At 28.7% G+C, this 57,671-nt stretch carries 54 protein-coding genes and 1 tRNA gene (2 of these 55 cut by a window edge); 30 read left to right on the top strand and 25 right to left on the bottom strand.

What is annotated here, in order from left to right; all coding sequences use genetic code 11:
• The 3 genes in view from XO11_RS06895 to XO11_RS06885 are tightly spaced (at most 6 nt apart) and all read right to left on the bottom strand, a layout consistent with a single transcriptional unit that may run on beyond the window.
• Positions 1–2,239, bottom strand: the 5' portion of a protein-coding gene (locus tag XO11_RS06895; RefSeq protein ID WP_175418409.1) for an N-6 DNA methylase. It extends 653 nt beyond the left edge of the window; 2,239 of the gene's 2,892 nt are visible here — the first part of the coding sequence; it begins with the start codon at positions 2,237–2,239; its stop codon lies beyond the left edge, outside the window.
• Positions 2,240–2,245: 6 nt separating this feature from the next.
• On the bottom strand, positions 2,246–2,980 hold the full coding sequence (locus XO11_RS06890) for a hypothetical protein (RefSeq protein WP_217671878.1): 735 nt from the start codon (positions 2,978–2,980) through the stop codon (positions 2,246–2,248).
• Positions 2,958–4,691, bottom strand: coding sequence for an NAD+ synthase (locus XO11_RS06885; RefSeq protein WP_175418408.1), 1,734 nt, complete (start codon positions 4,689–4,691; stop codon positions 2,958–2,960). Before XO11_RS06885 ends, XO11_RS06890 begins: the two co-directional genes overlap by 23 nt.
• An 801-nt stretch (positions 4,692–5,492) precedes the next feature.
• Here XO11_RS06885 and pgeF point away from each other — a divergent pair.
• Positions 5,493–6,260: a peptidoglycan editing factor PgeF gene (gene pgeF / locus XO11_RS06880; RefSeq protein WP_014296883.1), complete on the top strand. Its 768-nt coding sequence runs from the start codon at positions 5,493–5,495 to the stop codon at positions 6,258–6,260.
• Between the two features lie 56 nt (positions 6,261–6,316).
• The gene (locus XO11_RS06875) at positions 6,317–7,687 is read left to right on the top strand and encodes an MATE family efflux transporter (protein WP_014296882.1); all 1,371 of its coding nucleotides are present in this window, start codon (positions 6,317–6,319) and stop codon (positions 7,685–7,687) included.
• Between the two features lie 35 nt (positions 7,688–7,722).
• Here the strand turns inward: XO11_RS06875 and prfB are convergent, their stop codons facing one another.
• The 5 genes from prfB to XO11_RS06850 all read right to left on the bottom strand — a co-directional run bounded on the left by prfB (position 7,723) and on the right by XO11_RS06850 (position 14,578).
• Positions 7,723–8,829: a peptide chain release factor 2 gene (prfB, locus tag XO11_RS06870; protein ID WP_175418407.1), complete on the bottom strand. Its 1,107-nt coding sequence runs from the start codon at positions 8,827–8,829 to the stop codon at positions 7,723–7,725.
• A 7-nt stretch (positions 8,830–8,836) separates the two neighbouring features.
• Entirely contained in the window at positions 8,837–11,287 is a 2,451-nt protein-coding gene (secA, locus tag XO11_RS06865; RefSeq protein WP_175418406.1) for a preprotein translocase subunit SecA, read from the bottom strand.
• A gap of 8 nt (positions 11,288–11,295) precedes the next feature.
• Positions 11,296–12,636 (bottom strand): hypothetical protein, encoded by a 1,341-nt coding sequence (locus XO11_RS06860; protein WP_041638554.1) that lies wholly within the window; start codon positions 12,634–12,636, stop codon positions 11,296–11,298.
• 110 nt (positions 12,637–12,746) lie between these two features.
• Positions 12,747–14,087 carry a hypothetical protein gene (locus XO11_RS06855; protein ID WP_014296878.1) on the bottom strand — a complete coding sequence of 447 codons (1,341 nt, stop codon included), beginning with the start codon at positions 14,085–14,087 and terminating at the stop codon, positions 12,747–12,749.
• Between the two features lie 20 nt (positions 14,088–14,107).
• On the bottom strand, positions 14,108–14,578 hold the full coding sequence (locus XO11_RS06850) for a hypothetical protein (protein WP_014296877.1): 471 nt from the start codon (positions 14,576–14,578) through the stop codon (positions 14,108–14,110).
• A 188-nt stretch (positions 14,579–14,766) separates the two neighbouring features.
• Between XO11_RS06850 and ruvC the strand changes: the two genes are divergently transcribed.
• Genes ruvC through XO11_RS06815 form a run of 7 tightly spaced genes read left to right on the top strand, consistent with a single transcriptional unit; the run spans position 14,767 to position 21,000 of the window.
• Positions 14,767–15,240, top strand: a complete 474-nt coding sequence (gene ruvC, locus XO11_RS06845) for a crossover junction endodeoxyribonuclease RuvC (protein WP_014296876.1) — start codon at positions 14,767–14,769, stop codon at positions 15,238–15,240.
• Between the two features lie 47 nt (positions 15,241–15,287).
• The gene (locus XO11_RS06840; protein WP_014296875.1) at positions 15,288–16,298 is read left to right on the top strand and encodes a rod shape-determining protein; all 1,011 of its coding nucleotides are present in this window, start codon (positions 15,288–15,290) and stop codon (positions 16,296–16,298) included.
• A gap of 2 nt (positions 16,299–16,300) precedes the next feature.
• Entirely contained in the window at positions 16,301–16,981 is a 681-nt protein-coding gene (locus tag XO11_RS06835) for a hypothetical protein (RefSeq protein ID WP_014296874.1), read from the top strand.
• Positions 16,981–17,391: a hypothetical protein gene (locus XO11_RS06830; protein WP_075780642.1), complete on the top strand. Its 411-nt coding sequence runs from the start codon at positions 16,981–16,983 to the stop codon at positions 17,389–17,391. Before XO11_RS06835 ends, XO11_RS06830 begins: the two co-directional genes overlap by 1 nt.
• Complete coding sequence (locus XO11_RS06825) at positions 17,372–19,084, top strand: penicillin-binding transpeptidase domain-containing protein (protein ID WP_014296872.1); 1,713 nt, start codon at positions 17,372–17,374, stop codon at positions 19,082–19,084. The genes XO11_RS06830 and XO11_RS06825 overlap by 20 nt, the downstream gene beginning before the upstream one ends.
• Entirely contained in the window at positions 19,081–20,331 is a 1,251-nt protein-coding gene (locus XO11_RS06820) for a hypothetical protein (protein ID WP_175418405.1), read from the top strand. The genes XO11_RS06825 and XO11_RS06820 overlap by 4 nt, the downstream gene beginning before the upstream one ends.
• A 15-nt stretch (positions 20,332–20,346) precedes the next feature.
• The gene (locus XO11_RS06815) at positions 20,347–21,000 is read left to right on the top strand and encodes an HAD family hydrolase (protein ID WP_014296870.1); all 654 of its coding nucleotides are present in this window, start codon (positions 20,347–20,349) and stop codon (positions 20,998–21,000) included.
• Positions 21,001–21,028: 28 nt separating this feature from the next.
• Here XO11_RS06815 and XO11_RS06810 read toward each other — a convergent pair whose 3' ends face one another.
• Positions 21,029–21,301 carry a stage V sporulation protein S gene (locus tag XO11_RS06810; protein WP_014296869.1) on the bottom strand — a complete coding sequence of 91 codons (273 nt, stop codon included), beginning with the start codon at positions 21,299–21,301 and terminating at the stop codon, positions 21,029–21,031.
• Positions 21,302–21,352: 51 nt separating this feature from the next.
• Positions 21,353–21,429, bottom strand: a tRNA-Arg gene (locus XO11_RS06805).
• Between the two features lie 152 nt (positions 21,430–21,581).
• Between XO11_RS06805 and XO11_RS06800 the strand changes: the two genes are divergently transcribed.
• The 10 genes from XO11_RS06800 to XO11_RS06755 all read left to right on the top strand — a co-directional run bounded on the left by XO11_RS06800 (position 21,582) and on the right by XO11_RS06755 (position 31,741).
• A complete protein-coding gene (locus tag XO11_RS06800; RefSeq protein ID WP_014296868.1) occupies positions 21,582–22,049 on the top strand; it encodes a metallophosphoesterase in 468 nt (155 codons plus the stop codon).
• Positions 22,025–23,005 carry an ExsB family protein gene (locus XO11_RS06795; protein ID WP_368494359.1) on the top strand — a complete coding sequence of 327 codons (981 nt, stop codon included), beginning with the start codon at positions 22,025–22,027 and terminating at the stop codon, positions 23,003–23,005. Before XO11_RS06800 ends, XO11_RS06795 begins: the two co-directional genes overlap by 25 nt.
• A 16-nt stretch (positions 23,006–23,021) precedes the next feature.
• Complete coding sequence (gene lnt / locus XO11_RS06790) at positions 23,022–24,500, top strand: apolipoprotein N-acyltransferase (RefSeq protein ID WP_014296866.1); 1,479 nt, start codon at positions 23,022–23,024, stop codon at positions 24,498–24,500.
• 25 nt (positions 24,501–24,525) lie between these two features.
• Positions 24,526–25,374 carry a carboxypeptidase-like regulatory domain-containing protein gene (locus tag XO11_RS06785; RefSeq protein ID WP_175418404.1) on the top strand — a complete coding sequence of 283 codons (849 nt, stop codon included), beginning with the start codon at positions 24,526–24,528 and terminating at the stop codon, positions 25,372–25,374.
• 28 nt (positions 25,375–25,402) lie between these two features.
• A complete protein-coding gene (locus XO11_RS06780; RefSeq protein ID WP_014296864.1) occupies positions 25,403–26,293 on the top strand; it encodes a bifunctional enoyl-CoA hydratase/phosphate acetyltransferase in 891 nt (296 codons plus the stop codon).
• Positions 26,294–26,553: 260 nt separating this feature from the next.
• Positions 26,554–27,579 carry a hypothetical protein gene (locus tag XO11_RS06775; protein ID WP_014296863.1) on the top strand — a complete coding sequence of 342 codons (1,026 nt, stop codon included), beginning with the start codon at positions 26,554–26,556 and terminating at the stop codon, positions 27,577–27,579.
• Between the two features lie 13 nt (positions 27,580–27,592).
• A complete protein-coding gene (locus tag XO11_RS06770) occupies positions 27,593–28,891 on the top strand; it encodes a TolC family protein (RefSeq protein WP_175418403.1) in 1,299 nt (432 codons plus the stop codon).
• The gene (locus XO11_RS06765) at positions 28,888–29,868 is read left to right on the top strand and encodes an efflux RND transporter periplasmic adaptor subunit (RefSeq protein ID WP_175418402.1); all 981 of its coding nucleotides are present in this window, start codon (positions 28,888–28,890) and stop codon (positions 29,866–29,868) included. Before XO11_RS06770 ends, XO11_RS06765 begins: the two co-directional genes overlap by 4 nt.
• Before the next feature lie 11 nt (positions 29,869–29,879).
• Positions 29,880–30,566 (top strand): ABC transporter ATP-binding protein, encoded by a 687-nt coding sequence (locus tag XO11_RS06760; RefSeq protein WP_014296860.1) that lies wholly within the window; start codon positions 29,880–29,882, stop codon positions 30,564–30,566.
• The gene (locus XO11_RS06755) at positions 30,563–31,741 is read left to right on the top strand and encodes an ABC transporter permease (protein ID WP_014296859.1); all 1,179 of its coding nucleotides are present in this window, start codon (positions 30,563–30,565) and stop codon (positions 31,739–31,741) included. The genes XO11_RS06760 and XO11_RS06755 overlap by 4 nt, the downstream gene beginning before the upstream one ends.
• Positions 31,742–31,791: 50 nt before the next feature.
• Here the strand turns inward: XO11_RS06755 and XO11_RS06750 are convergent, their stop codons facing one another.
• Genes XO11_RS06750 through XO11_RS06685 form a run of 14 tightly spaced genes read right to left on the bottom strand, consistent with a single transcriptional unit; the run spans position 31,792 to position 45,767 of the window.
• Entirely contained in the window at positions 31,792–32,712 is a 921-nt protein-coding gene (locus XO11_RS06750; protein WP_014296858.1) for a nucleoside hydrolase, read from the bottom strand.
• A gap of 35 nt (positions 32,713–32,747) precedes the next feature.
• On the bottom strand, positions 32,748–33,650 hold the full coding sequence (gene era, locus XO11_RS06745) for a GTPase Era (RefSeq protein ID WP_075780637.1): 903 nt from the start codon (positions 33,648–33,650) through the stop codon (positions 32,748–32,750).
• Positions 33,650–34,762 carry a TM0106 family RecB-like putative nuclease gene (locus XO11_RS06740; RefSeq protein WP_014296856.1) on the bottom strand — a complete coding sequence of 371 codons (1,113 nt, stop codon included), beginning with the start codon at positions 34,760–34,762 and terminating at the stop codon, positions 33,650–33,652. Before XO11_RS06740 ends, era begins: the two co-directional genes overlap by 1 nt.
• Positions 34,763–34,788: 26 nt before the next feature.
• On the bottom strand, positions 34,789–36,825 hold the full coding sequence (gene glyS, locus XO11_RS06735) for a glycine--tRNA ligase subunit beta (protein ID WP_232223893.1): 2,037 nt from the start codon (positions 36,823–36,825) through the stop codon (positions 34,789–34,791).
• Positions 36,818–37,675, bottom strand: coding sequence for a glycine--tRNA ligase subunit alpha (locus tag XO11_RS06730; protein ID WP_014296854.1), 858 nt, complete (start codon positions 37,673–37,675; stop codon positions 36,818–36,820). The genes glyS and XO11_RS06730 overlap by 8 nt, the downstream gene beginning before the upstream one ends.
• Before the next feature lie 14 nt (positions 37,676–37,689).
• The gene (locus XO11_RS06725; protein WP_014296853.1) at positions 37,690–39,354 is read right to left on the bottom strand and encodes a DAK2 domain-containing protein; all 1,665 of its coding nucleotides are present in this window, start codon (positions 39,352–39,354) and stop codon (positions 37,690–37,692) included.
• A 12-nt stretch (positions 39,355–39,366) separates the two neighbouring features.
• A complete protein-coding gene (locus tag XO11_RS06720) occupies positions 39,367–39,708 on the bottom strand; it encodes an Asp23/Gls24 family envelope stress response protein (protein WP_014296852.1) in 342 nt (113 codons plus the stop codon).
• Positions 39,709–39,732: 24 nt separating this feature from the next.
• Positions 39,733–40,539, bottom strand: coding sequence for an AmmeMemoRadiSam system protein B (amrB, locus tag XO11_RS06715; RefSeq protein ID WP_175418401.1), 807 nt, complete (start codon positions 40,537–40,539; stop codon positions 39,733–39,735).
• Between the two features lies 1 nt (position 40,540).
• Positions 40,541–42,739 (bottom strand): type II secretion system protein GspD, encoded by a 2,199-nt coding sequence (locus tag XO11_RS06710; protein WP_175418400.1) that lies wholly within the window; start codon positions 42,737–42,739, stop codon positions 40,541–40,543.
• Positions 42,736–43,323: a hypothetical protein gene (locus XO11_RS06705; RefSeq protein WP_014296849.1), complete on the bottom strand. Its 588-nt coding sequence runs from the start codon at positions 43,321–43,323 to the stop codon at positions 42,736–42,738. The genes XO11_RS06710 and XO11_RS06705 overlap by 4 nt, the downstream gene beginning before the upstream one ends.
• Positions 43,320–43,712, bottom strand: coding sequence for a hypothetical protein (locus XO11_RS06700; RefSeq protein ID WP_041638548.1), 393 nt, complete (start codon positions 43,710–43,712; stop codon positions 43,320–43,322). The genes XO11_RS06705 and XO11_RS06700 overlap by 4 nt, the downstream gene beginning before the upstream one ends.
• A 7-nt stretch (positions 43,713–43,719) precedes the next feature.
• Complete coding sequence (locus XO11_RS06695; protein WP_014296847.1) at positions 43,720–44,238, bottom strand: hypothetical protein; 519 nt, start codon at positions 44,236–44,238, stop codon at positions 43,720–43,722.
• On the bottom strand, positions 44,232–44,642 hold the full coding sequence (locus XO11_RS06690) for a hypothetical protein (protein WP_175418399.1): 411 nt from the start codon (positions 44,640–44,642) through the stop codon (positions 44,232–44,234). The genes XO11_RS06695 and XO11_RS06690 overlap by 7 nt, the downstream gene beginning before the upstream one ends.
• A complete protein-coding gene (locus XO11_RS06685; RefSeq protein WP_014296845.1) occupies positions 44,643–45,767 on the bottom strand; it encodes a type II secretion system F family protein in 1,125 nt (374 codons plus the stop codon). It lies immediately after the preceding gene.
• A gap of 170 nt (positions 45,768–45,937) precedes the next feature.
• Here XO11_RS06685 and XO11_RS06680 point away from each other — a divergent pair, with 170 nt between their 5' ends.
• From XO11_RS06680 to XO11_RS06665, 4 genes are read left to right on the top strand one after another with little or no spacing between them, the layout of a single operon-like run.
• Positions 45,938–46,162, top strand: coding sequence for a hypothetical protein (locus tag XO11_RS06680; RefSeq protein WP_014296844.1), 225 nt, complete (start codon positions 45,938–45,940; stop codon positions 46,160–46,162).
• A gap of 41 nt (positions 46,163–46,203) precedes the next feature.
• Positions 46,204–47,028 (top strand): PHP domain-containing protein, encoded by an 825-nt coding sequence (locus XO11_RS06675; RefSeq protein WP_014296843.1) that lies wholly within the window; start codon positions 46,204–46,206, stop codon positions 47,026–47,028.
• A complete protein-coding gene (locus XO11_RS06670) occupies positions 47,028–47,975 on the top strand; it encodes a cation diffusion facilitator family transporter (RefSeq protein ID WP_014296842.1) in 948 nt (315 codons plus the stop codon). The genes XO11_RS06675 and XO11_RS06670 overlap by 1 nt, the downstream gene beginning before the upstream one ends.
• Before the next feature lie 2 nt (positions 47,976–47,977).
• Entirely contained in the window at positions 47,978–49,045 is a 1,068-nt protein-coding gene (locus XO11_RS06665; protein ID WP_175418398.1) for an alanine/ornithine racemase family PLP-dependent enzyme, read from the top strand.
• Between the two features lie 32 nt (positions 49,046–49,077).
• Here XO11_RS06665 and XO11_RS06660 read toward each other — a convergent pair whose 3' ends face one another.
• Entirely contained in the window at positions 49,078–51,648 is a 2,571-nt protein-coding gene (locus XO11_RS06660) for a hypothetical protein (protein ID WP_175418397.1), read from the bottom strand.
• Positions 51,649–51,809: 161 nt separating this feature from the next.
• On the opposite strand from XO11_RS06660, the gene rimO reads away from it, so the two are divergent.
• The 7 genes in view from rimO to XO11_RS06625 are tightly spaced (at most 51 nt apart) and all read left to right on the top strand, a layout consistent with a single transcriptional unit that may run on beyond the window.
• On the top strand, positions 51,810–53,114 hold the full coding sequence (gene rimO / locus XO11_RS06655) for a 30S ribosomal protein S12 methylthiotransferase RimO (protein ID WP_014296839.1): 1,305 nt from the start codon (positions 51,810–51,812) through the stop codon (positions 53,112–53,114).
• Complete coding sequence (gene pgsA / locus XO11_RS06650) at positions 53,111–53,662, top strand: CDP-diacylglycerol--glycerol-3-phosphate 3-phosphatidyltransferase (RefSeq protein WP_014296838.1); 552 nt, start codon at positions 53,111–53,113, stop codon at positions 53,660–53,662. Before rimO ends, pgsA begins: the two co-directional genes overlap by 4 nt.
• Positions 53,649–54,239 carry an RNA 2',3'-cyclic phosphodiesterase gene (thpR, locus tag XO11_RS06645; RefSeq protein ID WP_014296837.1) on the top strand — a complete coding sequence of 197 codons (591 nt, stop codon included), beginning with the start codon at positions 53,649–53,651 and terminating at the stop codon, positions 54,237–54,239. The genes pgsA and thpR overlap by 14 nt, the downstream gene beginning before the upstream one ends.
• A complete protein-coding gene (gene recA / locus XO11_RS06640; RefSeq protein WP_014296836.1) occupies positions 54,232–55,383 on the top strand; it encodes a recombinase RecA in 1,152 nt (383 codons plus the stop codon). Before thpR ends, recA begins: the two co-directional genes overlap by 8 nt.
• Positions 55,364–55,834 (top strand): regulatory protein RecX, encoded by a 471-nt coding sequence (locus XO11_RS06635; protein WP_014296835.1) that lies wholly within the window; start codon positions 55,364–55,366, stop codon positions 55,832–55,834. Before recA ends, XO11_RS06635 begins: the two co-directional genes overlap by 20 nt.
• Before the next feature lies 1 nt (position 55,835).
• The gene (rny, locus tag XO11_RS06630) at positions 55,836–57,407 is read left to right on the top strand and encodes a ribonuclease Y (protein WP_014296834.1); all 1,572 of its coding nucleotides are present in this window, start codon (positions 55,836–55,838) and stop codon (positions 57,405–57,407) included.
• Positions 57,408–57,458: 51 nt separating this feature from the next.
• On the top strand, positions 57,459–57,671 hold the 5' portion of the coding sequence (locus XO11_RS06625) for a clostripain-related cysteine peptidase (protein ID WP_041638546.1). The gene runs 1,233 nt beyond the window's last position; only the first 213 of its 1,446 coding nucleotides appear in the window; the start codon lies at positions 57,459–57,461; its stop codon lies off the right edge, out of view.

Raw genomic sequence — 57,671 nt, 5'->3', positions numbered from 1 at the left:
ATTTTATTACTTTATTTTCAAAATTTTGCATTTCCTTTATTGAATGAAGAGGTGATTCTATATAATGAAGTTCAAGAGGAGATGTTTCAATTAATTGTTTTTTTATTGCTATTATTAATTTTACAGCTTTAATGAGCATTTTTTCTTTTTTTGAATTTTTATATAATCCTGGAGCAATAGGAATATTTTTCAGATCTCCAACTTCAAGATCTACACTTCCTGCTATAAATCTATATATATAAAAAGCTAATTTGCTATTTAAAAATCCCAGTAATGCAAATTTAAAATTTTCATTATCAGTAAATATGCTACTTCCTTTACAATCGAATAAAAAATTTTCAGGTAATAATCTGAATGTTGGCCCTTTTGATGTTGTCATAGAATAGGTTATTCCTGATTTAAAATAGTATTGTCTGTTAGGTAAATGATTTCCCATTTTTTTTAAAAGTTTATAATTCTCTTCATCAAAGGCTATTACCCACCATAAATTCCCATACCATTTATTATAAGGTCCTCCTTTTGCATACGGAACCCATTTTTTACCATCTTTTTTGTGGTTAAAACTTATCTCTTCACGAGGAACTTCCCAATGATATCTTAAAAATCTTTTATTGTCACCTGTTGCAATTCCCTGCCTAACATCAGCAAAATTTATTAATTTCTCATATTCAAAGATTTTTTTTACTTCTTCATTTATCCAATATACAAATGGATAGCCCGGTATTTTTTTAAATTCGTTTTGATTTTCATAATATATATATTTTATTTCTTTTCCTTTTTTTATTATGTTATCTAATACTTCCTTCTTTTTGTTATAATCTATATCCCTTAAATCTATAAATAAACTTTTATTTTCTTTATTCCCTTTTTCTTTTCTAAGAATATACATGGCGGTATCAACAAGTGCATCTTCAAATACGCCTCCAAGACCAAAATGAACAAGAGATTCTATATGCATATTTTTTATTATAAACTTTCTTAAATCTTCATAACTGCTAATAAACATAAAGGTTTGTGGGGTTATCATACCAAGCAATCCGCCATCTCTTAAAAAATCATAATTTCTTTTTATAAAGCACGAATACAGGTTTTTTCTAAAATCAAAGTATCTTTCTCTTATAAGTTTTCTCAATTCTGGCGTATAATCATGAGAATCTGCATAAGGAGGATTGGATATAACTATATCATAGTTTAGAGATAATATTATCAAATATTTTTTCATTTTTTCTGCATAATGTTTTTCTAAAACTGTTTTTTCTGTAAATAATGAATATTTTTCATATTTTTTTATTATCTTTTCTCTATTTTCTTTTGAAAGAGTTATTAAACTCCCTAATTCTTTATATCCAGAAATTTCATTTTTTATAGATTTTAATATCTCCTTAAACTCTATATCTTCAATATCTTCTTCTTTTACAATATCAAAGTTTGTAGAAACTATATTAAAATTTATTGGTTTAATATATCCATCTTCCAGTGCTTTTATTTTCAGAATTGTCTTTGCTATTTCAACACCTTTTTCATCTATATCTATACCATAAATATTTTTTTCCAGTATAAACTTTATATATTCTTCTTTCTTATATCCCTGTTTTTCATAAAATTCTTTTAAGCGGTTATATACTTTTATTAAAAAATGTCCGCTTCCACAAGCGGGATCTATAATTTTTATATTTTCAAGTTTTATTTCTCTTTCTTGTTTCTTATATTGTATTTTGTATTTATTAGCTATTTCAGAATCATCATAGATTTCGCAATAATATTTTGTCAATGTATTGTCAACAAGATATTCTATTATCCACTCAGGTGTATAAAATTGAGATTGTTTATGTATCTTCGGAATATTTTCATCAAGATTGTAATATTGATATGCCCATCCCAGAATATCATCTTTATCCCAATCTTCTACACTACTAAAATTATTATGTATTTTTTTTAATAATTTTTCTTCAATTTTTATATTATATAATTCATCAAATAATTCTGGTATATATCGTTTTAATTCATTGTAATCATACGCATTTTTTAATATGCCTTTTTTATATAATAATTTTGAAGATATAATCTTACTTAATATGTTGAAGGTTATTTCATTTATAAATTTTTCTTTATTATTATCCTTTGCTAAAAATTCCCTGATTATTAAATTTTCCTTTTTAAAATTTTCTATGTTTTTAATAATAAACTCCTTTAGCGTTTTTTTTGATTCTAAAACGCTGTTTTTCAGGTTTTTATACATACTATTTCACCTTTTTTCCACTAAATATATCCTCAAAATATAGTTTTTATGTTCTATATTTATAATATAATATTCTTTGAAAAGCTCTGTTTCCTTTTCGAATAGGTATTTATAATCATCTATTTTATAGATGTTTTCAATATTTTCAATTACGAAATTGGTATACTTAGAACTGATATAAATTACATTTTCTTTTAAACCATTTTTTAACTCTTCAGGTAAATCATTTTCATTTATCTTTTTATATTGCCCAAGCAGAAACTTTGTAAAAAGTTCATCATAACAATCTATCAAATCAATAGGCACTTTATAAAATTCATATATTTTATTATTATAAAAATAGATATTTTTTATTCCTCTAATATAAAAAGCCGGAAAAGATAGTAATACTCCATTTTCTATATATCTAACATTAAAATATTTAAATCCTCTTTCTTCCAATTCCAGATTTTTATATTTTATTAAAAAAGTGGTATCGCCCCTTTTTATAATTTCAATATTACCATCATTGGTTTCTATATACCCCTCATCAAAATACATTTCATCCCAATCTTTTTTAGCCAATCTTAAATGAGGTAAAATTGTAAATTCATTAATTACATATTCAAATTCATCCCAGACAAACCATATAACAAAATATACAGCAAATAAAATCCCAAATATAAATAAAAATGATTTAAAATTCTTTTTCTTTTCATTGTTTGGTAATCTCATTCTATTACCACCATACCTTATATCCATTTGTTATTGGCATTCTTCTATCCTTTCCAAATGCTCTTTGAGTTACTTTTATACCAGGCGCTCCCTGACGTCTTTTATATTCATTAATATCAACTAATTTAACAACGTACTTTACAGTTTCAACATCAAATCCATCTTCTGTTATTTCATCTATACTCATTTCATATTCAATATACCTTTCAAGAATTGCATCTAATATCTCATATGGTGGTAATTTATCCTGATCTGTTTGATCAGGTCTCAATTCAGCTGATGGCGCTTTAATAAATACATTTTCAGGTATAACCCAACTTCCCTTTATTCTATTAAAATATTCCGCTAACTTATATACTTCGGTTTTATATACATCTTTTATTGGCGATAATCCACCAGCCATATCTCCATATAATGTTGCATAACCTGTTGCAACTTCACTTTTATTTCCAGTTGCAAGGGCAATATGGCCAAATTTATTTGAAAAAGCCATAACAATAGTTCCTCTAATCCTTGCCTGAATATTTTCCTCAGCTACATTCATTGGTAATCCACTAAAAGCTGCATCTAATTCTTTTAATAAACTTTCAAATGTTCTTCTAATTGGAATTGTATGCGTTTTTATACCGAGATTTTTTGCAAGATCATATGAATCCTTTATACTTCCTCTTGAAGAATACTGTGAAGGCATTAAAATGCCAAGAACATTCTCAGCACCCAATGCATCTGCTGCCAATGCTGCAACAAATGCTGAATCCATACCTCCACTTAATCCTAAAACCACTTTGCTAAAACCATTTTTATGAATATAATCTTTTAATCCAAGTTTTAAAGCATTGTATATCTCTTCATATCTTTCAAGTAATAATACCTTTTTGTTTCCTTTATAAACGTTGTTCTTCTTTTCTATTGTTTTATTTATTTTAATAACTTCAACATTGTGATTTTCATATATTAAATGTCTTCTTTTAGCTTCTCTTAAATTAGCTCTTGTTGAAGAAATAGGATCAATATCAATAAACTCTATTTTTTCTTCAAATAATGGTAATGAATGTACAACTTCCCCAAATGGATTTATTACCACGCTACCGCCATCAAATACTATTTCATCCTGACCTCCAACAAGGTTTACATATACTAACCATGTGGATAATTCTGCTGCTCTTGTTTTAAGCATTTCCAATCTACTTTCTGGTTTTCCTTTTGTATATGGAGATGCTGAAATATTTACTATTACATGTGCCCCCATTTCAGCAAGATCAACAGCAGGACCATTTGGTACCCATATATCTTCACAAACAGTAACCCCTATTTTTAATTTATTTTCAAGTTCTATCATTAAAGGGCTATGCCCGGGTGAAAAATATCTTTTCTCATCGAAAACAGAATAATTTGGCAAATATATTTTATGATACTTTGCTGATTCTTTTCCATTATACACAACATATGCTGAATTATATGCATCCACATCAAAATCAAGATTACCAATTACAGAAATTGTTTCTTTACCTTTAGAATATGAAATAAAATCATTTAGTGATTTTTTTGTGTCGTCTAAAAATCCTGTTTTTAAAACAAGATCTTCAGGTGGATAACCAACAAGAAATAATTCTGGAAAAACAAGTATATCAGCCTTATTTTCCTGTGCGATATCAAGAGCATTCTTAGCCTTATCAAGATTCCCTTTTAAATTTCCCACATGGGCATTTAATTGTGCCAATCCTATTCTCAACCTCATAACATACACCTCTTTTATAATTATTTAATTTATTAATTTTATTATACCATTATAATACTCATGAGTAAAGACTTAAAAATCACAACTTCCACTTTTTCACAAACCAAATAAAAAAACAAAAATTCCTTAAAAATATTTATTGTAGAAAACTTCATAAAAAGATTCACTCATGCGACTCGATTGCTAATCCTCAAAAACTGCTCATATACGCTGGGGCGCTCAGATTCCCCATCCCTGTGGAAGCTTCGCTCAAAAAAACATCCTGTTTTTTTGTCCCTCTTCATTCGCAGTTTTTTCGGGCAATCTTCGAGCATTCGTTCATCTTTTTATTCAATTTTCTTTTATGTTTTACTTATTTTAATATAATCTAATAAAGAAAATAGAAATAATAATATGAGTGAAGACTAAGAATTTCCCGCAGCGGGGATTACAGAATAGTTGGAAAAAATAAAAGCGAGTGAAGGCTCGCAGAGTGCCTGAGAAAATTGTGAGTGGAAGGGGTCAAAATCACACGGATGTGATTTTGAGTGAAGACGAACATGGATGTGAGTCTGCAACGACCCCTGAGAACGAACAATTTTCGAAGATCAGCACTCAAGTCGCCTGAACAAGCTTTTATTTTTTCCAACACAAAGAATTTTCAAATGGAGCAAGGATCAGAAATTCTTGCCGTTTGAATGAACATTATTTTTATTTTTTTCAATCAAACACAAAAAGAACAATCATAACCGTGAGTTTGCAACGCTCGGTAGGAATATGCTATTATAATAGTAAAAAATAGCATTAAGGAGCTGATTATATATGTTATTAAAAGAAAAAGAAGGCCTTAAATTCCTTACATTCTCTCATTTCGAAAAATTCAACAACCTCTTTCATCTATTCACAACAAGAATATACAAAAACACCAATGATTTTAATCTCAACAAAAGACTATTAGATTCAGATATACAAATAAAAAACAACTATTCAACGCTGTGCAGAATATTCAATATCCCTCCAGAAAACTTAGTCTTTTCAGATCAGGTTCATGACAATAAAATAAAAATAATAACCCAAAATAGTGATTCCATAAAAGAAATAGATGGATTAATAACCAATGAAAAAAACATCTTCTTAGTTACATATTATGCAGATTGCACTCCAATATATTTCTACGATTATAAAAAAGAAATAATCGCATTGGCTCATTCTGGCTGGAAAGGAACCCTAAAAAGAATTGCACAAAAAACTATAAACACCATGGTAACTAATTTCAATTCCAACCCTTCAGATATATTAGTTGGTATTGGTCCCTCAATAGGACCAGAATCCTTTGAAGTAAAAGACGATGTAAAATCATTATTTGAAAAGGAATTTAACTATAACGACATTATAATAAGAAAATCCGGCAAAATATACATCGATATATGGAAGACTATAAAATACCAGCTTATTGAATCTGGTATTCCAGAAAATAATATTGAATCTTCTAATCTTGATACATATAAAAGAGCAGACTTGTTTTTCTCATATAGAAAAGAAAAAACCTCCGGAAGAATGGCTGCAATAATGGGATTAATTGACAAATAAAAATTATTCTGATATAATAGTTCGTAAGACTAACTGTTTGTCTGGAGGTTTTGAAATTGTCTAAAGCTACTATTAAAAAAAATCACAGGGTTGATATATTCTCGAGATCCATATTAAGTTCTTTATTTTTATTGTCATGGCCAATGATTGTTTCCAATTTAATGCAAACACTATATAACATAGTTGATGCATATTTTCTTGGCAAGTTAGGAAAAGTAGAATTTTCAGCAACCACCATCACATGGCCTCTGGTATTTGTATTTATTTCTTTTACAATAGGATTTTCAAATGCTACTGTAACCCTTGTTTCGCAATATACCGGCGCAAAAAATAAAAAGATGTCACAAAAAACTGCGGGACAGGCTTATGTTGTATCAATAATCCTTGGATTAATCCTGTCCACAATTGGGATTCTGTTTTCAAATCAAATAATACATGCAATAACAGGTGAAAAAAGTGCTGAAGTTATTCCATATGCCATAAGATATTTTAATATAATTATGATTGGTATGCCATTTGGATTTTTATTTAATATTTCTTCTTCTATATTAAGAGGTTGGGGCGATTCAAAATTTTCAATGCACATGATGTTCTACTCTACTATTATTAATATAATACTTGACCCTATATTTATATTTGGATTCTGGTTAATACCGGAAATGGGCGTTGCTGGTGCTGCATGGGCAACAACAATTTCAAGGTTTATTACAGGTGTTGTTTCATCCTACCTTGTATTCAAGGGAGAAAGAGGATTTAAAATTAATATAGAAGATTTAAAACCTGATATTGAGATTATAAAGAAAATATTATTTATAGGTTTCCCGGGTTCTTTAAGTTATACTATCACTTCAATTGGATTTGCTGTTATTATGAAATTTGTATCTTCATTTGGACCTGTTATAGTAAGCGCTTATGGAATAGGAAACAGAATAATAAATTTAATAACCATGATCTCCTTTGGTATTGGCTCCGCTGTTACCACAATGGTTGGTCAATTTTTAGGGGCTAATGAAATAGAAAATGCTGAAAAAACTGTAAAAACTGCTTTTATAACTAACTTTTTAATAATTACAGTATTGAGTACATTTACATTTTTCTTTGGCGGTCATTTAACAAAGTTCTTTATAAATGAACCTGAGGTTATAAAAATAGGGGACATATTCTTTAAGTATGTTTCTTTTTCACTTCCGTTTTTTGCATCTATGAGTGTTTTTGTAAATACCCTTGTAGGCGCTGGAAAAACAGGGCAGTCAATGATAATAAATATTACCAGATTATGGGGAATTAGAATACCGCTCATTGCTTTAATGTCTCAAAAATGGGGGTTTTTAGGTTTATTCTATGCTATGATTATAAGCAATATACTTGCCATGATATTAGCATGGCTTTTCGTTAAATTTGGAAACTGGCGAAAAAGCATTATATAAAACAAAATGCCCGAAAAAATCGGGCATTTTTTATATTATTCTTTATTCAATTGTGCAAAGTATAAAAGTTCTGCTTCTATAAATCCGTCAAGTTCTCCATCTAAAACCGCATCTGAATTTGATGTTTCATAATTAGTTCTATGATCCTTTACCATTTTATATGGATAAAGCACATAAGATCTAATTTGATTACCCCATGAAATATCCTTAACATCTCCCATTAATTTCATCTTTTCTTCCATTTTCTTCTGCATTTCCAATTCATATAATCTTGCCTTTAAAATCTGCATGGCTGTTGCCTTATTTTGATGCTGCGATCTTTCATTTTGACATGCAACAACAATACCTGTAGGTAAATGAGTAATTCTAACTGCAGAGTCTGTCTTGTTAACGTGCTGCCCACCAGCACCTCCAGCCCTATATGTATCTATTTTCAAATCATCTGGCCTTATTTCAATATCTATTTCTTCATCTATTTCAGGTGTCACAGAAACAGAAGCAAAAGATGTATGTCTCCTATTTGCCGCATCAAATGGCGAAACTCTTACCAACCTATGAACACCAGACTCATATTTTAATTTACCATATGCAAATGGACCGCTAATTTTTACAGTTACACTTTTTATACCTGCTTCATCACCAGGTAGATAGTCTATAATTTCCAATTTGTAACTGTTTTTTTCTGCCCATCTGGTATACATTCTAAGCAACATATCAGCCCAATCCTGAGATTCTGTTCCACCTGCACCAGGATGAATTGTAAGATAAACATTGTTTGAATCGTATTTGCCAGAAAGTAGCATTGCCAATTCAAAATCCTTAACCTTTTTTTCTATCTCTCCTAATATCTCCATTGCCTGTTCTTTCATTGAAGGATCCTCTTCGCCAAATTCTATAGCAACCGCTAAATCATCAAACAATGAAGATAAATTATTGAACTCTTCCATTTCATGTTTTAAATGTTGCAATTCACGAGAAATTTTTTCTGCCTTTTTTTGATCATTCCAGAAATCAGGATCTGTCATTTTATTCTCTAATTCAGATATTCTAGCAGTTGTTTTTTCAATATTAAAAAGATTCTTTAGATTTTCAAACTTCTCCTTAAGCTCGTCTATTTTCACTTTTACTTCATAATCGAGCATCGTCGTTTCACCTCTTCACTCTAATTCTTTTGTGGGATTTTTTATTTTGCTTTCTTTTTTCTTCTCTATTAATAACGCTACCATCATTATGCACAAAGTTTAATTGATGTATCTTCTTCTTTGTTTCTTCCTCTTCTTTTGAAGTATCTACCTTTACTATTCTTAATAGATACGATACTGTATCATCATATATATTGTTTATTAATTCCTCAAACATAATATACGATTCTTTCTTAAATTCCATTGTAGGATCTTTTTGACCATAGGCTCTTAAACTTACAGCCTCTTTTAAATGTTCTATAGCTTCTAAATGTTTTCTCCATCTTTCATCAATTATTCTTAACATTATAAATTTAGCTATTTTCTTAAAGTCTTCCCCAAATTCTTCTTTCTTGGACTTGTATTTATCCCATAATATTTTAAAGATTTTATCTTTGCATTCTTCAACTGTATCAAATTCTATATTTTCAACTATTCCATATGATAATAGTTTTTTCTTTAATTCTTCTTTATCTATAGTTTCTTCATCAGTTATTGAAGATTCAATTATTCTATCCACAACATCTTCAAATATTTCCTTTAGGTGATCATCATAATCACCCTGAGATAAAATCCAATCCCTATGAGCATATATAGAAGAACGCTGATAATCCATTATAGAATCCAATTCAAATAATCTTTTTCTTATGGAAAAATGTATTCCTTCTACCCTTTTTTGAGCATCTTTTATTATTTTACTAAGCAATCCATGCTCTATAGACTCTCCATCCTGTATTTTTAAAGCACCCATTATGCTTTTTAACTTTTCACCACCAAAGAGTCTTAATAGATCATCTTCAAATGAAAGGAAGAATCTTGATTCTCCAGGATCTCCCTGCCTTCCAGATCTACCTATGAGCTGATTATCAATCCTTCTACTTTCATGCCTTTCAGTACCAATTACATATAAACCACCAAGCTCTACAACACCTTCACCGAGTTTTATATCTGTACCCCTACCTGCCATATTTGTTGCAATGGTAATCATTCCTTTTTGACCGGCTTGTGCAACTATTTCTGCTTCTTTTTCGTGATACTTCGCATTTAATACATTATGTGGTATTCCTTCTTTTTTCAACATGCTACTGAGCAATTCACTTGTTTCAATTGACGTTGTACCAACGAGCATTGGTTGCCCTTTTTTATATCGTTCTTTTATTTCAGAAACAACTGCATTCCATTTTTCCTTTTGTGTTCTAAATATTAAATCATTTTGATCCTTTCTTATAACAGGTTTATTTGTTGGAATAACCACAACATCACAGTTGTATATCTGTTTAAATTCATCTTCTTCTGTTTTTGCAGTACCTGTCATACCAGCAAGTTTTTCATACATTCTAAAATAGTTCTGGAATGTAATTGTTGCATAGGTTAATGATTCTTCTTTAACCTTTACACCTTCTTTTGCTTCAATTGCCTGATGAAGCCCTTCACTATAACGTCTTCCATGCATAAGCCTTCCTGTAAATTCATCAACAATAATAACTTCTCCATCCTGAATTATATAATCTTTATCTCTTCTAAAGTAATATAAAGCTTTTAATGCATTTAATGTATGGAATAAAAAGTGTATATTTTTTGGATCATAAAGGTTATCAATTCCCAGCATCTTTTCAAGTTTTGATATACCTTCATCGGTTAATATTACCGCTTTACCCTTTTCATCTAAGGTAAAATCTTCGTCTTTTTTCAACTTTCTTGCAATTCCTGCAAATTTTGTATATAAATGTGAAGGTGTATCAGAAGGACCTGAAATAATAAGCGGTGTTCTGGCTTCATCAATTAAAATACTATCTGCTTCATCAACTATTGCATAATGATGTCCTCTTTGAACTTTATCTTCAAGATCATATACAAGATTATCCCTCAAATAATCAAAACCAAATTCATTTGCTGTTCCATATGTAATATCGCATTGATAAGCTTTTTTTCTATCGGCTGTCTCCATTCCTGCCTGAATAAAACCTACGCTGAGACCAAGAAATTCATATATTGGCCCCATCCATTGAGCATCCCTTTTAGCAAGATAATCATTATGCGTGGCAAGATGTACTCCTTTTCCTGTTAATGCATTTAAATAAACAGCAAGCGTGGCAACAAGAGTCTTACCTTCACCTGTTTTCATTTCTGCTATATTTCCTTCGTGTAGAGCAATACCACCCATTAATTGCACATCAAAATGCCTCATATTTAATACTCTTTTAGACGTTTCCCTTACTGTAGCAAACGCTTCAACTAATAAATCATCAAGCGTTTCTCCATTTTCCAATCTCTTTTTAAATTCTTCAGTTTTTGCCTTTAACGCTTCATCTGATAATTTCTCATATTCCGGTTCTATTTTATTTATTTTTTCCACCGTTTTTCTATATCTGTTTAATGTTCTTTTATTTTTATCAAATATTTTTGATAAAATACTCATCCTTTCACCTACCTTAATATTATTAACTCTTTAAATCTATTATCCTCTTCAGAATTTAAAATTAAAACTTCACCGGGAACTGAATCGCCTATATACTCCTCGAAAAAAGAATTTATATTTATATACCAGAAATATAATACATTATTTTCCAGATTATCAATATTTTTAAATACTCCTAAATTTGATATCTTTTTAGAACTTACTATAATATATTTCATTAAAGATGGAGAATTTGAAGATATAATTAACTGTTTTTCGTTTAAATAAAGATATACCGGATCTCCAATATTTTTATAATAAATAGTATAATAAGTATAATTCCCCAATTTTTTACTTTTGATGTTCCAATGAGAAAATTTTTCTTCCAATTTTTCGACGTTAACTTCACCTGGTATAATTATGGATATCCCATCACCCTTTCTCGAAAAATATTCGCTTATATATACTGAATCTACATTTTTTACGCTTTCAAGAATATATCTTAATACATTAAGCGAATAATCGTCATCTGGTGTAAAAATTCTCTTTGCGATATTTAAAATATTTTCTTTTTTTTCTATATTTAAATATACAACAGAATCACCAAAAATTTTATAATCTTTTTTCAGCGAGGTACTTTTTAATACTTTGAAATTTGTATCAATATTAAATATGATATTTTTATTTTCATATTGAACTGTTACTGTTCCCTCAGAAGTATCCGGATATTTTTGAATATATTTTTCCTGCAAAGGTTCAACAAAAAAATTAAATTTGTGATTTTTAAAATGGATATATACATTTGTGGTTACCTGTAATTTTAACTCGTTAAAATAATCTAAAAGCCCAAAAATTTCTGTTAAGTCTATTGCTTTTCCATTATAAAATATTATATGATCTGCTATTAATTGGAATTTTAAATTTAACTGTTTTATATTATATTTTCCATTATTATATTCTACCTCATAACTAAAAAGATTTTTTATCAAATAAATTAATTTTTCTATATCATTATAATCTGTTATTATATATCCATTAAAATTAGATATAAATTTAATACTATCCTGTATAGGAATTATCCAGAACATATTCTCCAGAGATAATGTATCATTGGTTAAAAATAAAAAATCCGAATTAATAAACTTTAAAACATCATTTTTAAGACTTTTATCTATATTTTTTTCCAGAAAAGAATATAATTGTTCCTGTCCCGCACCTTCTTTAGAATACAAATATCTAAAAAATGGTATATTCTGATATACGCTGGAATAAAATCTTCCAGGAGATTTCCAGTAAAAAGATATATCAAACCCTATTGAAAATATGGTTATATTAATAAAAATCAATATAATTATCAGGATTTTCTTCAACACAATCACCTCTAAATTTTGATAAATCAATTATATCAAAAAAATTTTTGATATAAAAGTATAAAATAAAAACAAAGCCTGACGGCTTTGTTTTTATTTTATTTTATTTTTTATTCAACTGGGGTAAGGGGCAGGTTAAAGGTATATTCTATTGATCGCTTAAGTAATAAAATATACCATTCGCTATCCCCTGCTAAATTTCCAATATAATATTCCAGAGGAGAAGTCGAAGCGATTACCCTTCCATTTCCATATCTATATTCAATATATGTTGGATATTTTTCATTTGTAGAATATTCTTTTATAAATACCACAGGGTTAATTATATCTGCCGAACTTAAATTATCAAAACCTCCGTGACTTGCATAATTACCCACTAAAGATTCTTCAGGAAAGCCTGCCAATAATGGATGTGTTCTATTTGTTATTTCATTATAACTATCATAATAATCTCTCCAGGTTACACCGCCAGGAAGAGTTCCTGTAAAATCTCCTCCATTCCAGCCATTGTCGCAGGCAATCCAGAATAACGTTCCACCATTACTTACAAAAGTATTAAATTTATCCATATTGGTTTTATATATATCATAAAAATTACCTGTCTGATCACCCTCGATAATTATAGCCCAACTTGAATCAAATGAATTTAAATTATTAATATCTTCAGAACTTTTTATTTCATATTGTTTTATACCACTACCTTCAGAGAAACCTATATTATCTAAAATATCCGTAACAGCACTTGGTTCTGACCAGGCATCTACATCTTTAAAAATAACAACATGTTTTGCCGCTTTACGTAATATCAAATCCGGTGCCACTGTATTTTTTCCGTTTTCTATAACAATTGGTGCTGCATCTGCCGAATATTCAGAGTTTTCTTCGACATCTCTTGCATACACTATATAATTACCCACAGGAACAAAATCAAATGAATAGTTTCCATTTTTGTCTGAAAATGTGTACATCCCGGGCAAAGGTTCTCCTTCTGGCGTTCTAATTTCTAACAAAATACCTGTTTGGTCTGATTTATCAATATATTTAACTTTTCCATTTAAAGTACCATAATCTCCTAACGGATATAACACCAGAGATGCTCCTAAAGTCGTTTTTTCATTATTTTTTATATCTATAAATTTTTTTGTTGGAAAATAGCCATCCTTTTCGGCCTTTATTATATATTTCCCTTCTGGAATATTCTCCAATGAAAAATAACCATCTTCAATTGTTTTAGTTTTATTTAAGGTACTTATAGTATCAACTGGACTAAATCCATTTCCTGTTGCCTCTAAACCTTCTATTGATACTTTAATATTGCTATTATCCACATTATCACTTAAATTTGCATATCCATCAACATCTCCATTTTCCATTATCGGATCAACTTTTTGACATGAAAAAAACAAAAATATGGTTATTAAACCTATTATAATAATTATTTTTCTTTTCATAATTTTTCCCTCCATTAATTTTAAAATCTTAATCCAAATTCACCATATACTCCAAATATTCCAAATGTCTGTTGAAATGACAGGTCAAAAACTGTATTAACACCACCTGTAATAACAAAAGGCCCTAAATATATTGAAATTCCTGCTTTTGTAAGATACATTGTATAGGAATAAATTGAAAATTCTCCATTGTAATATTGAATAATTGGACTTATTCCCGAAAATACCTTTATTCTTTTAGTTGGAATCTGGACTAAAAAAAAGATAGTTGGTTGCAGATATGTTATTTCACCTGTATTTATAATATCCTCCGGGGAAAAAACACCTATTTCCAATCCAAATATATCCTTATCACCAATAGTTACACTTCCACCCACAAAAGCTCTTTCATATCCAGACAATTCTTTTAAATAACTTCCTGAGATTTCAAAACCTAACATAATCCCTGAAAAAACACCTATAACCAATAACATAAATACCATTTTTTTCATAAATACACCTCATTTCCTTTATTTTATTATGCGATGCCACTATATTTAAAGTTAATAATATTTGAATATTTTTTTAATGTATGTATTATGATTATACTCTTATTCTTGAATTAAAGCAAATTAAATAAAAATAATTGATTTTATGTTATAATCTGAATGAAAAAATATTATATTTAAAGGAGTAGAATATGAGAATATTAGGAATAGATCCTGGATATGGAAGGATTGGTTTTGGAGTTATTGATAAGATTGGAAACACCTTTAAACTAATAGACTTTGGAGTAATAGAAACAGATAAAAATGCAGATTTAAACAAAAGATTACTGGAAATATATGAAAAAATGAATGAGTTAATAAACAAATATAATCCTGATGAAGCTGCTGTTGAAAGCCTTTTCTTCTTTAAAAATGTAAAAACTGCTATTCAGGTTGGCGAAGCACGCGGTGTAATACTGCTAACTCTGCAACAGGCTGGATTAGTTATTGCAGAATATACACCTTATCAGGTAAAACAGGCAATAACCGGTTATGGACGTGCTGAAAAGGGACAAATACAAAGAATGTTAAAAACAATTTTTAACCTCAAAAAAACACCAACCCCTGATGATGCAGCAGATGCCATTGCAATTGCCTTTTGTCACGGAAATTATAGACGTTTTTAAGAAAATATGATATAATATTAAAAACATGAATTTCGGGAGGAAATAAAATGAGAGCTAATATAGGAATAGATTTAGGAACTGCAAATACATTGGTCTATGTAAAAGGAAAGGGAATTGTTGTTAACGAACCATCTGTTATTGCTATAGAAAAGGATACAAGGGAAATCTTAACTGTTGGAAAAGAAGCAAAAAAAATGATAGGAAAAACACCTGCAAATATTATTGCCATAAGGCCTTTGAAAGATGGCGTTATTGCTGATTACAATACAGCACTTGCAATGTTAAAATATTTCATAGATGCTTCTGTTGGTTCATTTACATTTTTAAAACCCATAGTTGTTGTTGGTATTCCAACAGATGCAACAGAGGTTGAAAGAAATGCTTTACATAAGGCTACACTGGACGCTGGTGCTGGAAAAGCTTTTCTTATAGAAGAAGCTATGGCAACTGCTATTGGTGTAGGATTAAATGTTGAAGAAGCTTCCGGTAATATGGTTGTAGATATAGGCGGTGGAACAACAGAAATTGCTGTAATTTCCCTTGGAAGTATTGTTCTATCAAAATCCGTTAGAATTGCTGGAGATGAATTAGATGAAGCAATAATAAATTATGTAAAAGAAAAAAGCGGACTTCTTATCGGAGAAAGAACCGCTGAAAGAATCAAGAAAAAAATTGGAAATACCTGGCCAAATGACGAATACGATAATGAAGAAGTTGAAATTATAGGAAGGGATATTTTATCAGGATTACCAAGAAATATTGTATTAAAAGGCTATGAAATCAGGGAAGCTATAAGCAATCCTGTATCAAAAATTGTAGAACAGATAAAATTAACTGTAGAAGAAACTCCACCTGAATTATTAACAGATATTGTTATGAAAGGTATTTACCTTTCAGGTGGTGGTGCTTTATTAAAAGGACTTAAAGAACTTATTGAGCATGAAACAAAAATTAATGTTGTTGTTGCTGAAGATCCGCTTACTGCTGTTGCCAGAGGTGCGGGAATGGTGTTGGATAAGGTTAAAATACTGGATAATCTTTCAAAACTTCATAAATAATTATGAATAGAAAGTTTTTGTATTACTTAATTTCTTTAATACTTTTATCTGTTATATCAACTATATACCCTCATATAAATTTTATTATATCCAGAGTAAATTACCCTCTGGATATTGTTTTTGTTGACCTGCGAAATAATTATCTTTTAACTATAAAAAATAGAGATTATTTAAATATTTTAGAAAATAAAATAGTAGAATCCACGAAAAGCTATTCCATAAAAACTAAAGAAACTAACATATCTTTATCTTTAACGCCTGGAATATATATAAATGAAGATGAACGATATATATATATAAAAAGTTCAAAAAACGTCAGAAAAAACAGTATATGTTTTTCAAAAGAAAATATTATTTCAGGATTTGTGGAAGAAAATTTAAGAGGTGAAATTGTTGTTCAAAAGCTCGGCTGGGGAAAAAGAGAATTTTTCGGAAGATATGATGGATACGATATTTTAATAAAGGAAACAGGAAATGGAAATCTTATTATTCATATTCCAGAAGGCATAAAACTTTTTGAAAATGGCAAAAATTATAAGATTTTAATTTCATATAAAAACTGGCTTCAATCAAAAGTTTATATTAAAGGGACCGCATATATAAAATCAAATACTTCTTATTTCTTTAAAAATGACATTCCACAAGCGGATATATTCCTATTTTCAGAATTAGAGGTGGAATAATGGATATTTTATATATAACACTAATGACATTAATTTCCGTTTCCTGGGATAGATGGTTTGGAGACATACTTTTCTTTACCTTTGGTATAGTTTTTTTAATTGTTCAATATACAAAACCCGAAAAGCTGATATTCTTCTCATTTTTATACTCAATAATATACTTTTCCTCCAAATATGATATTGGAGGAATGACAATTGTATTCTTTTTAATCACAATTGCTTCTGGAAAACTCTTGGAATTTTTAGAAAAAAGTTTTTTTAGAAGTATAATAAGCACACTTCCTCCTCTATTTTTTCTGGCATTATTAAACAAAAATTTCTATACACTTATAATCTCTTATATACTAATAGCCATAGCCCATTTTATTATAACCGGAAGGGTTGGAAAAAATGAAAGAATCACGCTTTAGAAGTATAATCTATGTAATATTTATCTCCTTTGCTTTTTTAATAATGAGAAGTGGATATTTGCAAATAATAAACCATAAAAAATATGCCCGTGATGTTGATGAACTAAGTACAAGAATTATCACTCTCAACGCAATTAGAGGAAATATATACGATAAAAACGGAATCTTATTGGCCTGGAATGAAAAGGAGTATGTAATTGAAAATTTCAATGAATCATTTTCTGAAGAAACATATGAAAAATTAAGAAAAGTATTCTCAGAAATCAGTGATTCTCCTGAAACATATATTGATAAACTGCTATTTCAAAAAAAGATTACTGTAAAATTAACACCTGCTGGTATTAAAACACTAAATAATCTTAAAGGTTTTAGAATATCTGAAAAATACGTAAGGAAATATAAAGACAAATCTATATATCCTATTGTTGGTTATGTAAACTCAGATGGAAAACCATTATATGGAATAGAAAAAGTTTATAATGATATTCTTGAAGGAAAACCCGGATATCAAATAGCTAAAATAACCCCAGGCGGTCGTGTAAAAAAAGTTCTCGAAGAAGTATCGCCTATAAAAGGAAAAGATATATATCTTACTATTGATTATAGACTTCAAAAGTTTATATATGATGAAATAGAAAAATATAAAAAACCCGGCGCAGTAATAATGTCAAACCCAAATAATGGGGATATTCTGGCGTTAGTAAGTTATCCTTCTGTAGAACCCAATCTATTCTCTTCAGGACTAACAATAAGGGAATGGAAGAAAATTTTATACGACACAAAGCAACCATTGGTTAACAGGGCTATTTCTACCACTTATGCTCCGGGTTCTGTTATAAAACCTTTTTTTGCGCTGGTTGGATTGGAAGAGGGAATTTCTCCGGAATCCACAATAATGTGTGATGGAAAGTTTGAACTAAAAAATTCTTCAGGAAAAATTATAGCTGAATATTATGATTGGAATATATTTGGTCATGGTATAACAAACCTTGTAAAATCCTTACGTGTATCATGTAATTTATATTATTATGAACTTGGTCTAAAACTCGGTATTGATACAATGAGTTCATACGCCAGTGCATTTAAATTATCCAAAAAAACAAATATAGATTTAACAGGAGAAGTCAATTCAATATTTCCAAGTAGAACATGGAAACAGGAAAAATTCCATCAGGACTGGTATATTGGGGAAACTGTTTTAACTTCAATAGGTCAGGGATATATGCAATTTACTCCAATAAGTATTTTGCGATTATATAATATATTAAGCACACAGGGAAAATACTATAGATTTCATGTAATGGACAAATATATAACAAATATAACAGGAAATTTTAAAAATTTTGAAAAGCATCTTGATTTTTATCATCCAATAAATGAATTTAATTATTTTAATATATTAAAGGGATTAGTTGAAGTTACAACATATCCCGGTGATAGTTCAAACGGCGGAACGGCATATCATGTTTTTAAGGACTTCAAAGAATTAGTTGCTGGTAAAACTGGAACAGCAGAAGTAATGGGAGGAAAATCGCCTCATTCATGGTTTGCCGGATTTATGCCTGCAAACTCGCCAGAAGTATCCATTGTATCCTTTATTGAAAATGGTGGCTACGGTTCCGCAGTGGCTGCTCCAATAGCACGAAAAGCTTTAGAAAAATATCTTTATTTAAAGGGGGAAAACAAAAAATGAAAAAAATTTTAATTTTATCATTGTTAATTCTGTTTGCATTTTCAGTTTTTGGAGATAAATTACTGATATTTAGAAATACTGGAATTATAAGCAAAGAATTGCCATGGACAGAAAATTTTAAGTTTTCTCTGGAAAAAGACCAATCTGTAATCTTCATAGAAAATGCCGAATATTACAGTATATCCTTCCCGGCTCCTGAGGACGTAGCTTTTAGAATAATAGGAAACAATGAAAAACTTCATGAAGCTATAAATGGCAGGGTAAAAATATTAAACCAAAATCCTCTTATAATAGAAGATACATTTAATCCGGCATTTATCTATTACTTTGATAATAATCTAAAAATGTGGTGTAAAACAGAAAAAGAAAATCTCAATAAACTCTTTAATAATAAAATTCTAACTGCAAAAAAGATTAAAGGATTAATATTAATATCCACCCCTATGAAATGGGATATAGTATATGATATGAAAGATGACGGAACATTATATGCAACATATAAAATATCCGGAAGATTAAACCAGGAATACGATACAATACTAATAAATGAAAACTTTACACAAACTTCAAAACCACAAATTAAAGAAAATTATTACTCAAAATCACTTGCAATGGAAAGACCTGTAGAAAACTATGATATACCTCAATTAATTAATGAATCCACAATAATAAACATTGGAAAAATATTGCCTTTTAATGGAGATTTCAATAAAGTAGTTTCACTTGGTAAAATAAAGAAATACGAAGACATACAGTATCTCACATTTGATTTTTATTCTGGTTCAATAAAAAATAGATACCTCGATGTTTTAAGAAGGTTCTTAAATTCAAAAGAAAACGGTTTAGGTGTTCCTCTTATTTCAGGAGATTTTAGAATATACACAAAAAATGGAAAAACAGAATTTATAAACAAAGTTTCAAAGCTTACAAAAACTTCCATAAATGACTATGCTGAAATAAATCTTGGAAAAGGCTGGAATGTAAAAGCCGATATAATACTTTTAAATGAATACAGAACAAAAGATTACATTGAAAAAACATACAGGATAAATCTAACAAACAGCTCTACTACAACTAAAAAATTCAAAATCAAAATAACCGGATATTCTGTAAACCTTGAAAATATAAAATCCAATTTAAATAATATTGAGAAAAAGGTTTTTGGGGATTATATCGAATTATTTGGAGTGATTAAAGATAAAGGATTCATAGAATTAAAATTAAAAGAAAATATAATGAGTTACTAAAATGGCGGTGAAAAAGTGAATTTTATATTTGACCTCGATGGAACATTAATCAATACAGAAAACATTGCAATACCTGCAATAAGACAATTATTAAAAGATCTTGGATATAATCCTAACATTGAAAAAGAAGAAATCTTACAATACATAGGTTATACAATAGATGACATCTTTTATGGTCTTTTAAACACAAAAGACCCCGAAATTATAGAAAAAGCCATAAAATTGCTTGATAAATACGAAATTGAAATAATAGAAAAACTTCCTAAAAATGAAATCTTTTTTGACGGCGCAATCGAAGTACTAAAAACATTAAAAAACGAAAATCACACATTATATATACTTTCCAATTGCAACAAAAAATATTTAAACGCATTGTTGGAAAAAGAATTAAATAAATACATAGATTTCCCACATTGTTCTGAAATGTATAACTGGGCAGAAAAGGATTATGTATTAAAACTAATAACCAACGGGAAGAAAGATTTTGTTATGATTGGAGATAGACATAAAGACGTAGATGCAGCAAAGAAGAATGGAATATTATCTGTGGGTTGTACATATGGCTATGCACTGGAAGAAGTAAAAGATGCAGATTTTATAATATATGACATAAAAGAACTTTTAACAATAAAAAATAAAATAATAGAAAGTGCTTATAATACAATATAAAAAAAATAAAAAGGGCGTTAAGCCCTTTTTATTTTCTTGGTTGAACAACGAACTTTATAGCTGTTCTTTCTTCTGAATCGATTTTTACATCAACAAATGCTGGAATACATACAAGATCAATCCCGCTTGGTGCTACATAACCACGTGCAATAGCAACTGCTTTTACAGCCTGATTAACAGCACCTGCTCCAATAGCCTGGATTTCAGCTTTCCCCTTTTCCCTTATAATTGCAGCTAATGCGCCAGCGATAGCAATAGGTTTTGAGTTTGCAGCAACTTTTAATACTTCTACTTCTGCCATAAATCTTACCTCCCTTTTTTTAATACTATTTCTGCGATTATTGGCGTGTAATGGCGCACCTGGAGGGATTCGAACCCCCAACCTGCGGATCCGAAGTCCGACGCTCTATCCAATTGAGCTACAGGTGCAAGACTTCCTTATATATTATACTGTAAAAATCGAATTTAATCAAGTGATAAAAAGAAAATTTTTGCATACTGTATTCTATTTTCTCATTGAACAATAGAAATTTAATAAGAAGTTTATAAAAAATCTGGTATAATAAAAGTGGGTGATATATATGAAAAAAATACTCTTAATTTCAGATATTCATATTCCAACACGCAGCACGTATTTGCAATTGGAAAAAATTGATTATTCAAAATATGATTATATTATAGCCTCAGGTGATTTTATAGAAGAAGAGGTTATTTTTTATTTTAAAGCTCAGTCACCTGAGTTTATTGGCGTATATGGAAATGCAGATTATTATGATGTAAAATATTCATTACCTGAAAAACGTATTATAAATATTGAAGGCAAAAAAATTGGAATTATACACGGACATCAGGCAGGATGGGGAGACCCTGAGCGTCTTATAAAAAGATTCAGCAATATTGATATTATGATATACGGACATACGCACAGACCTGATGACAGAATAATAAATAATATTAGATGCATAAATCCAGGTGCATTTTGTGAAAACAGTTATGCAATATTGGAAATAGGGAGTGATGAAGTATCTTTGAAATTCCAGAAAATATAGAAAAAAAGGTTGAACAGATCAAAGCAGAAATAAAGGATTTAGTAAAAGACGACATATTATACGTAGCCTTTTCTGGCGGCATGGATAGCACAGTAACAGCATTTTTAGCAAAAGAAGCTTTGGGGAAAAACCGCGTAAAATTAGTAAACGTATTATTTGGTCCATTTGCTTATTCAAAAAGTATAGAATCTGTTTTAAGAACCGCTGAGGATTTGGATCTTGAAATTATATTTACTGACAAGCACATGGCACAATACAAAATAATGAAAAAAGGACCAAACTGTAATCAATGTACTAGAAAACTTAAAATGTCAGGAGTAAAGTCTGTTGCAGGAGATAAACTTGTTGCAACAGGTGCAAATCAATCGGACTCATGGGGAAAAACAGAAATAAAAGTAATGAACAATCTCTATTCACCCATTATTGGCTTAACAAAAGAAGAATTAAGGGAAATTATTAAAATATATAACATTAAAATCAGAAAAGTTGGAGAAAATGCCCATAGAGAAGGTTGTAAATTAAAACATCTTTTAAAATTATTAATAAACATGGATTATCACGGAAGAGCTGTTTCTTTTGCAAATGAAATAATACATGACATTTTAGACAAATATAACTACAAAAGAGAAATTGCTAATGTAAAAATAATAGGTCCTTTATCAAAAAATATTGCTTTAATAAACATAAAACCATATCCACCTGAGGAAATATACAATGAAATTATAGATATCTTAAATTCAGAAAAAAGCATTGATGAAGTCTATATTGTAAACAAGCCTATAAAATTAACAATAAGCGTAAATCCTGGTATATTTAACCATAAAGAATCAAAATATTGGGTAGACAAAGGAAGATTACAACCAGAATTTGCTGCACCAATAGAAATAGAATGGAAAAAAAGTAAAAACGAAAGACTTGCAACATTCCATGTAGTAGATTTTGAATACATGAAATAATTTCAGGAGGGATATTTTGAACTATATTTTGCCTTTGATTTCAGGAATTTTAACTGGATTATCAATGCCGGGAAATTTATCTTCATTTCTCGTCTGGTTTTCTGTTGCTCCATTTATATATTCATTTGTAAACTCAAAAAAAACATTAGAAAGACTGATAAAAGTCTTTTTATATAGTTATTCGTTAATGGTAACCACATTATGGTGGGAAGTACCTGTTTTAACCAAAAACATTCCCGAGGTAATAAAAACATTCCCGGGATATATAGGCTTTTTCTCATATCTGCTTATGATTCTAATACTTACAATTCCATATTATATTATATGGATTTTAGGAGAATTATATTTCAGAAAATCGCGCGTTATAAACAAAACATCTTTAATACTATTTTCTGTATTCTCATATGCAGCAGCTGAAATTTTAAAACAATTTGGAGACCTTGCATTTACAGGTGCAAACTTATCCGATGCGCTTTACATGCACACAGGATTTCTACAAATACTCCCTTTTACAGGTAGTATTGGACTTACCATATTAATATTATTCGTTAATGCATATATTGCATTTTCACCTGAACGCGAAAGACTTAAAATCGGTATTTTTATTATAGGCATACTATATATAATAAACTTTACAATCTCAGAAAAATTACCTATGATAAACACCTCAGAAAATTCCGTTAAAATCAGTGTATTCCAGACAAATGTTCCTCAGGAAGTAAAATACTCAAATGACATGTGGAAATCATATGTGGAAATATCAAAATACATAGAAAAAAGCAAGGATAATTCTGAACTATTAATCCTGCCAGAAGCTGTATTTATAAAAGACATAAGAAATGATGAAATATTCAAAGTCATTAAAGAAGCCATTAAGTTATCAGATAAAAACTGGCTCATGGGTTTTCCCACTGTTGATTATGAAAAACGTGAATATTATAACAGCGCTATATACATAAACAAAAATGGTGAAATAGAAAATATATATAACAAAATTAGATTAATGCCTTTTGCAGAGTTTCTACCATATAAAAGCGTCTTCAGCTTATTTTCTTTCTTTAAGTTAGTAAGCTTTTACACACCAGGTGATGAATACTCTATACTCAACTTAAATGGCAAAAAATTCAGTGTTCAAATCTGTTTTGAAACATATTTTCCAGAACTTTCAAGAAACTTCACAAAAAACGGTGCTCAATTCTTAGTCGCCATAAGTAATGATGGATGGTTTTCTCATAAAACAGCTCTACTACAACATTTTTCCAAATCTGTTTTACGAGCGGCAGAAAACAGAAGAACATTTATACAGGTTTCAAATACCGGTATTACCGGAATAGTAGATAAATACGGAAGAATAATAAACACATTACCAACACATACATATAAAGGTGCTCAATTTTCAGTTCCATTAAATAACGAAATTACATTCTATACAAAATATGCAAATATCATAATTGTAATTATCCTTATTTTAGCAATAATCTTTAGTCTTATATAAATAAAATAAAAAGAGGTGAAAAATTTTGCTAAAAAAAGTATTTATAACCACAATGATACTCATTATTTTCCTTTTCTCATTAACCGGATGCGTTAAACCAAAACCTCAACCCTCAGAAGAATTAACCAAAATAATTGTTTATCTAACCGATGCACCAGATGAAAGCATTTCAGAAGCAACTTTAAAGGTCGCATCAATGAAATTAACCTCTGATTCCACCAATATTGAATTATTAAGCAATTATGAAAAAAATTTTCTTACACTTGCTGGAACTCTTGAAAAGATCAAAGAATTTAATATTAACGAAAAAGACTTAAAAAACGCTAAAATTTCTGTAATTCTTTCACCAACGGCAACAATTGTAGAAGAAGATAAAACAAAGAACATATCTATTTCATCAACTGAAATGGATATTACAGTTAATATTGATTCTATAAGTGCCGGAAGAACTTATAACCTAATCATTGATTTTGATATTGGAAATTCATATAATTCATCGCTTGAAGAGTTTTCGCCAATAATACGGGCATGGACTGTTGCAGATACCGAAGCAGATTATAGAACTATAGAAGGACATGTATATGACAATTCAGACTTAGGAGAACTGGCAACCCCAAAACCTGGAAGAGTTGTTTTAATACTTCCAACAGATAATTCAACTGTATTATATTCAACAATTACCAATAAAGATGGATATTTTAAGTTTAATAAAATAAAACTTGGACCAGGAATTTATAATATCGGTGTCGCAAAAAGTAATGCTACTTTTTATTACGAGAATGATCCTGATCTGGGATATTCTTACTATCTTGCAAGATATATTGAATTAGAACCTGCCACCGTTCAAATTAATATTTCAATAGGTGATCAATAAAAACTCTTATATAAAGGGGGAATTCAGGTTGAGAACTTTAAAAGATGTTATTGAAAAAGCAAAAACAGTAAACAAAAAAAGGGTTGTAGTAGTTGGTGCAGAAGATAAAGAGGCTTTAAAGGCTGTTTCTGCCGCATACGACGAAGGTTTTGTAGAACCTGTATTAGTTGGTAACAAAGAAATTATTGAAGAAAATTTAAAGGAATTAGGAAAAGAATTCGATATAATCGACGCAAAAACAGAAGAAGAAGCCGCAGAACAGGGAGTTAGATTAGTTTCTTCAGGTGCAGCAGATATTGTAATGAAAGGTTTAATAAAAACATCAAAATTATTAAAAGCTGTATTAAATAAAGAATGGGGTCTTAGAACAGGAAGCGTATTAAGCCATGTAGCAATAGTTGAAACAGATGCACTTGATTCATTAAAATTAGTAACAGACGGTGGAATGATAATAAAACCTACATTAGATCAAAAGGTTGCTATAATCAACAACGCTGTTGAATTAGCTCATTCAATGGGAATTGAAAATCCAAAGGTTGCATTATTAGCCGCTGTTGAAGTTGTAAATCCAGATATGCCAGAGACAATGGATGCAGCAATTATCACACAAATGAACAAAAGAGGTCAAATTAAAGGCTGTACAGTTGACGGACCTTTGGCATTGGACAATGCATTGAGCGAAATGGCAGCAAAAATCAAAAAGATTAAAAGCGATGTTGCTGGTCATGCAGATATCCTTGTTGTACCAGATATTCATGCTGGTAATGTTCTTGGAAAAGCTGCTGTTTACCTGGCAAACGGTAAAATAGCTGGTCTTGTTTTAGGTGCAAAAGCTCCTATAGTTATTGTATCAAGAGCTGACACAGCCGAGTCAAAACTTGCATCACTTGCACTTGCTGTATTAAAATCAGAAAAATAATTTATAAGTTTAATAAACAAAAAGCCTGATTCATTATGAATCAGGCTTTTTATTATTCTGTTTCAATTTTACTTTATTTAAAAAACACTAATATTGACAAATTCATATAATACGATAAAAAGTAAATTACAAGATTATTTTTAAATTTTTTTGTTAATTTTCAGTTAAATTTTATTTTTATGGTTGAAACCATAGAAAAAAATGATATAATATTATATCGAGAAAAAAGAATTTATTCACATTATGAAAGGAGTGGGATTGTGAAAAAGTTTTTTGTTATTTTACTTTTAATTGGTACCGTTATTGTTTATGCAGAAGGAATTAAAGATTATATCTCTTCTTTCAAAGAAAATAACGTGGATTATCTGTTAAATGAGTTAAGCAGGGAAGAACAACTTATGGAATATGAAAATGCCAGAATCACAGCAGATAGTACTATAGCATTAATAAAAAGTGAAATAATGCATTTAGATAAAACCGGGTATTATTTAAATACACAAAAGGATTTATACAAAAGATTTTTAAATTATCTATTCAATCTTGATGTAACTGCAAGAGATTTAAATATTAAAAAATTAAACTACGAAAATGCTAAATATAACTATGAAAAATCTCAAAAATTATACAATAAAAATCTCATAAGCAAAATAGAATTATTAAATGCTGAATATCAACTAAAAAACGCTAAGTACATATATGATACGATAAATGAAAAATATAACAATATAATAGATGAATTCAAAAAGTTTTGTGGAATTTCGCAAATAAATTTAAATAATATTGTTGTAAATGAGGATAAAATAACCAAAAAACACTTTGATATTAAATCATTAATGAATAATGATATTGATTTAAAAAGGCAAATGCTAAATTATGAAATTCTGGAAGAAGAATTTAATGCCACAAAAGATATTCTAAGCGGATTTGAACTAAAAAAGAAAGAAATAGAATTTAAAAAAGGGCAATATAATCTTTTAAAAGTTAAAAATTTAAAAGAAAAACAAATAAATGACTTAATAAACAGATTTAACAGTTTGCTGAATGAAATTAGAATAAATAAACTTCAACAGGAATATATCAAATTACAATTAAAAAATGCTGAAATGAAATTAAAAAATGGACTTATTGAAAAAACACAGTATAATCAATTAAAGATTGATTATCTTTCCACATTAAATCAAATAACCTTAAAATATAATGAAGTTGTTTCAGTTTATATAGATCTTATATCCTTAGAAGGAAGCGATTTTGAGAGTTGTATTGAAGAAATCATCTCTTTAAATTAATGAGGTGTAGATTATGAAAAAAAGCTTTTTAATTTTATTCTGGACATTATTGACCCTTACAATATTTGCAAATTTCGTTGATAAAATAGTTGAAAAAATAGAAAATGATACTCAATATTTAATGGCTTTAAATTCTTATAATAATGCTTTGAATAATCTAAAAATGGAAGAATCTATCTTAAAAAATATAGGTATCAATGAAGGTGTATTTACAAGCAGATTTTACGACAACAATAATTTTAAGCAACTTGAAATTCCTTTATCTTTAAATATGAAAATTTATGGTTTTGATATTATTGGAACCCTCAAATATACGTCTGATTTTAACAACAATAATAATTCTTACTCTGTTAGCATTTCTAAAAAATTATTTTCTTTTGATGATTTAAATAATATAGATAAAAAGATTTTATTATTATCCACAAAATGGGAATTAAAAAATTTAAAAAATTCTCTATTTATAAATACTTTAAAAAACGCTTATTATTATAATTATTATAGTAATTTATTAAATCTTCAAAAAGAAGCTTTTGAAATAAGGAAACAATTGTTCTATGAGGCTAAAAAAAAGTATGTAAAAGGCATTATTGGAAAAATAGAATATCTAACTCTTCAAAAAAATTATTTAAATGAAAAGATATCTATTAATAATCTGCAGATATCTATTAATAAAATTAAAGAATATAATATCCCCGATGTTATATTAATTGAACTCTCTATACCCTCAACAATAACGGAAATTCCATTAAATAGAGAAGATATAAGAGCTGCTCTTCTTGAAGTTGAAAAAAACAAAGCAAAGCTCAAAAGAAAATTTGTTTATGATCTTCCTGATATAAATATGGGAATTTTAATGAATTATAATAAAAACGATTTAACCAATAGCTATAAAACAGATACAACAATATTTTTAAATTTTTCATACAATATATTTGATAACAACTATCGACAAAATACGAAAAAAAGCATGGATATGGATTATATTATTTCATTAAAAAAATATAAGAACAAATTAAATGCTATTTCCACCGAAATAAAAAACATCCAGGAGAAAATAAATAACGACGAATTACAGCTTAAAAGTATTGATCTTGAAAAGCAGATTTCTGAAATCAATTATGAAACTGCAAAAAAACAATATGAGAAAGGATATTTGAGTTTAAATGAATTAAAACTTGAAAAAATAAATATGTTAAAAACACATTTTGAATATGAAAGAATAAAAGCTGAACTGTTATTTGATAAACTTACATTATATAATGTCCTTGGATATGATATTATAAGTATTTTTGAGGAGGAATTAAATAGATGAAAAGAAAAATAATTGTTATCTCTATTATTTTAGCTCTTATTATGATATTAATATCCTGTAATGCAAATAAAGCTTTTTCAAATATAAATAATGAAATAGAATATGTTGTAAAAAAAGGGGATTTAACGGAATTTATTAATGTAGACGGATATGTATATCCTGAAAATTTTTATATAATATACTCAAAAATAGGCGGAGAAGTAAAGGAAATATTTACTAAAAACGGGCAGTATCTAAGAAAAGGGGATAAAATTTTGAAAGTGGACGATCTTGACTATAAGATTTCCATGTTAAATGCTCAATTAGCTTATGAAGAAGTGAAGGGTACAAATACATTGGAAGAAAAAATTAAAAAATTATCTTATGAAAAAGCTAAACTAAATTATGAAAATACGCTTATAAAAGCTCCTATCAACGGTATAATATTTGGATTAAATGTAAGAAAAGGAGATATTTTGCCTTCTCAACAAAAATTATGCATAATAGCAGATGATTCAACATTAGAATTTATTGGATATATTGACATTTTTGACTATAATAAAATTAAATTAAATCAAAAAATAAAATTAAAAATCAATGGACTTTCCGGGGAATATTTTGAGGGAGTAATTTCCTATATTTCGCCAGGAACTGTTGAAAAAGGTTCATCTAATAAAGTGAAAATAAAAGCGAAAATCATTACTAAAAATAGCGATAAACACAAAAAGATTTACTTTGGAGCAACTGCAGAAGGTGAAATTACAACGTTAAATCTTACAGATATAATAAAAATTCCATCAGATGCTGTAATTTTTGAAAATGAAAAAACCTATGTAAAAATCAAAAATGGTGTTGATGAAAATGGAAATCCCAAAATTGAAAAGAAAGAAATAAAAATAGGATTAATTACTGATGATTTTATAGAAGTAAAAGAAGGATTAAAAGATGGTGATACAATAATGATTAAAGCTGCAGATAAAAATCTTTCCATTTTTTAGAAGGTGAAATAATGGAAAAGGTGATTTTTGAAGTAAAAGATGTTAAAAAGGTCTATAAAATGGGAGAAGTTAATGTAAATGCACTTGATGGGATTAATTTTAAGATAAAAGCTGGAGAGTTTGTTATAATTATGGGCCCTTCTGGCTCTGGAAAATCTACAACTCTTCATATAATAGGGTGTCTTGATACTCCAACCTCTGGAAAAGTATATGTAGACAATATGGATGTAAGTAATCTTTCAGAAAAAAAATTAGCCCGTATCAGGCGAGAAAAAATAGGCTTTGTATTTCAACAATTTAATTTATTACCAAAACTTACTGCATTGGAAAATGTTGAATTACCAATGATTTATAAAGGACTTCCATCTTCTAAAAGACGAAAAAAAGCCAAAGAATTATTGGAAATGGTTGGATTAGGTGATAGAATTCATCATAAACCCTCGCAACTTTCTGGAGGACAAATGCAAAGAGTTGCAATTGCAAGAGCACTTGCAAATGACCCACAATATATACTGGCAGATGAACCCACAGGAAATCTGGATTCAAAAAGCGGTGAAGATATTATAAATATATTAAAAGATCTCAATAAATCTGGAATGACTGTAATTATTGTTACACACGATCCTGATTTAGAAAGTCTTGGAACACATAATATTTATTTGAAAGACGGATTAATACAAAAGGAGAGTTTCAAATGATTATAGAAATGATAAAAGAAGCTTTCAGATCATTATTTGGAAATAAAATGCGATCATTTTTATCAATGCTTGGAATAATAATAGGTGTAATGGCTGTTATAGTTGTATTATCTCTTGGAAATGGAGCTACATATTCAGTAAAAAAAGATATTGAATCCATTGGATCCAATATAATTATCGCATATGCTTATTCTCCTAAAGAAAAAATTACTATAAAAGAATTAGAGACTTTCAAAAAAAATTCTCAATATATTTCCGAAATAACTCCTAATATATCAAGTTTTGCAGAAGCATCATACAGAAAAAACAAATTTCCTGGTCAAACATTTGGAACAACAAATGATTTTATAAAATTATATAAATTGGAAATATTACAAGGGCGATTAATAAATGACGCCGATAATAAAGCACGTTTAATGGTTGCTATGATAGGAGAAAATATAGCTCAAAAATTGTTTAAACATGAATTCCCAATAGGAAAATATATAAAATTAAAAATTAAAGACAGAGTTATAAAATTAAAAGTTGTAGGCGTTTTAAAGAAAAAAGACATTAACATGTTCCTCAATGTCGCTAATAGTATCTTTATACCTTATACTACATTAATTGAACGAATTTTAAAAACCAATGCTATAAATGAATTTTTTGCCAAAGCCAAAAATGGAGCAGTTATTGAACAGGCAAAAGCAGAAATTCAATTTTTTCTAAAAAACAAGATAAAAGATAAAAAATACTTTGAAATATACAGTCAAACAGAGATGCTGGGAACTGTTAATGAAATAACAAATATGTTAAATCTTGTTTTTGGTATTGTGGCTGGAATTTCATTGCTTGTTGGCGGTATAGGTATTATGAATATAATGCTCGTTTCTGTTACTGAACGGACTCGTGAAATTGGTATAAAAAAAGCTATTGGTGCTACAAACGCTAATATACTTATGCAATTTTTAACAGAATCAATCTTTTTAACAACAGTGGCTGGAATAATTGGACTTATTATAGGATTATACGTATCAAAAGGTATTGGTATATTAATAAAGATTACTCCGTTCTTTGATATTAATCAGATAATAATGACTGTTCTTATTTCTATGAGTATAGGCCTATTTTTTGGAGTGTCTCCTGCTGTAAAAGCTTCTAAACTTAACCCGGTTGATTCTTTAAGATATGAATAATAAAAAACAACAAAAGCCATATAGGCTTTTGTTGTTTTTTATTATATTTACTAATATTTTTTTAATTCTTCAAATAATAATTTTATAAATTCTTCTCTATTTACCTTCAATGCCCACTTTGAATTTGGTTTTTCAAATTGCCAGTAATCAACTACTGTTTCTCCATATGTCAATTCGCCTTTTACCTCAACCTGAGCATAATATTCTTTGAATTCAAATAACTCCGGTTTTATTAAATAAGCTATTGTACATGGATCATGTAAAGGTGCTCCTTCTATTTTAAAAACATCATAATATGTCTGGTGAAAAAATTCCAATAAAATTCCCATCTTTGATACTATCTCAGAACTGAATTTTTGCATTTCTTTTATTTCATTCATATGTATCTTTGCCTGATGTGTAACATCAAGTGGAAATACTGTAAGGTTAAAACCAGCATTAAAAACTATTTGCGCTGCTTCTGGATCCGCATATATATTAAATTCCGCACGCGGTTTCACATTTCCAAATTCTATTCCTCCACCCATTATTACCAGTTCTTCTACCTGTGAAACTAATTCCGGATAATTCAGAGCAAATTTGGCGATATTTGTTAAAGGACCCACAGCAACAAAGGTTATTTTGCCAGGATTTTCCTTTACCTTTTCAGCCATAAATTCTAAGTAATTTTTCTCTTCAACCTTTTTTGTAGGTAAAGGAAGGTTTGCTCCTTCCAGACCACTTTCTCCATGAATATCCGGTGCCACTATTTGATCTCTTATTAAAGGTTTCGCAGAACCCTGAAAGACAGGAACATTTATTTTTCCCATTTCCGTAAGTATTAATGCATTTCGTGTAGTATTTTCTACATATGAATTACCTGCAACAGACACTATTCCCAATAAATCTATTTTTTCTGAAATACCTGCAAGTAATATTGCCACTGCATCATCGTGTCCAGGATCACAGTCAAGGATTATCTTTCTTTTCACATTTTCCCCCCCAGTCAAATATATATAATAAACAATTATTCTAAATCATCTTTTAATCCTATTGTGTTTAAGATTATCGAGTCTTTTTTTCTCCATTTTTCTTTTACTTTTACATATAAATCAAGATATACCTTATCGTCTAATAAAGCTTCTATGTCCTTCCTTGCAAGCATACCTATCTTCTTTATCATACGCCCATTTTGGCCTATTATAATACCTTTTTGAGACTTTCTTTCAACATATATTTCAGCTCTAATATATACCAGATCCTCTTTATCTGTAATTTCCTCAACAACAACAGCTGTTGAATGTGGAATTTCCTCTGAAGTTAAATGGAAGATTTTCTCCCTGATTAATTCAGAAATCATAAAAGCAAGAGGTCTGTCTGTTGCCATATCTTCTGGATAATATTGTGGACCTTCTGGTAAATTTTCTATTATCTTATCCATAAGGACTTCAAGATTTTCACCTGTTAATGCTGAAATTTTTATTATTTCTATTAAATTTTTTGCATCTTCAAAAGCTTCTTTTATTCTTGTTTCTGCTTCCTGAACCTGCTCTGGTGTTGCTGCATCAATTTTATTTATTACCAATATTGTTGGGATATTTGATTCTTTTATTATTTTAGCTATATTAATATCTGATTCCCTCACCTGATCAATAGGATCAACAAGGAATAAAACCATATCCTGGCTTTTTAAGGCATTAACCGCTATCTTTACCATATATTCTCCAAATTTATGCAAGGGTTTATGAATACCCGGAGTATCTACCAATACTATTTGTGCATTTTCAGTATTTAAGATACAGTTTACCCTATTTCTTGTAGTCTGTGGTTTATCAGAAACTATTACAACCTTTTTCTTCATTAATGCATTTATTAATGTCGATTTCCCAACATTAGGCTTTCCCGCTACAGCAACAAATCCGCTTTTCATTACATCAGCTCCTTTAAGCTTTTCATTATTTTTTCAGTAGCTCTGCAATCATCTTCATTATATGTAATTATTTTATCCAGACTTTCCTTATTTCCACGCAGAAAGTTTTTATACTCAATAAATATTGCATATCCATTGAGGTCTGTTCTCCATTTAAATCCAAAGAAACGACTGATATCCTTTAAAGAGTATGAAGTTACAGGTAATGCCACATTCTTTTGAATCTTTTCATATAAATCATATGACCTGTTTTCAATTTTATCGAGATATTTATATAAATGAGAACGATTCTTGGTAATTAATTGCAATCTTTTTATATCATATACATCATAATGCACAATTATCTCTTTTGTTCCTTTTAAAAATTTCAAAAATTTTTCAAGGTTATCATCTGTATTCTGAACATTTAAAAATGGTTTATATTTTCCCTGATATAATATTCCATGAAGAAAATCAAGTTCTTTATAAGTTTCCACATCATATACTATGTATTTCTCAGGAATATCAAATTTATTTATTATTATAGGTTTATTTTCCATTAATGATTTTAAGTTATATAATGGTTTCCTGAACTGCGGAGGAACCTGCTCAATTCTATTTTTTTCAACTGTTTTTAAAGGATTAATTCCCAGATCCTTTAAAAGATTCAGGTAACTTTTTGAAATACCTGGCACTATATTTAGATTGCCTTTTTCAAGCAATTCTTTGTGACATCTGCTTTTTAATTTACAGAATTTACAATAATTGCCGGGATTTTTTTCATTTAATCGTTTAAAGGTTTCTATTTCTTTTTCAAAAGTTGGAAGCTTTTTTATAATCCATCTTTCTGAAAAATAATGCATTTTGCTTTCTAAGGTTATTTCAACTCCGCGTACTTCTTTACCCTTTTTTTTAAAGTAAAGATATACGCTAATTATATGAAATATATGACTTAGTTTTAATTTTCTTGATTCTCTCGATATCCTTATTACCTTACGTCTTTTATCATAATCATCATAATTGGCTGTAATTTTTACTCCATTTAATTCTATATCAAAGTATTTCCCCGGCCTTTTATAACTTGAAACAAAATACGGACATTTTTTTATATTTTGATAATTTAACAAATCCATTTTTTCAGCTCCAACTTTTTATTTTATTAACTGTATAACTTGGATATATCTCCAAATTCAAGGAATAGATTGGCTATATTTTTCAAAAATCCCAATCTATTCATTCTAATACTCTCATCTTTATCCATAACAAATACATTATCAAAATAATTGTCAATACTATCTTTCATGGTTAATAATTCATCTATTGCTTCTTTGTAGCTTAATCTTTCTAATTTTTCTTCTATCTTTCCTTTGGTTTCAAGGTATTTTTCAAACAATTGCTTTTCTGCTTCTTCTTTAAATAATCTTCCTTCATATTTCAATGAATTATGCTTTTTAGATATATTCTGAACCCTCTGGAATGTTTTTATAAATACCTTAAATTCTTCGGAATTTACAACTTCATTTAAAGCTTCTGCTGCAAGATATGCTCTTAATGGTTTATTCCAATTTACCAAAACTGTATTTATAACCTCTGAAGAGATTTTCTTTCTTGATAAATAAGTTTCAAACCTATTTTTAAAGAATTCGGAAATTTCATTTTCCTTATATTCAACACCTATTAATTCTGAAATTTTTCTCATTAGTTCTTCAAGATCTATATCCCAGTTGTTTTCTATTATTATTCTTAATACACCATATGCCTTTCTTCTTAAAGCAAATGGGTCTTTTGAACCTGTTGGAATTTTATTTATTCCAAAGAATCCAACTATATCATAAAGTTTATCTGCCATAGAAACTATTAAAGAATTAAGTTCCAAAGGCAAAGTATCGGTTTCTTCAACTGGTTTATAATGTTCTTCAGCAACAATATATACATCTTCAGAATAATTATGATGTTTTAAATATATCCTTCCCATTGCTCCCTGTAATTCCGGGAATTCATAAACTATATGTGAAGGTATGTCTATTTTTGAAAGTTCTGTTGCTTTTATGAGATTTTCGTTTTTATAATCCAATGATTTTGCTATTAATTCTGAAATTTTCATCATTATATTTATTTTATTTAAATATGTTCCTAGACCAGCCTGATATGTAATTTGATTTAATTTCTTTAAATACACCTCAACAGGTGTATTTAAATCTTCATCATAATAGAATTTTGCATCGTCAAGTCTTGCGTTAATAACCCTCGAATAACCGTTTACAACATTTTTTTCTTCACTTAATCCATCCTGAAATGCTATATAATTATTTGAAATCTTACCATTTTTTCTTGCAACAAAACTTCTTTGATGATGTTTAACTGTTATTTTTATTACTTCCTCTGGAAGCATTAAATATTCTTCGTTAAATGTTCCCACAACAGCTGCCGGATATTCTGTTAATTGAGCAATTTCATTTATTAATTCTTCATCCATTTCTATTTCCAATTCATTATTTACAGCAACCTTTTCTAACTCTTCTTTAATTCTTTCTTTTCTTTCTGAGTAATTAGCAATTACAAAATTTTCTCTTAATATGTCAAAGTACTCATCAGGTCTGGAAATAAATACTTCGCCTTTACTCATAAATCTATGCCCGAAAGTTCTTCTTGAAGAGTTAATTCCGAACAATTCAAAATCTATTATATCATAATCTAATAACGCCATTATCCAATGCACCGGTCTAACAAATTCATATTCACCATTTGACCATCTCATTGGTTTTTTAAATCTCAATTTTTTTATTACAGCTGGATATATTTCTGCAAGGGATTCGGAAATAGGTCTACCTGCTTTTTTTATCTTTGCAAATAAATATATATTGCCTTTTAATTCTTTCTCTTCAATTTCATACTCTGTTCCTTCAAGAGATCTTAAAAAACCCTGATATGGTTTTGTTGGATTTCCGTCTTCATCAAATGAAACCTTTTTAGCAGGTCCTTTTCTTTCCATTATCATGTCTGGTTCTTTTTCTGGTAAACCTTCAAGATAAACACCAAATCTTCTTGGGGCAATGAAAACTTCCAGCTTTGTATAAGATATATTATGTTTTTTTAATTCTTCTTCCATATTTTGATATAACTGAGTAATTATATTTTCATATTCACTTGAAGGTAATTCTTCAACGCCTATTTCAAGTAATGACTTTTTATTCATCATTCTCTCCTCCAATTGCTTCGAGGTATGTTTGTGCTGTCTTTCTTGCCATGTCTCTAATTAAAAGTATATATTTCTGTCTTTCATTTACACTTATTGCATTTCTTGCATCAAGTAAATTAAACGCATGCGCTGCTTTTACAAGATAATCATATGCAGGTAAATATAATTTATTTTCAATAAGATACTCAAATTCGTTTTTATATGTTTCAAAAAGATTATACAACACTTCTATATTTGCTTTTTCAAAATTAAAGATTGAGAACTGTCTTTCATTTTCTTTGAACATTTCTCCATATTTCACATACTTATTCCACATTGTTTCATATACATTCTCTTTTCCCTGCAAATACATAGCAAGTCTTTCTATTCCATATGTAATTTCAAGTGAAATAGGTTTTAATGAAACTCCACCCATTTGTTGGAAATATGTGAATTGCGTAATTTCCATTCCATCTAACCATACTTCCCAACCTACTCCCCAGGCACCAAGTGTAGGTGATTCCCAGTTATCTTCTACAAAACGTATATCATGTTCATCTGGATTAATTCCTATCGCCTTTAAAGATTCTATATAAATTTCCTGGGATTCCTTTGGTGACGGTTTTAATATTACCTGATATTGATGAAACCTTTGCATTCTATTTGGATTTTCACCATATCTTCCATCTGTTGGTCTTCTACTCGGTTGAACAAATGCAACATTAAATGGTTTTTCACCTAATGTTCTAAAAAATGTTGATGGGTGATAAGTTCCTGCACCCATCTCCATATCGTAAGGTTGTTCTATTACACAACCATATTCAGACCAGAATTTATCTAATTTTAATATTAAATCCTGAATATACAATGTCAGTTCCTCCTTTATTCAAGTGAAATTAACAGCGGATAATGAGGTTGTCCGCCATTGTGTATTTCAACCTCTAAATCTGAAAATTCTTCCATTAATTCATTTGCTATTAATTCTGCTGTTTTTTGTTCTATATCCTGACCATAGAATATTGTCATTATTTCAAATCCTTCAGCCAATTTTTCTCTTAATACCTTTAAAACAGCTTCATTTAAATCAAATCCATGTGCTTTTAATTCTTTTCCCACAAATACCAGATATTCATCTTTTTTAATGCTTTCTCCTGCTATTTCAGAATCTCTAACTGCATATGTTACTTGAATAGGAACAACTGCTGAGATTTCAGACTCAATTGCCTCTTTTAATTCGTCCTTTTCCATTGTATCATCAAATGCAAGCATTGCAGCTACGCCTTCCTGAATATACTTTGTTTTTACAACCAATACTTCTTTATCTTCAACCATATCTGCAACTTTTTCTGCTGTAAGTATAATATTTGGATTATTTGGCAATATTAATATCTTCTTTTGTGGCAATTTTTCTATGGCTTCCATGAAATCCTTTACACTTGGATTCATTGTTTGGCCACCAAATATTACCATATCAACACCTAAACTCTTAAATATCTGAGTCAATCCGTCTCCCGGAGAAACGGTTATTATTCCCCAATTTTCATTATTTGTTTCAAAAACTTCATTTTGTTCTTCTGTATTATCTGTAGTATTTTCGGCAGTATATGTTTCAGTTACATGTTCATGTTGTACCTTCATATTATCAACTTTTACCTTATATAGTTCTCCATATAATAAAAATTCTTCAAAAACCTTTCCAGGATGATTTGTATGTACATGTGTTTTTAAGAAATCTCCCTGATGAACCAGCACTATAGAGTCACCTAATTCTTCAAGAAATGCTCTTATTTTATCCAATTCTTCCTTTGAAATATCCGGATCATTTAATTTCAAAACACATTCTGTACAATACTGGAATTTTATTTCTTCGTATGCAATTTCTTTAATCTCTTCAGCTGAAGCACTTTCTATATTCTTTAAATCTACTTCAGTATCTCCATTTATAGCATCTCTAAAACCTTTTATTATATAGCTAAGCCCTTTTGCACCAGCATCTACAACATTAGCTTCTCTTAATTTTTTTAAGTATTTTGGAGTTTCTTCTACTATTTCTTCTGAAATTTCATATAATCTGTTTATAAACTCTTCAAAATCTTCTATATCAGATAATTCTTCTTCTGCTCTTTCTGCGAGTTTTCTAATCAATGTTAGCATTGTACCTTCAACAGGCTTAATAACCGCATGATATGCAACCTCTTTCGCTTTTTTCAAAGCTTCTATAAAATCTTTTGTAGTTACAACTTCTTTATCTTCAAGGGTTTCTGTAAAACCTCTAAAGATTTGAGATAAGATAACTCCAGAGTTTCCTCTGGCTCCCATTAACAATCCATCTCTCATATTTTTCATTATATCTTTCATTTTATTTTTATTCTTAGTCTTATCAAGCCATTCACATGCTTCAAGCATACCCGATGACATATTTGAACCTGTATCCCCGTCCGGAACAGGAAATACATTTAATGCATTTATTTCATCTTTTTTCACTATAAGGGTTTCTGCTGCTTTTTTAAATGCTATATAAAAATCCTTTGCATGTAATTCCTTCATGTTTTCACCTCTTTAAATTTTTATTCCTACTACTTTTACATTTACTGTTACGTCTACATCCCCCAGAGCTTCCTTTATACGATGATAGACATTTTCCTGGGCATTAGCAGCAACCCTTTTTAAAGGAAGACCATATTCCATATAAATATAAAGATTTACAGTTACCTTATTATCCTCTTCAATTACTTCTACACCTTTTTCCTGTGGCTTTTGTAATACAGATGCCAATTTATTTAATAAACCACCTTTTCCAATATCTACAGTACCATATGATTCAAGTGCTGCTCTATATACTATTTCATTAAATACTTCCGGTTTTATGGTCACTGTTCCGAGATCTGTTTCTATAATCATAAATAACACCTCCGTTATTTTTATTTATTCGAGTATAGCCGAAAGATATCCAACGGTTCTTTCATAATCTCCAAATATTTCTCCACTTGTTGTATGATGTAATATTCTTACATTTTCAAATCCTGTATATAATAATGTATTTATTGCTCCAAATCCACATGCTGTTATATTATATTTTTTTATATACTCATATACCTTTTCAGGCGATTTTTCTTTTAAGGCTTCTATAATAAAATTTCCCTTTTCCAGGGTTACTTCATGATTTTCATAATGATTTAAATCACTTGATGCAATTATAACCACACCATCTTTAGCAAGTTTTTTTATAACTTTACTTAACTTTTTCGACATTTCTAATGTTTGAACTCCCATTATTATAGGAACTATTTTAAAATCATTTCCATATAAATATTGCAAAAACGGCAATTGCACTTCTATAGAATGCTCATATTCATGAGCTATAATATCTCCTTTGATTCTCAATTCAGATAATATAAAATTAGAAATTTCCGTATCCACATCTATGGTTCCAAACGGGGTTAACCATGAACCTTCTGGATATACCGACAAAGATGGACCTACACCTGTATGATTAGGTCCAATAATTATTGCTGTTTTTACTTTTCCTTTTTTCATCAATTCATAATATCCATATGCCGCTGTTTGTCCTGAAAAAACATAACCAGCATGCGGAACAATTAATCCCGTTAAGTCAATTGATTTTTCAGGTATTTCAATCTCTTCAAATCTTTCAAAAAAAGATGAAATTTGTTTTTTTAATTCTTCATAATCAGCAGGATAAAATGTTCCAGCCACTACAGGATATCTCATTTTATTCGCCTCCATATCCTGTTAGTTTTGGCCAAATAAACAATGTCAAATTATATTCTCGATTTCTCTCTTCTGTTGTTTTAAACAATTCGCCCAAAAAAGGGATATCTTTTAAAAACGGGACTCCGGTATTTAATTTTTCCTTTTTTAATAATTTTAATCCACCAATAACTCCAACATAACCATTTTTTATTAACATCTTTGTTTTTAATTCGCGTGATGTTTCCGCATTATATTTAGATATTGAAAATTTTTCCGGTTCACTGACTTTTAAAGATAAATCTAAATCTATTAAATCCTGATATTTATTATATCTCGGTTCTATTTCAAGAAACAATCCACTTTCTATATACTGTATAGAAGACTCATTTACTATAGGTACTCTATAAACAGATTTAAACATAGCTTTACTTCCAGATTTTACTATTATTTTGGGTTTAGATAATAGTTGCGAATTTGATTTTGAGTTAATGTTTTTTACATCAAATACCGCCTCAATAATTTCAGCATATAACTGTGGTGTAATTATTCCATTATTTAAAGATGCCACTATATCTTTAGAATTAAACCTGTTCTCTATTTTCCTTATTGTTTCTTCTAAAATCGAAGAATCGATTATAGATATTTCTATTGATATAACCTCTGGGATTTTGCTTTTTATTATCAAAATCCCTTCTTTATCTTCCAATATATAATTATATTCATTTAAAAGATATTCAATATTTTTTTTATTTGAATAATCTACATTATAATTATACACCGAAATAGCTTTTAAATCATCATTATTTATCAAACTGTAATTTTTTTCTTTTGCAAATTTTTCAATAATTTTATACAGAGAAATTGTTTCATTTTTTTCTTTATTTTTATTAATTATATCCTGTTTCAGTAATGAAATATCTGCTTTTACATCTGTCGCTTCATCTGATTCATCGGAAATCTCTTCTTCATTTTCGAATTTTTCTATATAATCTTTTATAATGCCTATATCTTCTTCTTTCCCTCTTATTATATAATTTTTTTCTATCTTTTGAATTATAGTATCTTTAAAAATTTTATTAAAAGGTAATAAATCTAATTTTGACTCTATTATTTCAATTTTAATGTTATTTTTATTATTTATATTATTACTTTTTTTATTATTATAATTAATATTAATATTTTCTATTTTTTTCAGTATTTCTTTAAGTTTTTCTATTTTTTCCCCTTTAACCAGATATAATGTTGTTGCAATTTGCGAAATTTCCACATCAAAAAAAGCTTCTAATTTTCTCAAATCATAATTGCTTTTTATTATATCAACTTTATATATTTCGTCTGATTTCTGCATTTTTGCGGAGTTTTCTCCATTTTTTTCAACTTTTTTTAAATGTATCTCTCCATTCTTTTCAGGATATATCACTTCTATTGCATGATTTATTTTTTTTATCTGTTCTGTTTTTTCGTTTGTTGCGTATATAAGATATACATTTTCATTTACTTTAATTCCTTTTATTCCCATAAACCTGATTAATCCCAAAAAATCAGGTATGTTAGATTCTATTAAGCTATAAATATACTCTTCCTTTTTGGTATTCGCATTATTTTCGCGAACAATTATTGGAAAAGCTGTTTTTTCAATATTTAACTTTGAAAAAAGTATGTTATTTTCATCTATATAAAAATACTTTAATCCGCTTTTTTGAATTAATATTCTGAAAATATCTTCTGGATAAAACTTTTTCAGTGTTAAAGAAATATACTTTTCTGGAACTGGATCTATATAATACCTATTCAACTTTACTTCATCCAATACCATTTCAAGAATATCCTTTATCAATATCTTTTTAAAATAATAATCTTTATCTCCTATTTCACCAAATCCTTTTACAATTATTTCCAAATTTTTATTATCCAGTTTATTGATTTTTATATCTCCCTTATTAACAGGAAATATCGTTTCAAATTCAATAATATTATTATATGTATGAATTTTTTTTACAGGCCCATGATAAATCTCCATAGTTTTATCTTCAAATTTTATATTATCTGAAAATATGCATTTATATATATTTTCTCTGTTAAACATCTCAAGAGATGTTAAAATATTGGTAATTTTAATAATTGTTGTATTTTCCACTTGATCAATAATTATTTTATATGAAAATAAATTTATATACATCATCAAAAAAAGAATAAATGGTATGTATAATTTTTTCATCTCAACACCTCAAATCTTTTTTTGTTATTGTCATATAACAATATACCATCTTTAAATATTTTTATAACCCGTTTATCGTTTTTTATTTCTCCATTTTTCAATTTTATTAATTGATTTCCTATATATACATATCCTATCAAATTACCTTCATTTTCTACAACACCTGCAAATTTTAATATTTCAGATTCAGGTAAAAAATTTTTTTCTTTCCAGAGTTCATCTACATCAAAATCTATCCCTTGAAAAAAATTTTTATACTTATTTTGTTTCTCTAACTGAATATTTATAACTTTAACATTTTCAGGAATTTGTCTTTCAATATATATATCATAACTATTATCAAAAATATCTTTTTTTCTCAAAAATAATTTGTCTATTATTACTCCGTTTTCATTTTCCAATTTAGATATTATACTGGATATTTCAATTGAGGATAGATTTTTTTTTATTATCGGGTTTTCAGAACATGCTATCTTATACTGAGGAATTTCCACGCTTTTTTTCGGGATATTTACCTGTGTTTTATTCATAATAAACAAAGAAATTATAATAATTATTATTGAAAGAGCGTATCTATATATCATTTTCTCAACTCCAGTATTTTATATTGCTTGTATACCAGATCTATATCTCCCTTTTCTTCAATTTCAAATGGTGCCACTATTTCAACCGAATCTTTAATAGATACTGCTATTGTCGCTTCCAGTGTTGTATTAGCAGAATATTTCAGAGATAATATACGAACTTCAGTTTCAAGTTTCTCAAGAAATTTTAAAAAATTAAAAAATTCTTCATTAGTCTTTCTGGCTAATTCTATTCTTTTTTTGTATTCCTGAAACATCTTTTCTCTATTATCAATATAATTGAGTTTAATTTCATAAATTTTATTATTGTAGTAATATATAGAAAATCCCATAAATATTATCGAAATTGATAATATCACATAGGAAAATATATTTAAATATTTTCTCAATCGAGATTCAAACCCCCACAACATTTTTAAAATCACCTTCTAATATTATTTTTTTTATTTTTTCACAATCCAGATTTACACAATAAATATCTTCTGACACATTATTTATATATATTCCATACTCAAAAAACTCTTTTTCTCTATAATAAAGAATTTTTCTTTCCTGAATTTCAAATACTATTGTTTTATATTTTGAAAAATCATTATTAGAAAGGTGTTTCCATAATAATAAATTTATTGGTATATAGTAATCATATTTAATTGAAAATCTGTATTTAAACATAGATTTTTTCAAATATAAATAATACATATTTTCTCCTAAATCTATAACACCAACCTTTTCCTTTGAACTCTCGTAATCTCTTGCATTATTTATAATATACATGTTTAATTCATCTTTATCACTGAATTTTTTTATAATTCCGTAATTATGAACAATATTTATTCTCTTTTCTCCAAAAAAAGATTTCTCTTTTATCTTTTCTTTAAAAAGATATTTATTGTTATAATAATACTTTTTTACCACTTTATCCCTCCCCATGAAAAGGCCGAAGTTACAGGAAGTATTGAAAATCTTAAATATACATTATCGTTTATATATATAGTTCCTCCAGGCCCCTGCATCATTAAATTAAAAAATTGATATACATGAGCATAATTTTTATACTGGGTGTATGGAAGCTGAAGAAATATATTACCAATAAAATATATTTTACCTGCTACTATAACCCTTGAATTCTTCTTTTTAAAATCTATAGAATGATACTTTGCCTGCACAAAAGTATCCATCATATACACAAAATCTATTCTCTTTTTTATGTCTTCAAAAAATGTATGTTTTATAATTATAGGAGCAACTAATATTAAAATACTTTCTATTAACAGTACAACAATCACTTCAAAAAGTATAAATCCTTTTTTTGACTTCATCTATATCCCCTCAAACATATTAATAGCATTAAACATCCCATTATAAAAGGTATATACAATTTCTAAAATTATAACGGACAATATTGATATTAAAATTGGTTCAAATATCTTTTTTAATTTTTGAACATAAGTACCTATTTCCAGATTAAGATGGGTTTCCATTATCTCCAATGGCTTTTTCATATTTCCAATATCATTTGATAAAGATAGTGCATATATTAATTCACCAAAAGAGCTGTCTTTAAATGCATCGGATAAATCTTTTCCATTTTTTATTTTCAAAAGCATCTCATTTATTTCTTCCGCTACTTTTTTAGATGTTGCAATTTCCGAGCTCTTTTCAAATGCTGAATATAAAGTATCCCCACTTTCTATAAAAATTAATGTATTCTCAATAAATTCCAGCAAATAAAACTTCATATATAAATTACCTAAAAAGGGGATTTTATATATTGTTTTATCAAATTTTCTTCTATACTTTAATAGAACAGCTACGGCTATAGCAATAATTGAAAACAATAATATTATCCCCCAGGAGAAAAGAAAATTAAATTTTACATTAAATGTTTTTGAAAAAATAGGGGATATATAAAATTGAAGAAAGAAAAGAAGGGATATTATTGCAGAAAACAATAACAAAGGGTAAGCAATTATATTTTTAAATTCTTTATAATTATTAATTCTATTTTGATATATATTCTCAAGCCTTTCAAGCATTTTAATCATTTCTTTTTCATCTGAAACACCAGAAAGCGATACCCTTAATTCATAATCAAAAAAATATGCGGAACGCAAACTTTCCACATATGTATTACCAGCTATTAAATTATTTACAATAAAATCAAGTGCAACCTTTAATTGATATGTAATCCCTGTATTTTTTCTCATTAAATCTACAGCATCAAAAAATGTAATATTGGTTGCCAGTAATGCTTTTAAAGATTTTATAAAGGTAAGATGTTCTTTTTGAGATAACTTCTTAAATTTTATTCTTTTCACAAATTCGAATTTCTTTATTAAAATACTTTTATTAACCCTTTTAAGTGCATCTGTTTCATTTTTTCCAAATACATATCCTTTTATTTCTCTGGAATATTCTTCGCCTTCGAAATAAAAGAGTTTCATAGACTATACCCCCTATCCCTTTAAACAATCCGAAAAAAATTATATCATAATCATGTACAATTTAAAAAGCTTTGACATAAAAGGATAAATATGGTAGAATTATTCTGTAAAGCCCCGATTTTTTTATACGATATATATAATGGACCCTGAAAACAAAGAAGGTGATAAAGATGATTAATGGTGTATCGGGAGTTGGCTCATATCAATATACACCTCAAATCAATACCAGAAATGCTGCATCATCTGCAGCTAATCAGCAAATGGCTCAAAAAACCAGCCAGGACTTTGATAATCTATTAAACGCTATAGTTTATCAACAGGATGGTTTAACCCGAAAATTAGTAAGGATAATCGGTGATATGTATCAGGGAAAAAATCTGGATATTTTAGCTTAAATGCGGGCTTTAATGCCCGCATTAGTTATTGGAGGGAAAAAATGCTTTTAGACTTACATTCACATTCAACATATTCAGACGGAACATACAAACCAGAAGATCTAATATTATTGGCTAAAGAAAAAAATTTAGAATTATATTCTATAACAGACCACGATAATATAGATGCACAAAAAGAAGCTATTGAATTTGCAAAAAAATATGATGTAAATTATATTACTGGCGTAGAAATCAGTTGCAAATTTAAAAATATGTTTGATCTTTTGGGATATGGCATTGACATAAATAACGAAAAATTAATATCCACACTTAATAGAATTCAGGATTATAGAAAAAATAGAAATAATTTAATGATAGAACGACTCAAAGAACTTGGTTTTGAAATAACCTTAGATGAAGTTGCCGAAGAAGCTCAGGGAGATGTTATTGGTCGACCACATTTTGCACGTGTTCTGTTAAAAAAAGGATATGTCAAAGATAGAGAAGAAGCTTTTGATAAATATCTTGGAGACGGAAAACTTGCATATATTCCAAAACAAAAATTACAACCAGAAGAAGCTGTTTCTTTAATAAAACAGGCTGGGGGTTATCCTGTAATTGCTCATCCAAAGTATTTAAAATTATCTCCATCGAAACTTATAGATTTAATATACTATTTAAAACCTTTTGGATTATGGGGTATTGAAGTTTATTATTCCAAACATACAAGAAAAGAAATTGAAATTTTCAAGGATATTGCTTTAAAAACAGGATTAATGATAACAGCAGGAAGTGATTTCCACGGAGAAAACAAACCTGAAATTGACCTTGGAATGAGCGTGGAAGATGAATACCTAAAAAAATCTATAGATGTATTAAAAGGGTGATGAATTTGAATTACAAAGAAAGAGAAAGATTATCAACCATATCATCTATAGTTTCCATAATTGCAAACGCATTACTTGCAATACTCAAAATAGGTATTGGATTCTTTACCAATAGTATGGCTATATTAGCCGATGGTCTTGACACAGCAACAGATATATTAACCTCTGTTATGACATTAATCGCAGGAAAAATCTCCAATAAACCACCGGATATTGAACATCCATATGGACATGAACGTGCGGAAACAATAGCCACAAAAATTGTATCTCTTATAATAATGTATGCGGGTATAGAAGTATTTACAAATTCCATAAAACGTTTAATAAATCATGATGCAAATATAGATAATCTGCTTTTTGTAGTTATTATTTCTGCTATTTCCGTAGTGGTAAAGTACTCCCTGTACAAATATAGATTATATATAGGAAAAAAAATAAATAGCAACGCAACAATTGCAGATGCTTTAAATATGAGAAATGATGTTTTTACTTCTTCTTCTGTTTTAATAGGAATATTAGTTCTATACTTCACAGGATTATGGTGGATTGATTCCGTATTAGCTATTTTTGTATCTTTAATGATTTTAAAAACAGGATTTGAACAGTTTATGGAATCATCAAGTGAATTAATGGAAAGTTCCCCTGAACTAAAAGAATTATATGAACTCGTCGCAAACTGTTCATGCAAAACAGCCAAAGCACAAAATCCTCATAAAATAAGGGCAAGAAAATTTGGTCATAGATATTTTGTTGATATGCATATTGAATTGCCACCGGAAATGACAGTAAAAGAAGCAAATGAAATATGTGCAGAATTGGAAAAAAGAATAAAAGAAAAAAATCCTGCTATTAAAGATATAATAATTCACGTAGAACCATATGGCAATGCCGAAAAGGAATGTTTTGGATTATCAATAGATAATATAAAACACATGAAGGGGGAATAATTGTGTATCCTGTAGTTCATATTTATCCTGAAAAAATAAAGGAAAATGCTCTAAACATCAAAAAAATTTTTGAAGAAAGAGGAATTTCATTTACTGCTGTTACAAAAGTTACCGCCGGAAATATTGATGTAGCAAATGCTTTAATAGAAGCTGGCGTTAAATCAATTGGGGATTCAAGAATACAAAATATAATTGATATGAAAAATGCCGGTATTGATGCAGAATATATGCTCTTAAGAATTCCTATGAAAGACGAAATAGAACTGTTGGTTAAATATGTTGACGTTACACTTGTTTCTGAAATAGAAACAGTAAAATGGATAAATGTTGCAGCTGAAAAAGCTGGAAAAATACAGGATATAATCTATATGGTTGATGTTGGTGATTTAAGAGAAGGCGTATGGTATGAAAATGCCGTAGAAGAAATATCTAAAGTCAAAGATTTTAAAAATATAAAACTCAAAGGTATAGGAACAAACCTTGGATGTTTTGGTGGAGTTTTACCTTCAAAAGAAAATATGACAACATTATTGAACATAAAAAAAGAGATTGAGGAAAAATTAAACATAAAAATTGAAATAGTGTCCGGTGGAAATACTGCAGCATTACCGCTTGTAGAGAAAAATCTATTGCCTGAAGGAATTAATCATTTCAGACTTGGCGAATCTATTATATGCGGAACCGATGTAACAAATAATAGAATTGTACCAGGAAACAATGTTGATACAATGATTTTAGAAGCACAAATTATAGAATTAAAGGATAAACCTTCAGTACCTGTTGGAGAAATAGGTTTTGATGCTTTTGGAAGAAAACCAGAATTTGAAGATAAAGGAATAAGAAAAAAAGCCATTCTGGCTATAGGTGAACAGGATATTATCGCAGATGGACTTATTCCTTTAGATGAAAAATTAGAAGTATTGCACGCAAGTAGCGACCATACCATCGTAGATGTAACTGATTCTGAAAAAGAATATAAGCTTGGAGACACTATAAAATTCAGAATGAGTTATGGATGTCTTTTAAAAGTAATGACAGGTAAATATGTTGAAAAAATAATCCATAAATAATTAAACCCCCGGGTATTTAGCCGGGGGTTTAATTAAAAAGAGTAGCTATATATTTTATTATCGCTTCCGTAAATAAATGTGGTATTAGAAATCCATTTTACAAAGGTTATATGTTCATAATCAGTAATATACTTCGCTATAGTTTCATTTGTATTTATATCCTTTATTAATATAAACTTTCCATCTGTAAATATTATCCTTCCATTATATATATCCAGCGAAATAATCTTTCTAAGTGAATGAGATATTATTTTCTCCATATTGCCTGTGAAAATATTATATATATATAAATTAGATTTTGTATCTTCAACAAGAAGTTTATCGCTGGAGTATGGAATTATTGTTTTTACTGGATAATAGGTTACAATTGTTCTATCGTATTCTGATTTATCGTTATAATGAATTATAATCCTGTTTGATGGCGAGGTTGTGAATCTTTTAAATTTGTCTTTTGAATAATATGAAATCATGGTTTTATTGTCAGGTATTCTTTTGATTTCTGAAATCAATCCCCAATTGCCATAGTATTTTTTTACTATTTTTTTATTTTTATAGTCATATTTTACTATTTCTCTGTTTTTATTTCCATAATAGATATAATTACCATCAAAGTCTGCAGATAATTGCAATTTCTGGTCTTCAAAGAGTTCTTTGCCATTTTTTAAGTCATATAGTCTAACTTCACCGTCATTACATGAAATAAATAAAATATCTTTTATTATTTTTAAATTTGAGATGTAATCGAACAATTCTATATTTAAGATTTCATTTCCATCTTTTTTTATTGATACTTCACAAAATTCACTTTCTATTATTTCATAATCTCCTATTTTCCAGTAATTATTTATATTGTCTTCTGCCTTAAAAAGTAATTTTTCGTTTTCGATATAATCTGGATAGTCCTTTAAGCTACGAATTTTTCTGTATAGTTCTTTATTTTCAGGTATTGTATAATCCAGAGCATAAAATCTTAAATATCCATCGATATTTTTTGCAAATAGATTTTTTGTAAGGTATCCTATTTCAGGATATGCAACCCTTCCAACATGCATAATATTCACGGTTTTAAATGTGTTTAAATCTATTTTCAGTATTTTACCGGAAAGATATAATACATACAGATAATTTTTGTTATTTGAAATCTGGCTGAGATAATCATTTTCTAAAAATAGTTCTTTTACTATTTTCAAAGTGTTTTTATCTAAAATGGTTATTTTATTAAATCCGGAGGTTACTATAATATAATTTTCTGCAGGAATTATATGCTTTATAAACCAGTCTGAGATTTTGATATTTTTTGTAATTTTATTGTTTTCAAAAGTAGATACTGTTCCATCTTCATTTCCAAGGAGTATTTTATTTCCAATTCTTTTTACAACATCGGTATTTATATTATCTATTATTTTCTGTAGTTTTCCTGTATTTAGGTTGTACTTATATATTTCATATCCAGTTGAAAACACAAATGTATTATCTAAAATATCTCCATTAATAACTGCAAATTTATTAATTGCTACCGGTATTTTATTCATTAAAATACCGGTATTTTTATTATATATATTTATAATTATATAATTTGTCAAATGATTATAGGTTATAACATAGTTATTATCAATATAGGATAGAAACTTTCCTTTGTATAGAGAATACTTTTTATTAAAAAGATCATATACTGCAATAGAATCATTAATTCTTCCAAATATTTGATTATTATGATTTAAACCCAGCTCACCTTTAAGATTATATATATTTTGAAGCTGAATATTTCCTATAATATAGTTTTCATAATATAAATAATAAAAGTAATTTGTGGCATATATACCATTAAATGAATTTCCCGGATAATTTTTTACCCATTTAATCCAATCGCTTATTAATTCATCAAAAGTTTTTCCGGAAACCTTTTCAATATTTGTAAAGTAATTTATGTAAAGATTTTTTATTTCATCAATTGTATAATGCTGCAACATATACTCAAAAAATGAAGAACCATATCTATATATATTATCGTTTTTTTCCAGTTCTTTTAATATTTTGTCTGGATTATCAAAATCAAGTTTTTTTCCGTATTTAAAAATAAATTTTAAATATGCAGTATTATATTCTGTGGTAAAATATTGAGGAATTGACTCAACGAGTATTTCAGAATGTATTTTATCCTTTTTATATTCCTCTTTATATTTTTCATATTCAAATTGTGCTTCAACAAAATGTATTAATTCATGACGTAAAGCCCAGCTGGTAGTATAAATGGTATTGCCACCGCTGTTTAATCCTCCAATATCCATTATATTTCGCATTTCAAAATCCTTTAATATATATACATTAGCTTTATTTTTCACATTTTTAATTTTAAAAAAATCAAATAATCTATCAAGATTTTGCTGTTCTCTTTTGGCTATTATTCTTGAATATCTGGCAAATTCGCTGTCCTTTTCAAAATGAAATATAATGTTTTTTGTTTCGATTTTGCACCAATGTTTATCAGCATAGTCTTTAAAATTGTTCAAAACAAAACGATTTTGGTCAATTTTCCCGTAATTAATAGAAAAGGATACAATAGCCAGAACTATTAAAAAAAATAAAAAAAAGAATCTTTTCAATATCCCCACCTCCATTGAAAATATCCACTAAGATTATAACAAAAATTTTCGAATAAAAAAAACTGTAACATTGTAAAAATTTCTTTATTTGTGAAACATCTTTTCCTGTAATGAAAAAATTATGTTATAATTAAATTTGAGAATAATTTTAGGAGGATTTTATGAGCAAAAAAATATATATTTTAACACTTGGCTGCCCCAAAAATGAGGCAGATATGGATGTTTTAAAGGGAGAATTTATAAAACGAGGATATGAAATAATAGATAATCCGCTAAAGGCGGATATAGCAATAATAGATACATGTGGATTTATAGAACCTGCAAAAGAAGAATCTATAAATGAAATATTTAATCTTGTTGCATTAAAAGAAGAAAATCCGGATTTAAAGGTCATTCCTATTGGCTGTCTTATTGAAAGATATTATGAAGACTTAAAAAAAGAATTAAAAGAAGTAGATGGTCTTATAGGTGTTGTTCCGCCTTCGTTAATTGCTGAAAATATAGATAAAGGTAATTTTTATTTTAAATTAGAACAGCCATATGATGTATATTCATGTGATTTTAGAGTTATTCCAGATAAACCATATGCATATATAAAAATAGCAGATGGATGTAATAGAAAATGCGCTTTTTGTTCTATACCATATTTTAAGGGGAATCCTTCAAGCAGGGAAATAGAAGATATCGTAAATGAAGCAAAATTCCTCATAAGTAAAGGAATAAAAGAAATAGTACTTGTATCCCAGGATAATACATTATATGGTGTGGATTTATATAAAAAACAGGCTTTACCAGAGCTTTTAAAAGCGCTTAACGAAATAGAAGGTGATTTCTGGATTAGGGTTATGTATTTACATCCAGATTTCATCAATGACGAAATTATAAATACTATACATCAACTGGATAAAGTTGTAAATTATTTTGATATTCCTTTGCAACATGGTTCAAATAATGTTTTAAAACGCATGGGAAGAATAAGAACGGTTGAACAATTAAAAGAAATTATACAAAAAATAAGAAAAAATTCAGATAGCATAATAAGAACAACATTTATAGTGGGTTTTCCTGGTGAAACGGATGAGGATTTTGAAAAATTAATTCAATTTGTTGATGAAATGGAATTTGATAGACTTGGAGCCTTTACATATTATGATGAAGAAGGGACACCTTCATATGCCTTTGATAAAAAAGTTAATGAAAAAACAAAAGAAATAAGACTTGAAGAACTTATGGAATTGCAAAAAGAAATCTCACTGGAAAAATTAGAACAATTTGAAGGAAAGAAATTAAAAGTGTTAATAGAAGAATTAGAGGATAATGTATATGTTGGAAGAACATATATGGATGCACCTGAAATTGATGGAAATATATTTGTATCCTCAAACAGAGAAATAAAAATTGGAGATTTTGTCGAAGTTGAAATAACCAATACATTTGAATATGATATGGAGGGCTTTACAGTATGAATCTCTGGACTGTTCCAAACATATTAACCTTTATACGAATAATAGCAACAATTCCAATGTTTATGATTACATATGACAAAAATCTCTATATAATAGCTTTTTTTGTGTATATATTAGTATCTTTAACAGATTTATTAGATGGATATATTGCGAGAAAATATAATCTTGTTAGTGATTTTGGAAAATTTATGGATCAGATAGCGGATAAAATATTAATAAATGCTTTGTTTATAGCCTTTCTGGATATTCATTTAATTCCAGGTTGGTTTGTGGCTATTATTATAGTTCGCGATATTTTCATTAGTGGATTGAGAATGTTTCTGGCAAATAAAAATATTGTAGTGGCTGCAGATATGTGGGGAAAATTAAAAACCTTTTCTCAGACTATCTTAATTGGTTCATTATACTTAAGCGTTCAGTTTTCATTTTTAAATAGTATAAATACATTTTTAATATGGATTACAGCTTTCTTTTCCATCTTTTCGGGATATAATTATCTGGTAAAAAACATAGCAGGATTTAAGGGGGAGGAAAATGGACAGAAATAAAAAAATCAGAACATTTATAGCAATAGAAGTAAATCAAAGTATTCAGGATATATTGAGAGATACAATTGTAAGATTGGAAAGAATGGGGTTTAAGGGAAACTGGACAAAACCCGAAAATATTCATTTAACCCTATATTTCCTTGGAGATACTCATATCACAAAAATAGCAGAAATCGCAAAAAGAATGGAAGAAAGAATAACCGGATTTCCAACATTTGCATTTGAAGTTAACAGGGTTGGATATTTTAAAAATAGGAATTTTCCACGTGTTGTATGGCTGGGAGTAGACGGTGGAAATACTCTAAAACAGTTACACAATGAGGTTATAAAATCCTTAAAATTATCAGGTATTCATGTTTCTGAAAGTGAAGAACAATTCCATCCACATCTTACAGTCGGTAGAATAAAAAAGGCACCAGAATTCTGGGAAAAGCTCATAGCGGTATTACCTGTAGAAAGAGTTCTGGTTCCAGTAAGTTCTGTTGGTATATATTCTTCAACATTAACCAAAAAGGGACCCATATATAAGAGGTTGTACACCATCGATTTTGAGGGAGGTTTGATTATTAATGGCTAAAAAGGCATCAAATAAAAAGAGCAGTGTCAGTTCAAACAAAGGTGTAAATAAAGAAGAAATGCTCGATAAACTCGTTAAAGAGTTAGAAAAAAATTATGGTCAGGGTTCTATAATGATCCTGGGAAAAGGTCTGGAAGATGAAAGAAAGCTGGATATAGTTCCAACAGGTGTATTATCTGTTGATATTGCTTTAGGTGTTGGTGGATATCCAAGAGGAAGAATTATCGAAATATACGGTAATGAATCAAGTGGTAAAACAACCCTTGCTCTTCATTCAATTGCTGAAGTTCAGAGAAGAGGCGGTATAGCAGCATTTATTGATGCTGAACACGCTCTTGATCTTGAATATGCAAAAAAGTTAGGAGTTGATCCTAACACTTTGATTCTTTCTCAACCAGATTTTGGAGAACAGGCACTTGAAATAGTAGATAGCATTGTTCGTTCAAATATCGTTGATCTTGTTGTTATAGACTCTGTTGCTGCTTTGGTTCCAAGGGCAGAAATAGAAGGTAATATGGGAGATTCACACGTCGGGCTTCAGGCAAGATTAATGTCTCAGGCATTGAGAAAACTTGCTGGAAGCGTTAATAAGTCAAAAACTATAGTTATTTTTATTAACCAGACACGTATGAAAATTGGTGTAGCCTATGGAAATCCGGAAACAACAGCAGGTGGTGTAGCTCTTAAATTCTATTCAACAATAAGAATGGAAGTAAGAAAAGGTACCACATTAAGAGAAGGTAAAGATGCATATGGTAACGAAGTAAACATCAAAGTTGTAAAAAACAAAGTGGCTCCGCCATTTAAAGAAGCAAAGGTTGATATGATCTATGGCCAGGGGTTAGCAAAAATCAATGATATTTTCAACATTGCTGTAAATCATGATATCGTAAAAAGAAGTGGAGCATGGTTCTCCTATACAGATTTAAATGGCAATGAAATTAGTCTGGGACAGGGTAAAATAAAATCTCTTGATTATTTAAAAGAAAATTCCTATTTACTTGATGAAATTGAATATCGAATAAGAAAAGAAATGGATTTACCAATTCCAGATGATTTAAAAGAAAAAGTGGAAAATCCATCTAACACCTTAGAAGAAGCAGAAGGAGAAGAAATTACAAATAATGAAGAAAAAGAAGATTGATCCTACAGATATTATGCAGGCAGAAAAAAAGGCTATTAGCTTATTAAAGTATCGAGCAAGATCAGAATATGAATTAAGAAAAAGACTGCTCGAAACAGGTTTTTATAAAGAAACCGTTGACGAGGTAATAGAAAAGCTCAAACGCTTTGATATGATTAATGATGAGCTATTTGCATATTATTATCTATATGATAAAATCACCTTTAATTACAAAGGACCATTTTTATTGAAAATGGAATTAATTTCAAAATATCATATAGAAGAAGAGATTATATATAAAGCTTTACAAAAAGTATTGGAAGAAATAAATTTGAAAGAAATAATTCGTGAGATAGTGAAAAAACAAAAAAGATTGGGAAAAGATTCAAGAAAGATAAAAGAGTATTTGTATAAAAGAGGATTTGAAATTTATCAAATAGAAGAAGTTTTGGCAGAAGATGGAGGTGAATAATATGGTAACGTTGTTATATACGTTAATCGTTATATTGGTAATTTTGGTATTTGTAGCATATAAAACAGGTATGACAAAAGGTTTAGAAAAAGGAAATAAAGAGTTTCTTGAAAAATTAAAATCTGAAAAAGAACAGTTAAAAATGGAAATTGAAATAGCTAAGAGAGAAAAAGATGAAATAATAAGAAATGCACAAAAAGAAGCAGACAACATAGTAAAATCAGCTCTCATTGAAAGTAAAGAAGAAATTCAAAAAATGAAAGAAGAATTCAACAGAGAAATAAAATTAGAAAAAGAAGAATTAAAATCAATGGAAGAACGTTTAATCAGAAGAGAAGAAATGATTGACAGAAAAGAGCAAAACCTTGAAGAATTAAAAAATAGATTAGACTCAGAAAAAGAAGAAATCTCAAAGCTAAAGGAAGAACTTGAAACAAAATTATATGAAATAGCGAATTTAACAATGGAAGAAGCAAGAGAAAAGGTGCTTAATGAAGCAAAAGAAAAATATGAATTAGAACTTGCTCAAACATATAAGGCAATGAAAGAAGAATATGAAGAAGATGCAAAGAAACATGCTCAGTGGGTAGTTAGCATAGCAGTTCAAAGATACGCTTCCGATGTAACATCTGAAATTACAACATCTACAGTTTCATTACCAACCGATGATATGAAAGGTAGAATTATAGGTAGAGAAGGTAGAAATATAAGGGCATTTGAAAAAATGACAGGCTGTGATTTAATTATTGATGATACACCAGAAGTAGTTGTAATATCAGGATTTAATCCATTAAGAAGAGAAATAGCAAAAAGAACGCTTGAAGCACTTGTTGTAGATGGAAGAATTCATCCAGCAAGAATTGAAGAAGTATATGAAAAAACAAAGAAAGAATTGGAAGATATAATAAAAGAAGCTGGTAAAGAAGCTGTAATGAGAGTTGGCATTAAACCATTACATCCAGAATTGGTAAAACTTTTGGGAAGATTAAAATTCAGAACAAGTTATGGTCAGGATGTTCTTGAACACTCAATTGAAGTTGCAAACTTCGCAGGATTAATGGCAGCAGAATTGGGACTTAATGTTGAATTAGCTAAAAGAGCAGCATTGTTGCACGATATAGGAAAAGCAATAGACCACGAAGTTGAAGGGTCACATGCTATAGTAGGTGGCCAGATCGCAAAGAGATATAATGAAAAATTAGAAGTAGTTAATGCAATACAATATCACCACAATGAAGTTGATCCTATGACACCTGAAGCTGTAATTGTTGGTGCTGCAGACGCTGTATCAGCTGCAAGACCAGGTGCAAGAAGAGAAACACTTGAAAACTATATTAGAAGAATTGAACAACTAGAAGAAATTGCAAAAGAATTTAGACATGTGGATAAAGCTTATGCTATTCAGGCTGGTAGAGAACTAAGAGTTATTGTTCAACCTGATAAAATTGATGATGCTCTTGCAGATAAACTTGCAAGGGATATTTCAGCTAAAATCGAAGAAACAATGGAATATCCTGGAGTTATAAAAGTTACTGTTATTCGAGAAAAAAGAAGCGTATCCTACGCATCATAAATTAAATGGCGGCAATTTTTGCCGCCATTTAATAGATTAGAGGTGTTAATTTTGAAATACAAACCCCAGATAACAAATATTCTTATATATATATTATTATTACTTACATTAAACTCATGCGTTTTTTTCCAGAAAGATTCTCCGCTAACAGAAAAAGAGTATATTGCTGGATATCCTTTAAGTCTCACATTTACAAGAAAAATAGAAAAAATCTATATTTATGATTCAAATGGAAAATTAATATACAAATATGAAGGAAATCCA

This window comes from Marinitoga sp. 1138 (assembly GCF_013363265.1).
In the GTDB taxonomy this organism is placed as follows: Bacteria; Thermotogota; Thermotogae; order Petrotogales; family Petrotogaceae; genus Marinitoga; species Marinitoga piezophila.
The sequence above is the reverse complement of the archived record's forward strand: the minus strand, read 5'-3'. Positions and strand labels throughout refer to the sequence as shown.

Coding starts and splice junctions, on each gene's coding strand:
- XO11_RS06670 (WP_014296842.1), top strand. CDS start 47,028: ATGAATTTGAATTACAAAGAAAGAGAAAGATTATCAACCATATCATCT.
- rimO (WP_014296839.1), top strand. CDS start 51,810: ATGAGCAAAAAAATATATATTTTAACACTTGGCTGCCCCAAAAATGAG.
- amrB (WP_175418401.1), bottom strand. CDS start 40,539: ATGAGATATCCTGTAGTGGCTGGAACATTTTATCCTGCTGATTATGAA.
- secA (WP_175418406.1), bottom strand. CDS start 11,287: ATGAGTATTTTATCAAAAATATTTGATAAAAATAAAAGAACATTAAAC.
- XO11_RS06740 (WP_014296856.1), bottom strand. CDS start 34,762: ATGGATTTGTTAAATTATCAAAATATAAAAAAATGTCCGTATTTTGTT.
- XO11_RS06885 (WP_175418408.1), bottom strand. CDS start 4,691: ATGAGGTTGAGAATAGGATTGGCACAATTAAATGCCCATGTGGGAAAT.
- XO11_RS06770 (WP_175418403.1), top strand. CDS start 27,593: ATGAAAAAAAGCTTTTTAATTTTATTCTGGACATTATTGACCCTTACA.
- XO11_RS06830 (WP_075780642.1), top strand. CDS start 16,981: ATGGATATTTTATATATAACACTAATGACATTAATTTCCGTTTCCTGG.
- XO11_RS06725 (WP_014296853.1), bottom strand. CDS start 39,354: ATGAAGGAATTACATGCAAAGGATTTTTATATAGCATTTAAAAAAGCA.
- XO11_RS06835 (WP_014296874.1), top strand. CDS start 16,301: ATGAATAGAAAGTTTTTGTATTACTTAATTTCTTTAATACTTTTATCT.
- era (WP_075780637.1), bottom strand. CDS start 33,650: ATGAAAAGCGGATTTGTTGCTGTAGCGGGAAAGCCTAATGTTGGGAAA.
- XO11_RS06820 (WP_175418405.1), top strand. CDS start 19,081: ATGAAAAAAATTTTAATTTTATCATTGTTAATTCTGTTTGCATTTTCA.
- rny (WP_014296834.1), top strand. CDS start 55,836: ATGGTAACGTTGTTATATACGTTAATCGTTATATTGGTAATTTTGGTA.
- XO11_RS06755 (WP_014296859.1), top strand. CDS start 30,563: ATGATTATAGAAATGATAAAAGAAGCTTTCAGATCATTATTTGGAAAT.
- XO11_RS06635 (WP_014296835.1), top strand. CDS start 55,364: ATGAAGAAAAAGAAGATTGATCCTACAGATATTATGCAGGCAGAAAAA.
- XO11_RS06855 (WP_014296878.1), bottom strand. CDS start 14,087: ATGAAAAGAAAAATAATTATTATAATAGGTTTAATAACCATATTTTTG.
- glyS (WP_232223893.1), bottom strand. CDS start 36,825: ATGAATAAAAAGTCATTACTTGAAATAGGCGTTGAAGAATTACCTTCA.
- XO11_RS06810 (WP_014296869.1), bottom strand. CDS start 21,301: ATGGCAGAAGTAGAAGTATTAAAAGTTGCTGCAAACTCAAAACCTATT.
- XO11_RS06800 (WP_014296868.1), top strand. CDS start 21,582: ATGAAAAAAATACTCTTAATTTCAGATATTCATATTCCAACACGCAGC.
- XO11_RS06680 (WP_014296844.1), top strand. CDS start 45,938: ATGATTAATGGTGTATCGGGAGTTGGCTCATATCAATATACACCTCAA.
- XO11_RS06685 (WP_014296845.1), bottom strand. CDS start 45,767: ATGAAACTCTTTTATTTCGAAGGCGAAGAATATTCCAGAGAAATAAAA.
- pgsA (WP_014296838.1), top strand. CDS start 53,111: ATGAATCTCTGGACTGTTCCAAACATATTAACCTTTATACGAATAATA.
- ruvC (WP_014296876.1), top strand. CDS start 14,767: ATGAGAATATTAGGAATAGATCCTGGATATGGAAGGATTGGTTTTGGA.
- XO11_RS06840 (WP_014296875.1), top strand. CDS start 15,288: ATGAGAGCTAATATAGGAATAGATTTAGGAACTGCAAATACATTGGTC.
- recA (WP_014296836.1), top strand. CDS start 54,232: ATGGCTAAAAAGGCATCAAATAAAAAGAGCAGTGTCAGTTCAAACAAA.
- XO11_RS06690 (WP_175418399.1), bottom strand. CDS start 44,642: ATGAAGTCAAAAAAAGGATTTATACTTTTTGAAGTGATTGTTGTACTG.
- XO11_RS06720 (WP_014296852.1), bottom strand. CDS start 39,708: ATGATTATAGAAACAGATCTCGGAACAGTGACCATAAAACCGGAAGTA.
- XO11_RS06675 (WP_014296843.1), top strand. CDS start 46,204: ATGCTTTTAGACTTACATTCACATTCAACATATTCAGACGGAACATAC.
- XO11_RS06825 (WP_014296872.1), top strand. CDS start 17,372: ATGAAAGAATCACGCTTTAGAAGTATAATCTATGTAATATTTATCTCC.
- XO11_RS06705 (WP_014296849.1), bottom strand. CDS start 43,323: ATGATATATAGATACGCTCTTTCAATAATAATTATTATAATTTCTTTG.
- XO11_RS06760 (WP_014296860.1), top strand. CDS start 29,880: ATGGAAAAGGTGATTTTTGAAGTAAAAGATGTTAAAAAGGTCTATAAA.
- pgeF (WP_014296883.1), top strand. CDS start 5,493: ATGTTATTAAAAGAAAAAGAAGGCCTTAAATTCCTTACATTCTCTCAT.
- XO11_RS06710 (WP_175418400.1), bottom strand. CDS start 42,739: ATGAAAAAATTATACATACCATTTATTCTTTTTTTGATGATGTATATA.
- XO11_RS06850 (WP_014296877.1), bottom strand. CDS start 14,578: ATGAAAAAAATGGTATTTATGTTATTGGTTATAGGTGTTTTTTCAGGG.
- XO11_RS06765 (WP_175418402.1), top strand. CDS start 28,888: ATGAAAAGAAAAATAATTGTTATCTCTATTATTTTAGCTCTTATTATG.
- prfB (WP_175418407.1), bottom strand. CDS start 8,829: ATGCTCGATTATGAAGTAAAAGTGAAAATAGACGAGCTTAAGGAGAAG.
- XO11_RS06890 (WP_217671878.1), bottom strand. CDS start 2,980: ATGGATATAAGGTATGGTGGTAATAGAATGAGATTACCAAACAATGAA.
- thpR (WP_014296837.1), top strand. CDS start 53,649: ATGGACAGAAATAAAAAAATCAGAACATTTATAGCAATAGAAGTAAAT.